Annotated in this window: 52 protein-coding genes and 1 tRNA gene (2 of these 53 cut by a window edge); 29 read left to right on the top strand and 24 right to left on the bottom strand. The window is 29.2% G+C overall.

Annotation, left to right across the window (positions count from 1 at the left end; all coding sequences use genetic code 11):
• A protein-coding gene (locus tag SY27_RS08060; protein ID WP_045969000.1) for a hypothetical protein crosses the window boundary here: on the top strand, nucleotides 1–155 show its 3' portion. 628 nt of this gene lie to the left of the window's left edge; the window shows 155 of its 783 coding nt (coding positions 629–783); its start codon lies beyond the left edge, outside the window; its stop codon occupies nucleotides 153–155.
• 17 nt (nucleotides 156–172) lie between these two features.
• Here SY27_RS08060 and SY27_RS08055 read toward each other — a convergent pair whose 3' ends face one another.
• Genes SY27_RS08055 through SY27_RS08020 form a run of 8 tightly spaced genes read right to left on the bottom strand, consistent with a single transcriptional unit; the run spans nucleotide 173 to nucleotide 9,047 of the window.
• Nucleotides 173–2,026: a type VI secretion system baseplate subunit TssF gene (locus tag SY27_RS08055; RefSeq protein ID WP_045968998.1), complete on the bottom strand. Its 1,854-nt coding sequence runs from the start codon at nucleotides 2,024–2,026 to the stop codon at nucleotides 173–175.
• A gap of 11 nt (nucleotides 2,027–2,037) precedes the next feature.
• Nucleotides 2,038–2,469 (bottom strand): GPW/gp25 family protein, encoded by a 432-nt coding sequence (locus SY27_RS08050; protein WP_045968996.1) that lies wholly within the window; start codon nucleotides 2,467–2,469, stop codon nucleotides 2,038–2,040.
• Nucleotides 2,450–4,918 (bottom strand): AAA family ATPase, encoded by a 2,469-nt coding sequence (locus SY27_RS08045; RefSeq protein ID WP_052705217.1) that lies wholly within the window; start codon nucleotides 4,916–4,918, stop codon nucleotides 2,450–2,452. The genes SY27_RS08050 and SY27_RS08045 overlap by 20 nt, the downstream gene beginning before the upstream one ends.
• Before the next feature lie 15 nt (nucleotides 4,919–4,933).
• Nucleotides 4,934–5,446 carry a type VI secretion system TssO gene (gene tssO, locus SY27_RS08040; protein WP_045968992.1) on the bottom strand — a complete coding sequence of 171 codons (513 nt, stop codon included), beginning with the start codon at nucleotides 5,444–5,446 and terminating at the stop codon, nucleotides 4,934–4,936.
• 16 nt (nucleotides 5,447–5,462) lie between these two features.
• A complete protein-coding gene (locus tag SY27_RS08035) occupies nucleotides 5,463–6,656 on the bottom strand; it encodes a hypothetical protein (RefSeq protein WP_045968990.1) in 1,194 nt (397 codons plus the stop codon).
• A 7-nt stretch (nucleotides 6,657–6,663) separates the two neighbouring features.
• On the bottom strand, nucleotides 6,664–7,527 hold the full coding sequence (locus SY27_RS08030) for a TssN family type VI secretion system protein (protein WP_045968988.1): 864 nt from the start codon (nucleotides 7,525–7,527) through the stop codon (nucleotides 6,664–6,666).
• Nucleotides 7,528–8,454, bottom strand: a complete 927-nt coding sequence (locus SY27_RS08025; RefSeq protein ID WP_045968986.1) for a hypothetical protein — start codon at nucleotides 8,452–8,454, stop codon at nucleotides 7,528–7,530.
• Nucleotides 8,451–9,047 carry a C40 family peptidase gene (locus tag SY27_RS08020; protein ID WP_052705215.1) on the bottom strand — a complete coding sequence of 199 codons (597 nt, stop codon included), beginning with the start codon at nucleotides 9,045–9,047 and terminating at the stop codon, nucleotides 8,451–8,453. The genes SY27_RS08025 and SY27_RS08020 overlap by 4 nt, the downstream gene beginning before the upstream one ends.
• Before the next feature lie 271 nt (nucleotides 9,048–9,318).
• Between SY27_RS08020 and SY27_RS08015 the strand changes: the two genes are divergently transcribed.
• The 8 genes from SY27_RS08015 to SY27_RS07980 all read left to right on the top strand — a co-directional run bounded on the left by SY27_RS08015 (nucleotide 9,319) and on the right by SY27_RS07980 (nucleotide 18,887).
• Nucleotides 9,319–10,302 (top strand): PKD domain-containing protein, encoded by a 984-nt coding sequence (locus SY27_RS08015; protein WP_082084321.1) that lies wholly within the window; start codon nucleotides 9,319–9,321, stop codon nucleotides 10,300–10,302.
• A gap of 181 nt (nucleotides 10,303–10,483) precedes the next feature.
• On the top strand, nucleotides 10,484–11,461 hold the full coding sequence (locus tag SY27_RS08010; protein WP_045969306.1) for a pyruvate dehydrogenase complex E1 component subunit beta: 978 nt from the start codon (nucleotides 10,484–10,486) through the stop codon (nucleotides 11,459–11,461).
• Between the two features lie 72 nt (nucleotides 11,462–11,533).
• Nucleotides 11,534–14,014: a DUF5686 family protein gene (locus tag SY27_RS08005; RefSeq protein ID WP_045968983.1), complete on the top strand. Its 2,481-nt coding sequence runs from the start codon at nucleotides 11,534–11,536 to the stop codon at nucleotides 14,012–14,014.
• Between the two features lie 5 nt (nucleotides 14,015–14,019).
• Nucleotides 14,020–14,625 (top strand): DNA-3-methyladenine glycosylase, encoded by a 606-nt coding sequence (locus SY27_RS08000; protein ID WP_045968981.1) that lies wholly within the window; start codon nucleotides 14,020–14,022, stop codon nucleotides 14,623–14,625.
• Nucleotides 14,626–14,696: 71 nt separating this feature from the next.
• Nucleotides 14,697–15,227, top strand: coding sequence for an inorganic diphosphatase (locus SY27_RS07995; protein WP_045968979.1), 531 nt, complete (start codon nucleotides 14,697–14,699; stop codon nucleotides 15,225–15,227).
• Between the two features lie 110 nt (nucleotides 15,228–15,337).
• Nucleotides 15,338–17,851, top strand: coding sequence for a sodium-translocating pyrophosphatase (locus SY27_RS07990; protein WP_045968977.1), 2,514 nt, complete (start codon nucleotides 15,338–15,340; stop codon nucleotides 17,849–17,851).
• A gap of 212 nt (nucleotides 17,852–18,063) precedes the next feature.
• Nucleotides 18,064–18,148 (top strand) — tRNA-Ser (locus tag SY27_RS07985).
• A 124-nt stretch (nucleotides 18,149–18,272) separates the two neighbouring features.
• Nucleotides 18,273–18,887: a hypothetical protein gene (locus SY27_RS07980; protein WP_045968975.1), complete on the top strand. Its 615-nt coding sequence runs from the start codon at nucleotides 18,273–18,275 to the stop codon at nucleotides 18,885–18,887.
• A gap of 56 nt (nucleotides 18,888–18,943) precedes the next feature.
• Here SY27_RS07980 and SY27_RS07975 read toward each other — a convergent pair whose 3' ends face one another.
• The 14 genes from SY27_RS07975 to SY27_RS07910 all read right to left on the bottom strand — a co-directional run bounded on the left by SY27_RS07975 (nucleotide 18,944) and on the right by SY27_RS07910 (nucleotide 36,874).
• Complete coding sequence (locus SY27_RS07975) at nucleotides 18,944–19,585, bottom strand: DUF6266 family protein (protein ID WP_045968973.1); 642 nt, start codon at nucleotides 19,583–19,585, stop codon at nucleotides 18,944–18,946.
• A 999-nt stretch (nucleotides 19,586–20,584) separates the two neighbouring features.
• Entirely contained in the window at nucleotides 20,585–20,989 is a 405-nt protein-coding gene (locus SY27_RS07970) for a HipA N-terminal domain-containing protein (RefSeq protein WP_045968971.1), read from the bottom strand.
• 5 nt (nucleotides 20,990–20,994) lie between these two features.
• Nucleotides 20,995–21,996: a HipA domain-containing protein gene (locus SY27_RS07965; RefSeq protein ID WP_045968969.1), complete on the bottom strand. Its 1,002-nt coding sequence runs from the start codon at nucleotides 21,994–21,996 to the stop codon at nucleotides 20,995–20,997.
• A gap of 67 nt (nucleotides 21,997–22,063) precedes the next feature.
• Complete coding sequence (locus tag SY27_RS07960; protein ID WP_045968967.1) at nucleotides 22,064–24,028, bottom strand: hypothetical protein; 1,965 nt, start codon at nucleotides 24,026–24,028, stop codon at nucleotides 22,064–22,066.
• A complete protein-coding gene (locus tag SY27_RS07955; protein ID WP_045968965.1) occupies nucleotides 24,021–26,207 on the bottom strand; it encodes a hypothetical protein in 2,187 nt (728 codons plus the stop codon). Before SY27_RS07955 ends, SY27_RS07960 begins: the two co-directional genes overlap by 8 nt.
• Nucleotides 26,208–26,210: 3 nt before the next feature.
• Complete coding sequence (locus SY27_RS07950; protein ID WP_045968962.1) at nucleotides 26,211–27,392, bottom strand: hypothetical protein; 1,182 nt, start codon at nucleotides 27,390–27,392, stop codon at nucleotides 26,211–26,213.
• Between the two features lie 66 nt (nucleotides 27,393–27,458).
• Nucleotides 27,459–27,995: a hypothetical protein gene (locus SY27_RS07945; protein WP_045968960.1), complete on the bottom strand. Its 537-nt coding sequence runs from the start codon at nucleotides 27,993–27,995 to the stop codon at nucleotides 27,459–27,461.
• 4 nt (nucleotides 27,996–27,999) lie between these two features.
• Nucleotides 28,000–30,960: a type III restriction-modification system endonuclease gene (locus tag SY27_RS07940; RefSeq protein WP_045968958.1), complete on the bottom strand. Its 2,961-nt coding sequence runs from the start codon at nucleotides 30,958–30,960 to the stop codon at nucleotides 28,000–28,002.
• Between the two features lie 11 nt (nucleotides 30,961–30,971).
• Nucleotides 30,972–33,002, bottom strand: coding sequence for a site-specific DNA-methyltransferase (locus tag SY27_RS07935; RefSeq protein ID WP_045968956.1), 2,031 nt, complete (start codon nucleotides 33,000–33,002; stop codon nucleotides 30,972–30,974).
• Between the two features lie 129 nt (nucleotides 33,003–33,131).
• Nucleotides 33,132–33,965: a hypothetical protein gene (locus SY27_RS07930; RefSeq protein WP_045968954.1), complete on the bottom strand. Its 834-nt coding sequence runs from the start codon at nucleotides 33,963–33,965 to the stop codon at nucleotides 33,132–33,134.
• A gap of 11 nt (nucleotides 33,966–33,976) precedes the next feature.
• Nucleotides 33,977–34,249 (bottom strand): helix-turn-helix domain-containing protein, encoded by a 273-nt coding sequence (locus SY27_RS07925; RefSeq protein ID WP_045968953.1) that lies wholly within the window; start codon nucleotides 34,247–34,249, stop codon nucleotides 33,977–33,979.
• A 2-nt stretch (nucleotides 34,250–34,251) separates the two neighbouring features.
• The gene (locus SY27_RS07920; protein ID WP_045968951.1) at nucleotides 34,252–34,548 is read right to left on the bottom strand and encodes a helix-turn-helix domain-containing protein; all 297 of its coding nucleotides are present in this window, start codon (nucleotides 34,546–34,548) and stop codon (nucleotides 34,252–34,254) included.
• A gap of 83 nt (nucleotides 34,549–34,631) precedes the next feature.
• Nucleotides 34,632–35,537 carry a hypothetical protein gene (locus tag SY27_RS07915; protein WP_045968949.1) on the bottom strand — a complete coding sequence of 302 codons (906 nt, stop codon included), beginning with the start codon at nucleotides 35,535–35,537 and terminating at the stop codon, nucleotides 34,632–34,634.
• A 35-nt stretch (nucleotides 35,538–35,572) separates the two neighbouring features.
• Nucleotides 35,573–36,874: a site-specific integrase gene (locus tag SY27_RS07910; RefSeq protein WP_045968948.1), complete on the bottom strand. Its 1,302-nt coding sequence runs from the start codon at nucleotides 36,872–36,874 to the stop codon at nucleotides 35,573–35,575.
• A gap of 478 nt (nucleotides 36,875–37,352) precedes the next feature.
• On the opposite strand from SY27_RS07910, the gene SY27_RS07905 reads away from it, so the two are divergent.
• Nucleotides 37,353–38,600, top strand: coding sequence for a site-specific integrase (locus SY27_RS07905; RefSeq protein ID WP_045968946.1), 1,248 nt, complete (start codon nucleotides 37,353–37,355; stop codon nucleotides 38,598–38,600).
• Between the two features lies 1 nt (nucleotide 38,601).
• Here the strand turns inward: SY27_RS07905 and SY27_RS07900 are convergent, their stop codons facing one another.
• On the bottom strand, nucleotides 38,602–39,324 hold the full coding sequence (locus SY27_RS07900; protein ID WP_045968943.1) for a LytTR family DNA-binding domain-containing protein: 723 nt from the start codon (nucleotides 39,322–39,324) through the stop codon (nucleotides 38,602–38,604).
• A complete protein-coding gene (locus SY27_RS07895) occupies nucleotides 39,321–40,313 on the bottom strand; it encodes a sensor histidine kinase (protein ID WP_045968941.1) in 993 nt (330 codons plus the stop codon). Before SY27_RS07895 ends, SY27_RS07900 begins: the two co-directional genes overlap by 4 nt.
• A 268-nt stretch (nucleotides 40,314–40,581) precedes the next feature.
• Here SY27_RS07895 and SY27_RS07890 point away from each other — a divergent pair, with 268 nt between their 5' ends.
• The 19 genes from SY27_RS07890 to SY27_RS07800 form a co-directional block, all read left to right on the top strand.
• Entirely contained in the window at nucleotides 40,582–42,957 is a 2,376-nt protein-coding gene (locus SY27_RS07890) for a TonB-dependent receptor (protein ID WP_045968939.1), read from the top strand.
• Nucleotides 42,958–42,990: 33 nt separating this feature from the next.
• Nucleotides 42,991–43,812, top strand: a complete 822-nt coding sequence (locus SY27_RS07885; protein WP_045968937.1) for a DUF4249 family protein — start codon at nucleotides 42,991–42,993, stop codon at nucleotides 43,810–43,812.
• Nucleotides 43,813–43,910: 98 nt separating this feature from the next.
• Nucleotides 43,911–44,240 (top strand): hypothetical protein, encoded by a 330-nt coding sequence (locus SY27_RS07880; RefSeq protein ID WP_045968935.1) that lies wholly within the window; start codon nucleotides 43,911–43,913, stop codon nucleotides 44,238–44,240.
• 32 nt (nucleotides 44,241–44,272) lie between these two features.
• Nucleotides 44,273–44,506 (top strand): hypothetical protein, encoded by a 234-nt coding sequence (locus tag SY27_RS07875; protein ID WP_152640733.1) that lies wholly within the window; start codon nucleotides 44,273–44,275, stop codon nucleotides 44,504–44,506.
• Nucleotides 44,507–44,531: 25 nt separating this feature from the next.
• Nucleotides 44,532–45,401, top strand: a complete 870-nt coding sequence (locus tag SY27_RS07870) for an SDR family oxidoreductase (RefSeq protein ID WP_045968931.1) — start codon at nucleotides 44,532–44,534, stop codon at nucleotides 45,399–45,401.
• Nucleotides 45,402–45,405: 4 nt separating this feature from the next.
• On the top strand, nucleotides 45,406–46,722 hold the full coding sequence (locus SY27_RS07865) for a TolC family protein (protein WP_045968929.1): 1,317 nt from the start codon (nucleotides 45,406–45,408) through the stop codon (nucleotides 46,720–46,722).
• 29 nt (nucleotides 46,723–46,751) lie between these two features.
• Entirely contained in the window at nucleotides 46,752–47,816 is a 1,065-nt protein-coding gene (locus SY27_RS07860) for an efflux RND transporter periplasmic adaptor subunit (protein ID WP_045969305.1), read from the top strand.
• Between the two features lie 2 nt (nucleotides 47,817–47,818).
• Nucleotides 47,819–49,066 carry an FtsX-like permease family protein gene (locus tag SY27_RS07855; protein ID WP_045968927.1) on the top strand — a complete coding sequence of 416 codons (1,248 nt, stop codon included), beginning with the start codon at nucleotides 47,819–47,821 and terminating at the stop codon, nucleotides 49,064–49,066.
• Between the two features lie 5 nt (nucleotides 49,067–49,071).
• On the top strand, nucleotides 49,072–49,770 hold the full coding sequence (locus SY27_RS07850; RefSeq protein ID WP_045968925.1) for an ABC transporter ATP-binding protein: 699 nt from the start codon (nucleotides 49,072–49,074) through the stop codon (nucleotides 49,768–49,770).
• A 54-nt stretch (nucleotides 49,771–49,824) separates the two neighbouring features.
• A complete protein-coding gene (locus tag SY27_RS07845) occupies nucleotides 49,825–50,673 on the top strand; it encodes an RteC domain-containing protein (protein WP_045968923.1) in 849 nt (282 codons plus the stop codon).
• Between the two features lie 88 nt (nucleotides 50,674–50,761).
• Nucleotides 50,762–51,049, top strand: coding sequence for a helix-turn-helix domain-containing protein (locus SY27_RS07840; RefSeq protein WP_045968921.1), 288 nt, complete (start codon nucleotides 50,762–50,764; stop codon nucleotides 51,047–51,049).
• Nucleotides 51,050–51,124: 75 nt separating this feature from the next.
• Nucleotides 51,125–51,955 (top strand): hypothetical protein, encoded by an 831-nt coding sequence (locus SY27_RS07835; protein ID WP_045968919.1) that lies wholly within the window; start codon nucleotides 51,125–51,127, stop codon nucleotides 51,953–51,955.
• 11 nt (nucleotides 51,956–51,966) lie between these two features.
• On the top strand, nucleotides 51,967–52,578 hold the full coding sequence (locus SY27_RS07830; protein WP_045968917.1) for an AAA family ATPase: 612 nt from the start codon (nucleotides 51,967–51,969) through the stop codon (nucleotides 52,576–52,578).
• A 15-nt stretch (nucleotides 52,579–52,593) separates the two neighbouring features.
• Entirely contained in the window at nucleotides 52,594–53,229 is a 636-nt protein-coding gene (locus SY27_RS07825) for a hypothetical protein (RefSeq protein WP_045968915.1), read from the top strand.
• 178 nt (nucleotides 53,230–53,407) lie between these two features.
• Nucleotides 53,408–53,608, top strand: a complete 201-nt coding sequence (locus SY27_RS07820) for a helix-turn-helix transcriptional regulator (RefSeq protein ID WP_045968913.1) — start codon at nucleotides 53,408–53,410, stop codon at nucleotides 53,606–53,608.
• Nucleotides 53,601–56,138 carry a sensor histidine kinase gene (locus SY27_RS07815; protein ID WP_045968911.1) on the top strand — a complete coding sequence of 846 codons (2,538 nt, stop codon included), beginning with the start codon at nucleotides 53,601–53,603 and terminating at the stop codon, nucleotides 56,136–56,138. Before SY27_RS07820 ends, SY27_RS07815 begins: the two co-directional genes overlap by 8 nt.
• The gene (locus tag SY27_RS07810; protein WP_045968909.1) at nucleotides 56,135–56,794 is read left to right on the top strand and encodes a hypothetical protein; all 660 of its coding nucleotides are present in this window, start codon (nucleotides 56,135–56,137) and stop codon (nucleotides 56,792–56,794) included. The genes SY27_RS07815 and SY27_RS07810 overlap by 4 nt, the downstream gene beginning before the upstream one ends.
• A 1-nt stretch (nucleotide 56,795) precedes the next feature.
• Complete coding sequence (locus SY27_RS07805) at nucleotides 56,796–57,374, top strand: HNH endonuclease signature motif containing protein (protein WP_045968907.1); 579 nt, start codon at nucleotides 56,796–56,798, stop codon at nucleotides 57,372–57,374.
• Nucleotide 57,375: 1 nt separating this feature from the next.
• A protein-coding gene (locus tag SY27_RS07800) for a class I SAM-dependent DNA methyltransferase (RefSeq protein ID WP_045968905.1) crosses the window boundary here: on the top strand, nucleotides 57,376–57,671 show its beginning. 1,546 nt of this gene lie beyond the right edge of the window; 296 of the gene's 1,842 nt are visible here — the first part of the coding sequence; its start codon is at nucleotides 57,376–57,378; its stop codon lies beyond the right edge, outside the window.

Here is a 57,671-nt window from a genome sequence, read left to right as displayed (position 1 = left end):
ATGTAAGATGGGATGAACAAAGAGTAAAACTACACACAGAATTACATTTTGATACCATTGAGAAAAAAGTAAAAAAGAAAACTGCTTATTTTAATTTCTCTATTAAAGATGTTGTTTCCTATACAGAGGAAATTATAATTAATTTGAAAAACTAAAATAAAGCAGAAATAAATTAAACATATACAATTCTAAAAGGTACAATGTTTAAGGCTCTTCTTTCAATCATTAATTTTAAGTCTTCACTTAAAAAGCTCCATTCTTCTTCGGTGTAATGTTCTTTCTCGGTACGAGTTAAACAAATATCGATAGTAGGAGTGTAGCCAATATTACTATCTAAGCCAGTTTGGATGCCATTTTTTACTTCAATATTATCAATAGCATCACCATAATGGTTTTTACATAAAATAATAATATCTTGTCTTGTAACTACTCGTTGGTTTGAGATAAGATTTTCTCTATATGCATATATTTTTTCAGAATTTGTTAACTCATTTCTACCACCTTGTGTTGTAGAAAGAAGTGTAATAGAATCCTTTTCAAAGTCTGCTCCTTTGAAAACATTAAACTTGCTAAAAGTGCTTATTTTATTTGTCTCTTCACCGTTTGTTGTCCAATATTTAATAAATAATGTTCCTTTTTCTTTTGTTTTCTTTGTATTTAAAACCAAATACGGATTGTTAAGGTTTTGCATGCCTATTTTAGACATTTTAGACTTAAAACGAGCAATAATCTGATTGATTTCTTTTAAATTATTATCAGTAAAATCTTGACCTAATCTTGAAAAAGCAGCAGCTTCATCACGAATCAAATCAATTAAATAATTAATTTCTTCTGCTGCATTTCGCTCATCAAAACGAGCAACTCCTCCAAAACGTAGGTAAGCATAGTTTTCATCTTCTGGCTCTACATTATTAGAAATAACATCAAATTCTTTGTTTCGGTCATTTAATACTGAAAATAACTCAAGAAAGTAATCATTATTTAACTTTAAAGGATAAATGTCTAACAACTCTTTTATATTACCTTGTGTTTCATTTAGTTTTTTGTTAATTACTGGAAAGCAATTGTTTGAACAAAATATATTAGATAATATTTCAGGACCTATAACATTTGGAAATTCTAGGCGTATCCAGATTAGTTCAGGATCAATTTTTATTTTTTCAAGATCTTTTTCTGAAAATAAAGTTTCAAATTCTTTTGGAAAATTGTAGCTATCTTCATCAATAGTAATAGTATCTTTTATTGTGATGAAATTTTTTCGATAAAAATCATTCGTATGCTCCTCTATTTTTTGAATGTGATAGATGTCATGCTGTTTTAAATCATAAACAGTGTTTTTATGTTCCTCCGCTTCATTATAACCTTGAACAGGTGTTAAGAGAGAATCATTAATAAACCACTTAGCTCTAGGTAAAAAATGGAAAAACTTAGTACGTTCTTCAATATTTTTAAGGTAAAAATAAAGCATTAAATCTTTTATAGTTCCTTCTCCTTCATGTTTTAATGCAATCCAAATAGTTCCGTGAGGTGTTTTCTTTTTAAAATCTTTACCTGAAATTATTTCCTTAAATTGATCTTTTATAATTTGATTTACCCCATTAGGTAACACTACGTAAGAAATTTTATTCCTGTTTAATTTTACAGGAATTGTAGGTCCAAAATGATAATTTTTTATAATACTCTCAACAGGATTATACGGATTAACAATTTTCTTTTGATAAAAAAATTGATGATGATTATGAAGCGTTGTTTCGCTTTCTACAGGATAAGCTCTTAAAATCCCTCTAGAAGGAGTCGCTTTTGCAGATGCTGTAGGAGTTAAAATATCAACCAATCTTTCGGTCATTCTTCTTCTACTCGAAAATATTTCATTTGATATTTTTTCAAGCTCTTTTGCACATACATCAAAAAGAAGGTTAACTATTGGATCAAATACATTTTCAAGTTCAACATCATTGTACCCCCATTTTTTGGCAGCACGTTTTAACATTCTATCTTTAATCTGATCTTTTGATAATTGGTTCATTTAGTTGAATTTTATTTAAATGAAAATGGAGCTAAATAATAAGAACTTTTGTAGTAATATGGTTGATTTGTTTGTTTTATAACGCCATATACAACTATGTCTAGCCTTTTCTTTACTCTGATTTTTGTTTCGTAACTTAATGTGTTTTCGTTTACTCCAAGCGTAACTTCAGTAACAATTAATCTTTTCTCATATTTGCTTACTTTCTCATGAACAGATTCCTTGATTAAATCTTTTAACCTATTTGGATTTGCTAATAAATTGAAGTCAGTTTCCCAAATAATGGTGCCAAACTCCTCGTCATATTTATATTCTCCAAAAATAGTAGAGATAACTACAGAAATAAACTGCGCTAAAGACTCTTCAATAGTTACTTTTGTTGCATCGTCACCATTGCTAAGTTTTTTATAATCGAAAGGTATTTTATAGTAAAGATCCTTCATTAGTTATAGTAAAATTTATTTCTTCATCACTATTTAATGCTACTGTAACGGTATTTCCTTTCACCACTTCGTTTGCAATAATCATTCTAGAAAGAGGTCTTTTTAGCTTGTTTCTTATAGTTCCTTTAATTGGTCTTGCTCCATATTCTGGGCTAAAACCTAATAATGCAATCTTTTCCTTGTCTTCTTCTGTTATTTCTAGAGTTATATCTAACTTTTCTAATAGTTGTAGTAACTCTTTTTTAAGATGAATATCAAATATTTTGGCAACGCTTTTCACGTTGATAGGAGCAAAAGGAATTATTTCTGTTAAACGACCTAAAAACTCAGGTCTGAAATATCCAGTCATTAATTGTATTAAATCATTCGATTTTGGAATCACTTCTTTTTCAAATGATTTTACAATATAATCCGATCCTATATTTGAAGTAAATAAAACAACTGAATTTGAGAAATCACCTTCTTTTCCTAATCTATCGTGTAGTTTTCCTTCATCTAAAATTTGCAAGAAAACATCAAAAACAGATTTGTGCGCTTTCTCAATTTCATCAAACAAAACTATTGAATATGGTTTTTGTCTAATTTTATTTACTAATAAACCACCTTCTTCATAACCTACATATCCTGGAGGAGCTCCATATAATAAAGCGGCTGAATGCTCTTCTTTAAATTCAGACATGTCAAGTCTAATAATAGCATTTTCATCACCGAAAAGAAAATCAGCAAGTGATTTCGCTAACTCTGTTTTACCTGTTCCTGTTGGTCCAAGGAAGAAAAAAGATCCAATTGGCTGACCTGGTTTTGTTAAACCAGAGCGAGATTCCATTATAGCATCAGCGACTACTTTTACAGCATGATCTTGACCAATTACTCGTTGCTTTAATGTTTTTTCAATATCTAATAATCGTTCTCTCTCATCTGATTTTACTTTTCCAGCAGGAATTCCTGTTATATCGGAAACAACAATTGATAGATGAGAGCCAAGAACTGTGTTTTCTTGTTCTTCTAGTTTTACTAAATCTTTTAGTAAGTTATTAATAAAAGAGATTTTTTCTTCACTGTCTTCAATAGTTTTGAAAATGGTGTTGCTCTGATCGGTTTCATTTAATAATTTACCTGTTTTTTGTAATATATCAGTTAGTAACCACTGTGTTTTTTCTTCTTTTTCTTCAACTTCTGTTATTTCGCTTAGAGTAGCTAGTTGATTTTTTAATTCTGGAATCTCTTTCTTGATTGTTTCTTTAGCAACTTTCAAAGAAGACATCGTTCTATCTATTAAATCTAAAGCAGAATCAGGTAAAGATTTTTCTTTTAAATAGCGTTTAGCTAATCGAATTGCTTCTTTTTGATTTTCATCATCAATATTAAAATTATGATGATCTTGATAAGAGTGAATAATACTAGAAATCATTCTAAAAGCTAAATCTTCATTTGGCTCACTAATTTCTAATGTTTCAAATCGTCTTGATAAAGCATCGTCTTTTGCAAGTGTTTTTCTGAATTTTTCCTGAGTAGTTGCTCCAATAAAAGTAATTACCCCTTTAGATAATTCAGATTTTACAATACTTGCTATTCCAGAACCTTGGTTTGAATCAAAAATTTCGTGAATATCATCAATAAATAATATTGGTTTTTCAAAGTCTTTTAATTCATTAAATATTTTTTGAAGGCGATCTTCTACTTCACCTTTATATGATGCACCAGCAAATAGAGAGCCTATGTTTATTTCATAAATACTGGCATTGTCAAATGCATTTAAAATTGTTTTTGATGCTATTTTTTTGCAAAAGCCATCAATAAGAGCTGTTTTTCCTACACCAGGTTCACCTGTAATAATTACATGTGGTTTTAATTTACGGTTAAGAATCTCAGTTATAGTTTTTAACTCTTCATCTCTTCCTATTATTGCATGACTATCTTTTTTTGTAATCGTTTTTAATCTGTCAACACAATATTTAGAAATAGCATTAGTGCTACTTTTTTGTGTTGAAGATGTTGTTCCTGGTAAATTAATTTCAGCAGTTTTGATTGTTGCTCCAGATTGGTATAAATCAATAATGCTTGATGAACTAATTGGTAAAGATTTTAATTGATCATGTGAAAAACCTACGCCAGGTGTTAATAACGCACTTAAAAGGCAAACAAAATCGGAATTTATTCCTGTTTTTCTTTCAATGTTTTCTGCTTCATCTAGGACAATTGTAGCACTAGAATCTGCTTCAGGAGAATCGGAAGGTTTGTTTGCTTTTGGATATTCACTTATTCTTATATCAGCCCATTCGTCTAGATAAAAAACATCTACACCTTTAGAGTCTAATTCTTTTAAAAAATCAAATTGTTGATTTAAAATTGCTTTCAATAAATGCGCAGCAAAATATCTTGGGTTGAAATTTTCTTTTGCATATTGTTTAGCAACATGTATTATTTGAGAAATTACTTCTGTTGACATTTGATGAGATTTTATTTATTTACTTCTACTAACGATTTCACACATTTCTAATTTTCGTGCTAAATCTTTGTTTTCTTCTTCTAAATCTTTTAAATCATCAGTTAAGTCGTCAATCTCTTTTTTAGAATCATTTATAAGAAATAATTTTTTCTTTGTATTTACGTATGATTTTATTGTAAGAATTACGTTTTCATATAGTTTTGGGTTTACTATTGAATCATTCGGGATTTTTTCTTTTAAATCAACCAATTCATAATTGATAGATTGTTCAATAAATTGGAAACTTTCAGGTGATACATCTAATGAATCTACGAGTTTTCCTATATCCTCAATTCTTTCAGAAAACATTCTGTTAAACGTGAATTGAGTATTCATTTTATCATTTTCATTTTTTAACACGTCATTTTCTTTAAGAGGTAATTTGAAATTAAAGAAAATGGCAGCAATTAAAACGCCAGTTGTTATAAAAAACATTAATAAGAATAACATAAACGCATTGAAACGTTCTTTTTTATTTAAAATATCCATAATATCATATAATTTATTAGTCTGCTAAGAATGTTGGTGAAGAAGGTGCTTCTCTGTCATCATCACTATCACTGCCAAATAAGCCACTTGTTTTTCGATCGTTTTTAAGAATATTTTCGTTAACAAATATTCCTGCATCACGTTTTTTACCTATATAGTCTAATTGATTCAGTATAGAAAAAAGTTGATCTAACTTAGTCATGAAGTCTTTCGCTTGTTCAATAATAGGATCAATATCGTATGCTTTGTATTTAACATTAATAGTGTCTGTAAACAACCTTTCATAATCTCCACTAGTTATATCTGTCCATTCTGAAAAATAGTTGAATAGCATTTCTTTTCCATCTCCAGAAAAATAATCAAAGCTGTTTTTTATAGTTCTACTTAATGTGATAACATTGTCTAATAACTCAATAGGTTTTAGATTATAATTTATCCATTTGTTTTTACTTATTTGAAGCTCTACAAAGCGTAAGGCTTTATCACAAACATCAAAAACCATATTTGCAATTAAGTTTTCATCTTCATTATTTGTTCTGAATTTTATCTTTCTATTTATTTGAATTGCATAAAATTCAAGTTGTTTGAAGAATAAATCATAGTTTTCAAACAAACTGATTAGACTAGGATGGTTGTTTAAAGTTAAACTAGGAGGAATATAATTTGTGATTATTTCATAGCCACCATCTGTAGATGCTTTAAACTTTGCAATTGGAAATTGTAATGCACCTATATTATTATGGTTTACTTCACTTTCTGCTACACTTGTTAAGTGATATTTAGATAATGCATGAGGAAATCTTGGAGGAACTTCTTCCATGTTTTGCTCGCCTGAAGGAACCCTTGTATATGGATCTACATTTAATAATAAGAAATAATTATTTTCCTTATTGTCAAGATCTTTTAATTCTATTTTTTCTGAAAATTCACCTGTAAAATCTGTGATTTCAATTCGTCCACCAGCAGGAGTTATTGCTTTTAACATTTTAATATTAACACTTAATTCATTATGAGTGTCAATAGAAATGGAATAATTAAAAGGTCTGCTTAAAGGTGTTGATAGTAACCCATAATTAAGCTCATTAACTTCTAGGTTTCTTGCGTCTCTAATTAAATCTTCTACGTTGTCTTGTAATTCAATGAAATGTTTTTTATTGATTTTCATTCCATCAATCCAATTCACTGGGAAATGTTTGATATTTTCTGCCATAATTTGTTTATATACGTTGACAAATGATTGTTGCTCCGTCTTTTATATTGTTTGTATCTATTGCTAATTCTGGGTCAATATATTCTGATGAACTAAACCATTTTGGTTTAGTGTAGAAATACCATCCATAAGGTTGGTTTTTTTCATCCACGAAATTAATTTGACTATTAGGGTTCTTTTCATTATAGTCATTTATAAAATAATAGAATAATCTACCAAAATCAATTGCTCTTGGAGCTTTAACCTTAAAATTTATGATTTGATTATCATTAGCTCTTTTTTGAAAAACTAAATTTAGAATAATGATGTTTCTCATTTCAGATATTTTAGGTGAAGGATATTTATCGTTTAAAGGATAAAACCAACGTTTGTGTAATTTTACAGGAATTGATATTGCATATTCGAATAATTTGTAACACAAAGTAGGTAGTATAAAGAATAGTAGTGTGCTTACTATGAAAAAAATGTAGTCACCATCATTGAAATATTTCGAAATAACAACCATAAATGCAGCAATAAATACTGTTGTGTTTATGGAAATTAGTACATCACCTATGAATTTTTTAACTTCAAATTTTTTAAAGTAATCATGGAATACTTTTAAATGTACTATTCCTGCGATACTCATATATACCTGAAAAGAAATGAATCTTTGGTTAAGTGTTGTGTCTTTTAGATTGTAAAGTATAACAGAAAAAATCACAAACACCAAAACTTGTAAAAGAACATATAAAAAGTATTTCTTTTTGCTTTGTCTGAATTTTGGGATTTTCGATCCAATTAATATCATTAAAATTAAACCGAATGATATTATTAGCAATAAATATAATAATTCTGCACCTCCGTTTACGTAATTTAAGTACTTTCTCATTTATAATATAGTTGATATTCCTAGTCTTGATTTATATTGTTTGTCGTCCATTAAGAAAAGTTGATCTTCTTTGTTTAAAATTAAATCAAAATCATATTGAACATGAAAGGGTAAAAATAAATTAAAAAAGTTATTTAAAAAAGAATCCATAACTTCATTTTTAAAGTAATGGTTTAAATTTTCAGAATTTTTTAATGGTCCAATAGTGAAACTATACTTTTTTAAATAGATTTCTTCATTGCTTTCGAGTGTTGTGTTAATTCCCATGATAAAATCATTCGATTCTTCAATATTATCAATAAGACTTTCTAATTGTATGTTCTTAGTTTTATAGGTTACCTTTTCTTCAAGAATTTGTTCCAAAGTATTTACAATTCCATCAATATTTTGATTAGAATTGTCTTTTTGTTGTAAAATAGCATAAAACATTTTTACAACTAAATCATCTGGAATATTTTGTTTGAATACTAATATTGTTTTTATAATATCAACAATTCCATTTGCACTTAAATTAGAAAAAAAATGAGATTCATTTTTTTCTATTGAATGTCTAAATCTGAAAAGCTCATTTTCGATAGGATTAAAAAAGTGTCTAGCTTCTTTCTCTTCTCTTTTTCTGGCTTTAAATTCTTCGACAGGATTGTTCCCTTTATTTGAATTTCTGAAATTATGAGATATACTTTCAGGTAAAACATCATAAAATCCATCTCTACTAATGTCAATATTTAGAATTTCTTTATCGATTAAATCATAAGAAATTGACATTTTGTCTTTACTGAATTTTCGATAAAATAAACCATTTGATCTTAATACGATATTAAGATCATCAACATTATTCTCTAACAATGATTCTAGAAGTAATTCTGCTCTTAGATCAAAAGGGGTTAGTTTTTTCTGGTTGTCTATAAAAGTTTGTTCTTCTGTCATTTTTCGTCTGGAGTTTTTAATCTGCCTGATACTACATAAAATTTTTTCCAGTAATTGCTCTTTAAATCAGAAATAGAAGCTCCTCCTGATAGATTGGCATTAAAAAACTTATTGTTTTTCAAGTAAACTCCAACATGAGTAATGATTCTTTCATCTGTTATTCTAAAGAATACTAAATCACCTTCTTTTAAATGTTTTGTAGACTTAAATAAATGGAATTTTTCATCTAAGCCCATTTCTTCAGCTGTTCTTGGGAGTGAACAGTTGTAGACTTTTTTGAATAAGCGTTGCATTAGCGCAGAACAATCAATTCCAGCTTTTGTTTCGCCACCATATATGTATTTGGTTCCTTCCCATTCTTTTACAAATGAATAAAGTTTCCCATCTAATATTTCATCTTTATTAACGCCTAATTTGTTGGCAAAGTATACTTTATCTTCTTCTGGAAGAGGTTCGTATACAATGTAATTATTCTTGTTTTCTGTGGGTTCATTGTATATGTTATCATCATTATAAGATGAAGAGTTTTTCTTTGAACCACAATTAATTAATAAAGATGAAAAAAAAAGTAAAGCAATTAGTCTCATTTTCATTGTTTGTATTGTTGTTTGTATTTTAGTTTAAAACTAACTACAATAGTATGGGTTTTTATTAAAAAAAACAAGGATTTCGTTATAAATATATTCTGAATAAAAGAATGCTAAGATGATAATTTTAAATAATTAAAAAACTAATAAAAACAAAAAAGTTGCTGGGTGCTATTATGAAAAAGAAAATTCCTATTTTTGAAAAAAAAACATTAAAAAAGCAATTTTAATGTAATTTATTTAGATAATTAATTTAGGAAAGTTTGGTTTTGAACGGATGAAGAAATATTTTGATTTAAAAGTACCCATATTATTTTTGTCAATTTTTTTACTATCTAGTATTGTTCTCATTATTAAAATGAATAGTGGTGATGAGTGTAATATTAAAGAGTTTCAAGTTGATGCGCCTTCATTTAAAGTAGGTGAGTTAATTATTTTTTCAGATGCTTCTAAGAAATCTCATTCTTGGAGATGGTATTTTGGAGATAATACTCAGATTTCTTTTAGATCGAAAGTTGCACACTCATTTATGGAGGAAGGAGAATATTTAGTTAAGCTAATTGTGAATAATGAGTGCACAATTCAAAAAGTAATTACCATTCTGCCTAAAGAAAATTCTTTAGATAAGTCAAAGTTTCCTAAGTTTAGAGTGCCAGGAAATGTTATGCAGGATGAAGAAGTTGAGTTTGTTGATAGAACAGATGGAGCTAAATCATGGGAATGGAGATTTGGAGAAAGTGGGAAAGTAGATTCTTTTGATGAAAAGTGTACTTATGTATTTACTACTCCAGGTAAAAAAGTGGTTTCTTTAGTCGTTAATAACGATTATAAGCATGTTACAATAAAAGAATTGTTTGTTATTCCGAAGAAAAAGGAAGTAATTAAAGTAGAAAAGTATAAAAGTGCAATACCGTGGAATCCATTTAAAAATGTTCCAGATGCACCACCAGAGGAAGAGAAAGATGATGTTGTAAAAGTAGTAAAAGGTCCAGAAATAGGAGGGACAGATGCTCGTAAATTAGAAGATATCTTAGAGTCAGTAGCTAAAGGGAAAACAAATTATGAGAGTTTCTTGAAACATTTCTGTAAGTACAATTTACCAATAGTAATATATAAGGATGCGAAAACAAGTTCCTTGAAAGAATTTTTCTATGCTGTAAAAAAGAAAGGTGATAAAGTGAAAAATGTTACAATTCAAAAAGATGGAGAAGATTGTATTAGAGTGATTAATATTGATAAAAAACATAAATCATATTTTTAATTTCTTCAGAAAAAATAATGTGTGGTATGCATAGTGAAGAGTGAAATTTAATTATTGATAATAACAATGTATTAATTTTAATTTTTTGCTATTTTTGCCTTTTAATAACGAATATTAAGTAGAATTTCGAAATGGTTGTTTTTAAACGTAAAACATGCATTTTGATTTTAAAGGAAATAGAATGAAAACAATTCAATTTAGAGAAGCAGTTTGTGAAGCAATGAGCGAAGAAATGCGTCGTGATGAATCTATTTATTTAATAGGTGAAGAAGTTGCTGAGTATAATGGAGCATACAAAGCTTCAAAAGGTATGTTAGATGAATTCGGTGCAAAAAGAGTAATTGATGCTCCAATTGCTGAATTAGGTTTTGCGGGTATTGCAGTAGGTTCTGCAATGAATGGAAATAGACCTATTGTTGAATTTATGACATTTAACTTTTCTTTAGTAGGGATTGATCAAATAATCAATAACGCTGCGAAAATGCGTCAAATGTCAGGCGGACAATTTAATATTCCTATCGTTTTTCGTGGACCAACAGCTTCTGCGGGTCAATTAGCAGCAACACATTCACAAGCTTTTGAAAGTTGGTATGCGAACTGTCCAGGATTAAAAGTAGTTGTTCCGTCAAATGTTTATGATGCAAAAGGGCTTTTAAAATCAGCAATTCGCGATAATGATCCGGTGATTTTCATGGAATCAGAGCAAATGTATGGAGATAAAGGAGAAGTGCCAGAAGGAGAATATACTTTACCTTTAGGTGTTGCAGATGTTAAAAGAGAAGGTACTGATGTAACAATTGTTTCGTTTGGTAAAATTTTAAAAGAAGCATTTATTGCTGCTGATGAATTAGCAAAAGATGGTATTTCTTGTGAAATTATAGATTTAAGAACGGTTAGACCTTTAGATTATGATACTGTTTTAGCTTCAGTTAAGAAGACAAATAGACTAGTGGTTCTAGAAGAGGCATGGCCATTTGCAAGTGTAGCTTCAGAAATCACTTATATGGTTCAGGAAAAGGCATTTGATTACTTAGATGCTCCAATTCAGAGAATTACTACGGCTGATACTCCTGCTCCATATTCACCAGCATTATTGAAAGAATGGTTGCCAAATGCAAACGATGTAGTTAAAGCAGTAAAAAAAGTTATGTATAAATAAATAGAAACTCACTATATTTGAAACTTCATCACTAAATGATGAAGTTTTTTTTGTTTTATAGAATTATTAAATATGTATATTAAAAAAATATTTTATCTGTTTGTTTTTTTTTCCTTTTTAGGAGTAGCTCAAACGAAAGTTGGTGGAAAAGTTGTAGATGAGTTTAATGAACCTATTCCTTTTGCAAACGTAATATTTAAAGACTCAAGAGAAGGAGTTATTACAGATGAAAATGGAAATTTTTATTTTGAATCTAAAGAAAATTATAGCGCTTTAATAGTTTCTTTTATAGGTTTTGAAAAAAAGGAAGTTCCTTTGAAAGCTGGATTAAACTCAAACTTGAAAATAATTCTAAAAGAGGGAACTCAATTAAAAGAAGTGGTTGTTTATTCAGGAAAAACTTCGAAAAAAGACAACCCCGCTTTAGATATACTTCGAAAAATTTGGGAAAGAAGGAGGAAGAATGGGCTTAGAATGTTTGATCAATATCAATATAATAAATATGAAAAAGTAGAATTCGATATGAATACTATTGATAGTGCTTTCATGAATAGTAAAATATTCAAAGGCATGGAGTTTGTTTTTGATAATATGGATACTTCAAGAATTACAGGAAAATCATACTTGCCTATTTTTATAAATGAAGAATTAAGCGAGGTTTATGGTGATAATGTAACTAAAAAAGAAAAAGAAGTTCTAAAAGCAAATAAAAATTCTGGTTTTGGAGATGGTGATGGAGTTAATACTTTTATTAAAGATCTATACGCAGAATACGATATCTATAATAATTATTTAAAATTCTTTGATAAAGACTTCGTAAGTCCGCTTTCAAGAACAGGGATTAATGTTTATAATTATGTACTAAACGATAGTATGTATATTGATAATAAATGGTGTTATAATATTGTTTATTATCCGAGAAGAAAAAATGAATTGACTTTTAAAGGAGATTTTTGGGTTAATGATAGCACCTTTGCTATTAAAAAAATTAATTTAGAAGCAAGTAAGAGTGCGAATATTAACTGGGTTAAAGAAATATACATCGAACAAGAGTTTGATGTTTTAAATGATTCCGTGTTTTTGTTGAAGAGAGACTATATGATGTCTGATTTTAGTTTTTCTAAAAAAGAAGAATCAAAAGGAGTTTATGGAAAGAGAACAACCGTTTTTAAAGATCATAAATTTAATATTCCAAAAGAAGATAAGTTTTATCGAGAGGAAGTGAATTTTTATGATAATACTGTTTTTAATCAAACTGATGAATTTTGGCAAGAAAATAGATTTGAAAGATTGAATGATAATGAGTTGGGGATCTATAAAATGTTAGATACTTTGCAAACGGTTCCTAAATTTAAACGGATTTATAATCTGGCATCTATTTTGGGAAGTGGTTATATACAGTATGGGAATTTCGATTTTGGACCAATATTTTCAACCTTCGGATATAATGATGTAGAAGGAGCGAGAATACGAATAGGAGGAAGAACATATTTTGGACCAAATGATAAATGGAGGATTCAAGGATATACAGCATACGGTTTTAGAGATGATAAAGTAAAATATGGTATTTCAGGAAGATGGATGATTAATCCGAGAAATCGATTTATTTTGTCATTAGGCAATAGAAGGGATGTTGAGCAGATAGGAGTGAGTTTAACTACTTCAAATGATGTTTTAGGAAGGAGTTTTGCCTCGTCTTCTTTGTTTTCTAGTGGAACGAATAATAAGCTTACAAATGTGAATTTGACAACATTAGGAGCAGAAATGGAAATGCTAAAGAATTTTAGTATTCAAACAAATTTCTCTTATAGAACATTGTCTTCTGCTTCAAATGAATTTAGTTTAGATTATTATACCGATTTAACGCAAACTCAGGTTAAAAGTGAAGTTAAGCAAGCAGAACTTAACTTACAGTTAGAATATACACCAGGTAGAAAAACAGTAGGATATGGAGTTGATAGGTTAGAAGTTGATAGTAATTATGCTCGTTTTTTTATAAGTTATAGTAGTGGAATGAAAGGTGTTTTTGATAGTGATTTTGATTATCAAAAACTTCAACTTTACTATAGGCAGCCTGTATTAATAGGTGGTTTCGGAAGATTATTTACTACTTTTGAAACAGGTAAAATTTTTGGAACAGTGCCATTAGGATTGATGGGAGTCGTTCCTGGTAATCAGTCTTATTTTATTATAGAAAATACATATAATCTTTTAGATTATTATGACTTTGTTGCAGATGGGTATGCATCACTTCATTTTGAACATCATTTTAATGGACGATTATTTTCAAGAGTGCCTCTTTTAAGAAAATTAAATCTCAGGGAAATAGTTGGAATTAAAGGAGTTTATGGTAATGTTTCTAAAAACAATAGAACTATTAATGCTTCAGGTTTAAATTATATAGCACCAGAAAATTTATATTGGGAATATCATGCAGGAATAGGAAATATATTTAAAGTACTTCGTATTGATTTTGCATGGAGAGGAAGTTATTTGAATATGCCAGATGCTAGAAAATTTGGAGTTAGAGCTTCGTTTGGTTTTTATTTCTAAAAAAAATGGAAGAGTCAATTCAATATCTAATTTCGGTTGATAAGGTCTTGAATCAGCTTTATAAAAAATATGGAGTTCCTTATGTTCCTAGTAGACCACAAGGTTTTGTTACGCTATGTAAATTAATTTTAGAGCAGCAAGTTTCTTTATCTTCTGCAAAAGCATGTTTCCTAAAATTGGAATCGTTTTTAGTAGAAATTACACCTAGTACAATTTTTGAGGCAAATGAAGAAGATTTAAAAGCTAATGGGATAAGTCGACAAAAAGTAGTATATCTTAAAGAATTATCAAAAGCAGTTTTAAATAAGCAGTTAAATCTAGATAGTTTTGAATTGAAATCAGCAGATGAAATTCGAAAAGAGTTAATCAAGATTAAAGGAATTGGAAATTGGACAATTGATGTTTACCTTATGTTTTCTCTTCAAAAACAAGATATAATTCCATTGGGAGATATCGCAATTATAAATACAATAAAAGAATTATATAATTGTTGCTCTTCAGATGATATTTTGATAATCTCACAAAAATGGAAGCCGTATAGAACAATGGCATCTTATTTTTTATGGCATTATTATTTGGAGAAAAGAAATAGAAAGCCATTGGTGTATTAAAAAAATGTTTCTAGTCTTAAAAATAAGGTAATGTTTATTATCTTTGCACTCCCTTATAAAAATAAATAAAAATGACTGCAGATAAAGTTACTACATTTGATGTACTGATTGAAATTCCAAGAGGGAGTAGAAATAAATATGAGTACGATTTCGAGTTAAAAAGAATGCGTTTTGATAGAATGTTATTTTCTTCAATGATGTATCCAGCAGATTATGGATTTATTCCTGAAACATTAGCATTAGATGGAGATCCATTAGATGTTTTAGTTTTAGTTAATGAGCCAACTTTTCCTGGTTGTGTAATGGAAGTTAAACCAATTGGAGTTTTTCATATGGCAGATGATAAAGGACCAGATGAAAAAGTAATTTGTGTTCCAGTTTCTGATCCTATTTGGAATAAATTAAATGATTTAAGTGATGTAAATTCACACTTAATAAAAGAAATTGAACATTTTTTTCAAGTTTATAAAGATTTAGAAAATAAACAAGTTGATGTTGAAGGATGGGGAGATGTTAATGAAGCAAAAGAAATTTTTGTAAAATGTACAAAGCGTTTTCAAGAAATAGAAAATAAACCAGAAGGATTGTTTAGTATTAAATAGTTTTTAAAGAATTTCATAAAAAAGGCAATATTGTTAATCAATATTGCCTTTTTTGTTTATTTTTGTTAAGAACGACAAATTATTTTTAACTAAAACAACCAAAAAATTTTATGGATTCAATAATGATTTACGTGCCAATTATTATGGCAATTATTGGGCTTCTTTTTATGATGTATAAAAGGGCTTGGGTTTTAAAGCAAGATGCAGGAGATGGTAAAATGAAAGAAATTTCAGATTATATATATGAGGGAGCGCTAGCATTTTTAAAGGCAGAATATAGATTATTAACTTTTTTTGTAATTGGAGCAAGTATTGCGTTAGCAGGTATTTCATATATTGTTCCTACAACGCATATATTAATAGTGGTTGCATTTATTTTTGGAGCTATTTTCTCAGCTTTGGCTGGAAATATGGGAATGAAAATAGCAACAAAGACTAATGTTCGTACAACACAAGCAGCCCGTACTAGCTTGCCTCAAGCATTAAAAGTTTCTTTTGGTGGTGGAACAGTTATGGGATTAGGAGTTGCGGGTTTAGCCGTCCTTGGTTTAACAGCATTTTTTATTATTCTTTTTCATGTATTTATGAAAGGAACTTGGACTTCTACTGAAGATATGACAATTGTTTTAGAAACTTTAGCAGGATTCTCTTTAGGAGCAGAGTCAATTGCGTTGTTCGCTCGTGTTGGTGGAGGTATTTACACTAAGGCTGCAGATGTTGGAGCAGATTTAGTTGGTAAAGTAGAAGCTGGTATTCCAGAAGACGATCCTCGTAACCCTGCTACAATTGCAGATAACGTAGGTGATAACGTAGGTGATGTTGCAGGTATGGGTGCCGATTTATTTGGTTCTTATGTAGCAACAGTTTTAGCGGCAATGGTTTTAGGAAATTATGTAATTAAAGATATGGGAGGAAGTATTCAAGATGCTTTTGGAGGAATTGGTCCCATTTTATTACCAATGGCAATTGCAGGTTTCGGAATTTTATTTTCGATTATCGGAACCATGTTAGTCAAAATTAAAAGTGATGATGCTAAAGAAAAACAAGTACAAGGAGCTTTAAATATTGGAAACTGGGTTTCTATTGTTTTAACGCTAATATCGTGTTTTTTCTTGGTGAAATATATGTTGCCTGAAACTATGAAAATGGATTTTTTTGGTGAAGGGTTAAAGGATATTTCTTCAATGCGTGTATTTTATGCAACTATTGTAGGGTTAGTAGTTGGTGGAGTTATTTCTTCAGTTACAGAATATTATACAGGATTAGGGACAAAACCAGTTCTAGCAATCGTGCAAAAATCATCAACTGGTGCAGGAACAAATGTAATAGCAGGTTTAGCAACAGGAATGATTTCTACCTTTCCGACAGTATTGATTTTTGCTGGAGCAATTTGGGCTTCTTATGCATTGGCAGGATTTTATGGAGTTGCTTTAGCTGCTTCTGCAATGATGGCAACTACCGCAATGCAATTAGCAATTGATGCTTTCGGACCAATCTCGGATAACGCTGGAGGAATTGCTGAAATGAGTGAATTACCAAAAGAAGTTAGAACAAGAACAGATATTTTAGATTCTGTAGGAAATACAACTGCAGCAACAGGGAAAGGATTTGCAATTGCTTCGGCTGCTTTAACTTCATTAGCCTTATTCGCTGCGTATGTAACTTTTACAGGAATTGATGGAATTAACATATTTAAAGCACCGGTTTTAGCTATGTTATTTGTGGGTGGAATGATTCCTGTAGTCTTCTCTGCATTGGCAATGAACTCTGTTGGAAAAGCAGCTATGGATATGGTATATGAAGTACGTCGTCAATTTAAAGAAATTCCAGGAATTATGGAAGGAACTGGAAAACCTGAATATGGTAAATGTGTAGAGATTTCTACAAAGGCAGCTTTACGAGAGATGATGTTACCAGGGATTTTAACAATTGGTTTCCCAATTGCAATTGTATTGTTAGGGAAATTAGTTTATACTGATAACAATCAATTAATTGCAGAAATGTTAGGAGGATATATGGCAGGTGTTACTGTTTCAGGAGTACTTTGGGCTGTGTTTCAAAATAATGCTGGTGGAGCGTGGGATAATGCTAAAAAATCATTTGAAGCAGGTGTTGAAATTAATGGAGAAATGACATATAAAGGTTCTGATGCTCATAAAGCAGCAGTTACGGGAGATACTGTTGGAGATCCATTTAAAGATACTTCAGGACCATCTATGAATATATTAATTAAATTAACATGTTTAATAGGTTTGGTTATTGCACCTATTTTAGGAGGGCATTCTGTAACTACAGAATTAGGATCATGTTGTCATAAGCACGGTTCAACTGTTGAATGTCATTCTAAAAATGTTGAAGAATGTGAAGCTAAAGGCTGCCTTAACCCTAATTGTAAACACCTACAAGGAGGAGATGCTACTCATGTACATGGACCAAATTGTAATCATAATGTAGAGAAAACTATTATAGATATTGATGTTGTTAAAGAGAAAGATGAAAATGGGATTGTAAAAGCAACAGTAATCATTAAAAGTAATGTGAATGGAAAAGAACTTATAGAAGAAAAAGTTTTTGAAGGAAGTGAAATAGAAGTTGAAGCCAAGATTGCTGAGCTAGGGAAATAAGAATATTAAAAAGACCGTGTTTTTAAATAAATACGGTCTTTTTAAAAATAATATAGTAAGACTGTGAAAAAATATTTTTATTTAAATCGCTTATATTTAGTTTGTTGTGTTTTTTATTGGTAAAAAAATATTTTTTTATTGTATTTTATTTTTGAAATTTAAAAAAGCTTTCTATATTTGCACTCGCAATCACGAAATGATTGTGACTTACTGGAGAAATGGCAGAGTGGTCGAATGCGGCAGTCTTGAAAACTGTTGACTGTAACAGGTCCGGGGGTTCGAATCCCTCTTTCTCCGCGAAATTAAAACCCTAACGATTGGAAATCAATTAGTTAGGGTTTTTTATTTACAATATATCCCCACATTATCCCCACAATCATTTAGTTTCTTAATTTATTATTTTTATATAAAAATGTAAATTATGGAAACACAAGTATCAGTAAAACAAATAATTAAAGACTTTATTTATATTGGTAATCAATTGAAAGATCTTTTTAAAGATGATTTAGAATACAAACCAATAATCGACTTTGTTTTAGCAAAAGACTATCTTGATGAAGAGTTAGATATTCCTTTTCCAAAAATGAAAGATATTGAAGCTGCTACAAATTTAAAATCACATATATTAAGAAAGCTTTTATTGAAAATGCATTCAAAAATTTTTACATATGAACGCAAATTAAATTTAAGCTTCAACAAGGTTATTTATCACTTTTATATTTCTTATTTTAATTACAGATGTCAATTTACTATTGATAAGCTAACACATGTTCCAAGAGTTGGTGAAACAATAAATTTACCTTTTGTTAGTGCTTTAATTCCAATAAATCATTTTTATGTTGAAAATATAACTCATGAATTAGAAAATGATTGCCAAATCGTTCTTATAACACTCAAAGTTGGCAGTTATAGTCCTTACTTCCATTTTATGAAAGATAGAGCCTTAGAGTTAAGAGAAATAGGGATAATGGAAATATATGATTTAAGCGAAAGTGAAATCAAGAAAATAATTTACAATAAATCACCATATCGGTAATACAATAAAAAAACCACCCTTTTACAGGTGGTTCTTAAAATAAGTATCTACTATTATTATGAAGCCGTACCAGAGCCAATATAGATACTATTTGATAATTGTGTTTCTTCTGCATTCATGAACGAAATAAACATATGTAATTCATCCCCAGCATAGCTATTAGGTATAATTACCGTTTGTGATAAATCTGCCCTTGTAGCTCCTTCAGTTAAGTAAACACTTTCTCCTTTTAATGGATTGTAAGCAACTACCATAACTTTATCAGTTGCTAAAGCATTACCTTCAGTTGAGTTATCATCCCAACTAAACTGCACTTGTCCAGGTGTAGTTAAATCGAAAACAGGATTTAAAGCTCCTGCTAAATTACCCCTTGACAATAACGCCATTGAATAATCAATTTCAAAATCGGGAGAAACTCCTGTAATTGCATTATTCAGAATATAAGACATCGCACTATTAAACTGTGATTTCTTAACTGCATAATTTTTATAACCTACCTTAATAAAATTTAAGTTAGGTTGTAAGAACCTCAACACTAAAGCAAATTTTGTTCTTTGATTCACTTGCAATAGTGTTCTTGGATTAGCTACACTTTGAGGTTTAGCTCTAATGTAATCTATTCCTTTCCATCTTGAACCAACAATATTGGCTACTTTTCCTGATACTCCCCCAAGAATACCTCTACCTATTTTACCCATGTCTATATAATTTAAAAATTAAAAATTCAATTTTGTGGACTTGGTACGGCTTTGGTATTGATTTTTATTTACTCAAAATTATTACTTCTTTACATTATTTTTTTAAATCTAAATTGTTTTGTCAAAATTTGTTATTAATTATCATAAATTGTTAGAATTCAGTATTAAGAAAAAGAACATTATTTTTTTAACCATTCCACAATCGCAAGTATGCACTTGCTTTTCCGTTTATTAATAATGTTTCCGGTGTGGTTAAAATTTTAGCTGTTTTTTTTGAAAGAATGCTTATTGTTTAATTTCAATCGGAGTGAAAAACGTCTGGCATTATTTTAAAAAAAATTGCATCCATAGGGGTTTGGGGAAATGGAAGATTGCCCCTACTGAGCTTACCGAGTGCGTTGGTAGTAGCGAAGCAAGGGTATAGATTTTTATTTGCTTACTGTGTTTTTGATTTTAATTCTATCGGTGTGGCAAATGAAAAACTATACTCTTGTGGGCAATTTTGATTTTTGAGGATGCTTGAAAAGTCAATGGGTAGTAGTCAGTCGCAGTTTACAGTTAAAGTCTAATGAAAATGTGAAGCATCTTCAAAAAACAATGAAAACACTGTTCCTATTTGGGTGGGAGCGTTGGCTGTGCGGATATTTTACATAATGAAATTATAGTTCTAAAAAATTACCACTAAAGATATTTACTCTTTTTTTTGAACTATAATGTTGCCATCATTATGTAAAATAGCTTGGGAGTGGTTTTTAGCGTTGGAAAGCTCTTGTTTTTTAGCTTGGGTGTAAGTGGATAAAAAAAGGTTTACTGTGCGCGTGGGTTTGGAAAAACAGAAAACCTTTTATTATTGACTTACTTATGGGAAAACAAGTGCTTATTGCGTTGGGAGAAAACCACTAATGCTTTGGTGAGCGTTGGACGGGTGGGATGCAAATACGACAGCGATAGCGTACCTATTATTTAAAAAAAAAAGATGCCCGAAGACATCTTATGAAATTATAGTGCTAATTCTAATTTATATGGATTATTGACAGAATAAGTACCAAACTTTTCTAACAAATCAACTGTATTTACCTTGTTTGCATTTTCTTCTAAATATACTTGCATTTTAGGTTGTTTAATTGATGGGATTCGATTTGAAAAGAAAGGCCATAATTCTTTTGTTTTGTATTCTTTTTCCTTGTTTGGAAACTCTAACAAATGACGAAATTCATTTTGATTTTTAAACCAATCTGAATAATAAAATACCCATTCATTATTGAAATACTTTAGTGTTCCAATTAAATGATTGTTATATTTTAATACGAAAACATGTTCTTCTTTACTACTACTAAGATTGAATTTTTCATTAGTATTGTTTAAAGAAGTGTTTGAAAATATTTTTTTTAGTGATTTTAACATAAGTCTTATTTTAAAATTTCAACAATTTTATTGTATCTCCTATTCAAAATTATGTTTATTAATTCTTTACGTTCTTTAATAAATAAATTTTTGAATTCACCTTCAAGCAACTCTATTGCCTTTTGTATTGATTTTTGATTTGTCCAAATTTTATAATGTTCATCTTTTAAGTAATTTTTATTTTTTAAGTATTCAATTAATTCAAAATGATTACAACTCGAATTGTTTGGAATACTAATCTTTGGAACTGAATTAACAACGTATTTTTCTAATTGTTTATTGTTTGGATTATTCAATTCTTTGTGCAAAGATATAACTTTTTCGTCAGATTGATTCCATAATAATCCTCTTGCTGAATCATACACTGGTGAGAAGTATGGTTTATGTTGCCCTCTTATGTGTGATATTACTCCCCAATTGTAATAATGTCTATCGTTATTACCTGTTAAACAATCAAATAAAAGCATATGCAACAATGCGTTTATTATTTCTTCTGCTTCGTTTGGAAAAACATTTCTAATTGCTGTAAAAACACTTTCAATATTTATATCTTCCCTAAGTGATTTTTGTTTCTCTAAATCATCAATCCATTTTGTATTATCTTCATTCATAAAGCTTGACAAAATATTAGCTCCATGATCTAAGATTTGTTGATTACTATGAAAATGTTTACTTAGAAAACGAATGTAATTTTCTGCATAAACTATCTTAGAATCTGCAATAACTATACCAAAACAATTACCTATACGAGTTAATAAATGTTCTGTAATACTTTCATTAGGATACCATTTATGACCAATTTTAGCAATGTATTTAGTCCATTTAGAAGGATTAGATTTTCTTGCTGAACCATATTCATACACTCTAATTAAATCTTTAGGAGCATCGCCACCAACTGTTTCGTCTAAAATTTTTACATCATTTTTCTTTAATACTTGAATATGACGTGGTAGTATATTTAACCCTGACTTATTGACAATTTCATATGAAATTAATTTCTTTGGCATATTTAGTTGTTAAACGTTTTTTATTAAATTAAAGTTACAAATAAACTGTTAAAGTTTAAATTATGAATTACACTGTTTTAAATTCAACACTATCTAAATAAATATTATATGCGTCATTTTCAACTGATAATTTATTTGCTTTAAATTCAAAATAATCTCTACACTTTTCTATGTAACCAGGTTTAAAAACAAAACTTTCAAAATTATTACAAAACTCATCTTCATTATCATAGAATTTTTCTTCAGCTCTTAATTTGTTTTCTGTTATTTTACCATTTTCAGTTACATATCTATAACTCGAAATTCTTCCTGATTTAATATAAGATTCAATTAAGTAATAATCAACTATTGGAACATCTTCTATAATATAACCACTGTAACTTGGGAAATTAGTCAATACAATTTTGATTATTTTTTTTCCTGAAATATCTCCAATTTCATTTTTAAATTTTTCTGAATTGTTTACTATAAATTCTGTTTTTCTATTTATTTGTTTTGCTCCTTCTCTTAATCTTTTTAAAGCATTAAATTCATCTCTTGGAGTTAATGAGTATTTAATACACTTTACCTCAGCAATGACAACTACATTTTTAAGATTCATTATTAAATCTATCTCTTCAAATTTACCATCAGATAAAGTGTATTTTGAGATATTAGGAATCATAAAATCGTATTTTTTATTTTTTAATGCTTCAGTAAAATTCTCTTTGATATTTTTTTCAAAATAAGAACCTCTTTCTTCTAAATCAAAGCCGCTATCTTCTAACCATTTATCTGACAAAACAAAAATAAGAGGGCTTAAAAATGATAATAGAGGAACATAATAAAAGTCATTTTTTTCAAGGAATGGATAGCTCCAGAAATTTAATCTTTGGTCTTTTTTGTTTACTAATAAATTTAAAAAATAGTTTATTTGTTTAGCAGAATATTTTGTTCTTGATTTTAAGTAAAATTTTAAATTATTTGAATTTATTTTAGAAGGAAATTTACCAAACTCTTTTATTCTCATTACACTATCATCTTCAACGTTATTAAAGGTTACAACATTGTTAAAAATGCTTTGTGTCATATTAAACAGAATAAGACAATCTTTTAAAGTAAGACCTTCAGCATTTGGCATAATTACATTATAAATGAAATCATAATATGTTCTTAGTTGCACATCCAAAAACAGGAAATTGTAAAATTCATTTGTATCAAGACCAGAAGCTAATTCAAACTCTACTAATCCCTGAGTAATTTTTGTTTTTTTAATTCTTTTAGTTTGGTTCTTACCTTCATAATTTTTAGAAATTAAACTTCTAACATCTGAATAATTATCTAAATGTTCTTTTAAAATAAAAAAATGAGCTGAAACATTTCTATTGAGCCTGTAGTAACCAATCTTACCCAGAAATAGTTCATTTACATTATCATATTTATAGTGAATTGTATTGCTATCTTTTATGTATTCGATATAACCATTGTTGAACAATGCATCTTCATGTGAAAACCTAATTACATTGTAATAATTTGTAGACAGCATTAATTTAATTATACTATCAACTCTTGACGTATCATTTTCAATTTCATGTGAAGGTTTTAATTCTCCTTCGAAATATTTAAGATAGTTTATTAATATATTAATATTGTCTATTTCTGTTTCAAGTGCTGCTCTTGCATCTATTTTACCGATTGATTTGTCGATTGATTCAATTGTTCTTTTGAAAAAATCTTGAAAATTAAGCTCATGTTTTGTTGTGCTTGAAGTTTTATGAAGAAGTAAATAGTGTCTATTTGATGAAGAAATTATGAATTCAATAAGTTCATTATAATTCAAATTTGATTCAATAATTATTTTCTTTAATTGATTAAAAGTACTTTGAAATAAACTATTAAAATCATCTGCAAGTAAAAGAAAAGGAAATAGTTTATGAGATTCTTCATTATCTTCTAATTCTGAAACGACTGATTTTATATAATTAATATCAAAATTATCATTGAATGGATTTAATTTTGAATCGTGAATTATTTTATTTCTTAATTTACTCATTCTTTTCAAGATATTTAGAATAAATAACCTGTAATAAAACTCCAATTATATTATCAGGATGTTCTTTATACTTTTCATAAATTGAATTCAAATCATATTTTTGTAGAGTTAGCTTACCTATACAAATAGCCATTAAAAACTCGTATGGTGCAGTGTCTTTGTTTTCATTTTCTTCAATAGAACTATTTATAATAGTAGTCATTAATGAACTTGAATCTCTATCTATTTCATAATTTAATTCTTTATTTGTTGCTGCTCTTAAAAATGAAGCCTGAATTATCCCATCATTGTATCTATTAAAATTTTCAGGATCAAAAATATGTCTCTCGTAAATAGTTTGCTTAATATTTTTTTTAATTCTAAAATTATGCAATACAGATAAAATTGAAAAATATACTTTAGATTGTTGAATTTCCTCAGGCTTCCAATCAGTAAACTTAAAAAATGCAAAATTCTTATTTAAAAATAATCTACTACCATTAGACTTATTAAGATATACATTATTTATTAGACCTTCTTTATTTTTAATTAAAGCATCATAGCGTTCTTGAAAAAATGATTTTGTTTTTTCATTAATTATTTGATTTGTTCCAAAATCATTAAAACCGTGTAATAAACTTTTTAGTAATTCTTTTTCAAACTCCCAGCTTATACTATCACTATCTTCATTAGGCAATAATATTTTATCTATTGTAATAAAACTATATGTTGAAAAATCATTGTATTTACCATACTTAATATTGCTCATTAAGTTTGAATATGCTTTTTCATCAATACATCTAACAAAACCATTAAAATATATAATTTGAGAATGTTCTTGTGTCCTCAATTTTCGACTAACATCTGATATTTTTTTACCATTTGATATACATGATGAACAAACAAGGTAACAAGAGGGTTCAGAAAACGAATCGTCTAATTTTAAATCTTTATAAAAAACTGATTCTACATCTTTAGAATGTGCTATTTTATAGTATTCTTTAATTTTATCAGCAATGTATTTTGATTCTGCATCATCAACATAAATTATACTTTTAATATTGATTGGAAGTTGATTTATTATTAAATTTTTTGTCTTTTTTTCAAAATGATTTAAATCCTCATTATCTTTATTAATATCTATAAAAAGTTTACTTACATCAATATAAATATCTCTTGTTTTACCTAAGGAATTTTGCCCCTTGTAACAACTTACAAAGTCATATTTCAAGTAATTATACATCAAATCACTTAAATTTTCAGGTGCGTCTTTTAAAATTATTTTGAATCGAGATATAGTTGGTGGAGAAGGTATAAATTGTTCATCTTCAAATTTTATTTCAAAAGTTCTATTGGGAAATAGCTTCTTAAATTCTTCTGGCTTTTTAGAAACAAATTCAGTGCTCAAAATTTCTAATGAATTTTGTTTACTCATGACTGAGTATAAACTTTCATTATTTTTATCAAAAGAAAACAAAACAGTAATTTTAGACCAATCTACACCTAAATCATTTAATTTTTTTGGTAAAGAACCATTTATAGAGGTTGAAACAATGAATAAAGAATTACCGATATTTTCAATTTCATCTTTTGTAACTCTATTTGATGAATAAAATTTAACTCTCGGATTATATACCTTATCATTATTCATGTTTTTATACAGTATACAAGAATATACTAAAGGAAAAATTGTTGGCGTATCTGAATAAATTATATCTGGATTATTTTTAAAATAAGGCATTAAAAAAATTGCTAAAATATTTATATCATGGCTCTCTTTAAAAATATTTGCAATTCTAATAAAGTGTGTAGCATGAACACCAGAAGGTAATAAAAAGTAGGATTCTAAACCCGCTTTTAGAATTGAATCATATTTAACTAAAAAATATGTACATATAGATTTTGAAATTTCTGAATAAATATTCTCATTAATTTCTAAACCATTTGATGTGTTAATTATTTTTCCATCAGAACTATATTTAAATTCATCGATTTTAATTTTCTCAAAATTTGGTATCCTTTCTTTTGTTATTTTATAATTTTCGGAATTATCAGGTCTTAACAAATGAATATATTCCGGAGTATAATTATAATTTAAAAAGTTTTTTATTTCTGTTTCTAACTCTACACCATTATCACAAGAAGAAATTGCAATACACCAATGTAATTTATTTGAATGTTTAAATGAAGTGATAATCATAGATTAATTGATTTGAATTGGAATAAAAATTGAAAACATTGTTCCTTCGGTTCTGTAATTTGGAATTGTCTTCTTTTGAACACTATGCCAATCTTCCAATTTATAATTTTCACGACTGTTTTCAATATAACCATTAAAGGGATTTTCTTTAAAATCTCTATAAAGTTTTAATCCATTAGTTCTTAATTTAAGATACCCTTTTCTGTCTCCTAATAATGACATTATATTATGTAAACCAAAACCTCTTTCGTAACTACTTGATTTATCACTTGTATTATTTTTAATCAAGCAATCAATTATACTTTCATAAATTTCTTCTCGGGAATTAAAATCCGTAACATCTTTTTTACACCATTTACTTGCTAAACCTGAACCTGAATCAAAAACTGAAATTTCAACAATAACATTGTTAGATTCATTATTAGTGATTAAACTATTTATGTAATTAAACATTGGTTTGTCATCTTTGCAATTGCTGAGTAATGTTTCTTTATTTCCTTGATGAGATGAAAATAATAATCCTCTAAAACCTGTTGGTGTGGTTTCTCCAGAATAGTCTGTTTGACTCCAAAAATGAGTATTCTCTATAAGTTCAAATATTATTTCACCTATTAATTTTTCATAGTGTTCTATTACAAAAGTAGAAGTATTTGAATTATAGCTTGTTGAAATATCAATTAATATATTTTTCGATAATTCAATAATTTCTTTTTTTGATTTTAATATACCATTTGATAAGTAAAATGCTGATGGATAAGGATTCATAGAATGTTGTACTGAAGAAATAAAACTATTCGTTCCCTTTTTCCAATTTTCATTAATCTTAAAAAATGAAGTTCTTTCTTTTATAACATTTGCTACTTTATCAGAAACTTCCACTTGATCAAGCAGAAAAATACCGTTTTTATAACCCATACATCCAGCTACAAAATTCCAATATCGATTGAACATTTTATCAATCTTATCATCTAATTCATCTGTATCGGAACTGTAATGTATATATAGTTTTCCTTTACTTAATCTACTCCAAGTTATAATTAATTGTATTATCTCAGTGTAAATACCAAGTTGTTTTCCTGTAATATTAGCTGGAATATATAAATCTACATTTGAAGATTTTTTTAACTCTTTATAAGCCTTTTCAATCTCAGTGTATGATATGTTATTTTTTATACTTATTTCCATGAATAAAATATTTTTGAATTTTATGTAAAAGTTTTGACATCTATATCAAATACTTATTATTCAAATTTACATGAGTTTTTGTGCATTATGCCATCTAATGAAATCGTCTTTATCCATTTTTTCAATCAGTTTCCAATCTTGCTTAAATTCTATAAATGTTATATAACTATCGTAGTTGAAACCTACATTGTTATCCAATCGGAAAAAGTAATATTGATTAAGTGCTAAATCATCAAAGTTATTTAAGCTAAAATCCATACAAGCAAAACCAAATTTTATAATTTCAAATTTGAATTTAGAAACTTTATTTGCTTCGTCAGTACTTAAATTATTGTAATAATGTTCTGTGATACTTGAAAATATATTTAAAAACCAAGTGGAATTAAATAACACTCTATCATATTCAATTTCAATTTTATCATAAGTTTTGCCATCAAAGAAATCAGAATATAGACTTTCAATTCTTACAGCTTCAGTTTTATAATCCAAAAAAGCATTATAAAAACCCTCTATTAAATTAAACCCTCTTTTACCATTTATATGTTTTCCAAACTGAAAATTATTTTCAACTTCAAATTTATTTATACTTTCAGCAAAACTCATTTTACTAATTATTTATTAAAACCTCATCAACAATTTGTTTAATCTTCTTGTTGTTCAATTGCTCATGAAACTCTACTGTGTAGCCGTCTATTGTTAATTGTTTGAAAAACTCTTTAGCGCAATTGATTTTTACTTCTTCTATTTTTCTTAACGTGGATTGGTTTTCTACATCTTTTGTTTCTACTACTATGTTTAATGTTTTTGAACCATCTGTTTTTTTGACTACATACATAAAATCGGGGCTGTATGATTGTCCTGTAATTGTTGGAATAGAAATACTGCTTCTTGGAATTTTTCCGTACACTACTACTTCATCAATTACTGTTTGAATATTATCCTTTTCCAATGGAGAATCATAAGCATAAGTATCATACAAATATTTTTCTACAGGTGTGCCTTCAATGAATTTAGTTCCAATAATTCCTTGTGTAATTTCTTCTTTTGGCTGACCATTAGGAAACGATAACTTTGTTCCGTATAATTTAATATTCGATTTGCTGTAACTGAATCTTCCTTGTAGTTTGTTTATTTTCCAATCGTTAAAACGCGATACAAAATTTGCTGCACTGAATTCATTGATTTTATCATTATCAATTGAATGTTTTTCAGCGTAAGAAATTAATGCTTCATGAATCAACTGAATTGGTATATTAGTTTGTTTGTTTATTCGTTTTAAAAATTCGCTGTAAGGTAATGGACGACTGATTGTATATTGAACACCACTATCTTCATTTGCCATCATTTGGTTGTCATCTGTAGTTTGTATCACTTGACGTTTACTTGTGATAATAACATCTGTAAAAACATTGTCTTCGAATAGTTTAACCAATTCTTCTTTTAGATAATTGTCTTCTTCAATCTTGTCGTAAAACAATACATACTTTTGATTGATGGCTTCCCATAGTGTTTTTAATTCGTTATAAACTGCTGGACGAATTTTTATCTTTTTATCTTTCTTAGTGTTTCTATCTACTACTTTATTGCTATTTAATCCCATAGCAAAATCAGGATATTCTTCAAAGAACTGAATTTGATTTTCAATATTGATGTTGTACTTTCTGTCAATGTATTTTTTAGAAATTAAATCAATAAATAAATCGTCTGGATCTTGTTCTAATTTTTTAGCAACTTCATTTAGTTTTTCTTCTGTAATGACAAATCCTTTTGGTAATTCATCATTTATTTCTTTCACTAATCTATCAGCAAAATCGGCTTCGGTAAAATCAATAATATAGTTTAGTTTAAATTCTTCATTTGAAATACGGTTTCCTAATTCATCTACAGGTAAACGCAATCCTCGTCCTACTTCTTGAATCTTACTCGACTCGCTACCGCTTGAACGTAGTTTTGTAATTGTAAATACATTAGGATTATCCCAACCTTCTTTTAATGTCCATTTAGAAAACAAAAATCGACGCGTATTGTAACTACCATCTTCTTTTTTAATGGATAACAATTTCTTTTTCTCGAAAAGTATTTCGTTTATTTCGTTTGCAATTTCTTCATCAGAACTGCTGTTATCTTGTGAGAAGTACCCCGCATGACAAGCTGTAATATCTTGTTTTGAACCTTCTAAAAATTCTAAGTATTCTTTTTCAGTATCTTTATTTAGTGTTGGGATTACTTGGTTTATTTTTTCTAATAATAACCTTTCAAACGTGTTTTTTAAATAGGTTTCTTTACCTGATTTTTCGTCTTGACGATAGGAGTAAATATCATCAATAAAAAATAAAGCTAAGGTTTTAATCTTGAACTTTCTATCAAAGTTTATACGCTCTGTTTCAAAGTGTCGGTCAATGGCTAATTTTAGCATTTGTTCCTGATACGATGACGAATAAATATCGGTGCTAAATTCTTCGCCTTGTGATTTTGTTTGACCGTTTGACAATTCAATGAAATTAGAACCAATAGCATCAATAACTATTCCTTCAAACTCTTCTGAAATAATGGATAAGCTATCGCCTTTTTTTAGTTCAAAACTCTTAGTTGGTCCTTCTTTTTGAATTAGATTGAACTTTGCGCTGGTTTTACTTTGGATAGCCATTATTTTTACTTTGTCTTCTTTTTTAGAAAGCGGTTCAAAGTGTTCTTTGGCAATTCCTTTAATTAAATTTTGATTGAACGATTCACAAGCATTCAAATCATATAATAAATTATGATAATCTTTAATTGTTTTTTTTGCTGTGCCTTTTCCAATAGTAACTGTTGGGTAAGTTGCACCAAAACGAATGATACATTGTGGTTGTATTTCGTTTGTGATGAATTCAAATGTTTTTTGTGCTTTAGAAAATCGATGTGGCTCATCTATCAATAAAAATGGTTTTGTAGCACTTATTCCTTCAACAGGTTTATAGAAATCTTCTACTCCAGAGTCGTATTGGTCTTTTAGCATTTTACTATTGGTTAGCAAAGCCATATTAACCAATAAAACATAAATTTTATTTTGATTTTGACTGGAACCCGAAACAAATTCACGCACAGCACTTGGGAAAAATTGTTTTCCTTTTTTCTTTTTGGCTGCATCTAATACTTGTAATTCTATTTCTGTGCCATAACCACAAACATCTTTAAAATGCTTTTTTGTATAAGGGTCTTGTATAAATTGTCGTGTTCCCGCCTTAATAGCTAAAGTAGGCACAACAATTATGAATTTATTGATTTTGTATTGTTTGTGTAACTCAAAAATAGTAGCCGTGTGTACATAGGTTTTTCCTGTACCGGTTTCCATTTTAATATCTAAGTTCAAGTAATCTTGTATGCCGTTTAAAGCTGTATATTCGGGATGAATACCGTTTGTTTTTTGAACTTCCTTAATGTTATGCAATAAAGCTTCTTTATCTAACTCTAAAGTAGGGTTAGCATAATACACTTTGTTTTTTGAGAAACTATTTACCGAAAATGCATTGGTTACTGCCTGAACACCTTTGTCTTGATGTGGTAAGCCATTTTTTAAAATTAACTCCATAGCTTTTACTTTTAGTATCTTACTTCGATGTTAATTTTTAAATTCTTTTCGGTGTCGTTTAAGATTTTTAGATTCTTTTCTAACATTTCGGTAACTGACCATTCGTTGAAACTATAACCAAACAATACAATATTTTCAGGGTTAAAATGCGGTATGGTATCGTATTTTTCAAAAAGATCCATTACGGCTTCTTGTGTAAAATCGGTGTGAATTAAATATAAATGCTTTTGATGGTAGTAAGCTTTGTAACCTTTTAAATCTAGTTCGGTTGCTTTGGTAGTTAAACCATAACCATCATAATTTAACCAAGTTGTTAGTACTGTATCTACTCCAAAATCTTCTAAAATAGAACCATCGCCAATTAAATTTACTTTATCAAAGGTTTCGCATTTGTCTAAGGTATTGGGATTAGGCTCGTTCAAAATAAAATGTTTGAAACCATAGTCTATATCTGCATTGGTTTCTTCTTTGATTTTTTTAGCTGCTCGTTTGATTCTTTCGAAACCGATGTAATCAAGGGTAGGCGGATAATTTAATTTTTTAAGTAAGTTAAATGCATTTTTTTGACTTTCTTTCTTAATATCAAGTTGTTCAGGTAACTGAATAGCGATAAATTTTCTATTACCTTTATCTTCAGAATTTAGTTTAATTAATGCATTAGCAGTGGTTGCTGAACCCGAAAAAAAATCTAAGATTATATCACTAGCATTAGAATAGACCGATACAAAACTTAAAAACTTCTTAATTACATTCTCATCTTTAGGAAAATCAAAAACTTTAGTTTCAAACAAACTTTCTAATCTTTTTGACGCACCTCTACCATCTTTGTAAAACACACTTGGAGTAAATTCATATTCTGTTTCCTTTAAATATCTTTTATAGCATGGTACTTTAGTCTCATTTTCCCCAAAAAAAATTCTATCCTCTTTAACTAATTTTAGTAAATTATCATAATTGTATCTCCACCCCATAGATGGAACTGCTGTTGGTTTATTTGTTTTTGGGTGAGTTAGTGGTTTATGTGATCTTGTCTCAGGATTATCTGGAGCAGAAGTGTTGTCAGGAAAAAATAAACCTTTTTTATCAAATTTGTTGTAATGTTTATTTCTTTGGATAGGATGTTCATCATCAAAACTTTTATAAAATTTTTTTATTTCTTTAGACATCTTTTCAAAATCCTCAACATACAAATTTCTTAATTCAATTTCTTTTTGGTAAATAAGGTCAAGTGATTCTTTACGTTCTCTGAAATAAATTAAGTTATCTTTATTGGCTTCATAAATAATATTTTTGTTCCTTGCATAAACAAAGCAATATTCGTGATTTACAGCAACAGTTTTTCCTGCTGATTTTCTACCTTGATGCCAGACTAAATTAGAAATCAAATTCTCTTCCCCAAAAACATCATCACAAAGCAACTTTAAATTCGCTTGCTCGTTATCATCAATAGAAATAAAAATAACGCCATCGTCTTTTAGTAAATCTTTAGCTAATTGCAAACGAGAATACATAAACATCAACCATGCAGAATGTGAAGCAGAACCTTTTTGAGTTAACTCTAAAATGCGGTTGGCTTGGTTTTCATCTACACTCAATTTGTCTTGTAGTTCTTCGGCAGTGAAATTGAAATTGTCTTTGTACACAAAACCATCAGAACCCGTGTTATAAGGAGGATCAATGTAAATACATTTTACACTTTTAGCATACGATTTTAAAAGATGTTTTAACCCATCTAAATTATCACCACTAATGTAGATGTTTTCGCTGTTTGCGTTTTCGGGTTGGTTGTTGTGTTCTTCGTTAGGTGTTATTACTGTTGTAGTGTCTAGAGAAGCTAATAATTTCGCATAACTTTTACCTAAGAATTTAAGTTCGTAGCCTTCATGTACTACATCGACTTTGTCTTTCAATGTTTCTTTGAATCGTTCTATATCAAAACTTCCATCGTTTTTAAAACAAGTTGGGAAGTGTTCTTTTAATATGGCAATTTCTTTATCATTGATAGCAACGCTTTCATTGCTTTTTTCGATGTTTTTTATCATGGTTCTGGCACTTATTTTTGTAGAAAGGGTAAATTTAGTTAATTTTTATACAAAAAATAATGCAATTCAAGTTTTTATATCACAATAATTATAGTGCAATTTCCAAGTATATATTAGTTGGAAACTGCACTACATTAATTGAAGTATTTTTTGATGAATTAAACCGTGAATTTTTGAATGTAAATTGCTTTTCCCTAATTGTTTGAAATACTTTTTCTTATGATAGTTAAATAGATTTCTACTTTTAACGGTTATTGTATTTTCCCAAAAATTAGTATTATAATATTTTTCATCTACATTCGCTTTTTTGTCAAATAGAAGGATATTGTTCCACTCTTGAAGTAAAGAGCAACCTAACGCTTGATGGGTTTTGTTGCTAAGTAAATCGCTTAGCGTGTGTATTTCTAACTTGTTTATAAATTTAGCTTGTTTGCTTTTTACTTCAAATCGAAAGGTATTTTCTTTACAAAATGTAGGATGTTGAATGTGCTTGTTGTACACTTTTATGTTCTTGTAGGCATCAACACCCGCTATCTTGTAATATAAATGCTTTGTTGTTCTGTAAAACTGACGTTTTTCGTGATAAATTAAATTTGCAATTAGTTTATTAATGGCTATTGGCGAAATGATATTGATTCCGTATTCCAAGTTTATAATGAAACATTTTTCTAAATCTAACTCGAATATTTCTTTGAGATAATCTATTACTTGGATTACTTTTTTTATTGTAAAATCATCTGCATTGTGTACATCGTTATTGTAAAATTTATGAATGCTTCCTGATATTTCTAACCTGTTGAAAAACTTAGTAAAATATAGATTTTCATATCTTTTTGTGATTCTCTTTTTGAGTTTATTATCAATGATTTTATCGGCTTTACCATCATATACTAAAATAGGGTTTCTCCAAATTTCATTTATCAAGACTTCATCAGTAATTTTAAACTTGATAAAGTCTATCATGACCTAAAGAATTACTTTTTAAATGGTCGATAGTTATCGTCGAGCATTTTATTTATATCCTCGATTTTATAGACTATTTTATTGTTTATTTGACTGTATGCAATCAATCCTTTCTCTCTCCAATTAGAAGCTGTTCCAGGGCTAATTTTAAATAGTTTTTGAAATTCGTCATTATCTATAATAACTTTATCGAATATTCTTTCTTGCTTTTTGGTAACTGCTTGGGTTAGTTCTTCCAAGCGTTTTTCGATGTTGTCTAAACTTTCTTGAAATGGATGGCTCATAGTTATTGTCTTTTGGCATTAATACTAACTAAAGCTTGTTCAATTTCGGAACGTTTGTACCTGATGAGGTTTCCTAAACGATATGGGTTAAGGATTTTCTTTTTGTTCCAGTCGGAAAGTGTTACTAAAGATACTTTCAGAATTTCTGCCGTTTCTTGTCGTGTAAGATATTCTTGCGGTGCAATAGGTTGGAAATTTTGAGCTAAAGATTTAATTTCTGCTCTAACATCGGTTAAGATGCTTTCTTTGAATTCTTCGGGAGAAACTCCGAATACTTGTGTGATTTTACTTTGTTCCATCGTGATACGCTTTTATCGTTATTGATGGTACAAAGTAAGGTTGGTTATATTTCAGTAAACGTTCCTTTACGTTCCGGAACGCCTTAACTTACTTCAATAATGTTAGGCATATTGAACTTTGCTTTCTCAAAAGATTTTCTATTTTCTTCAAATTTATCATCTTCAGGGTTGAGGTATTTTCTTAATGACTCTTCGGAAATCTCAGCATTGAAGTTTTGTTTTATTAATCTTGCATAAGCTGTATAATTTATTTCTCCGTTTTTATTTTTTGGTGCATCAATAAAACCATTTAATGCTAAGGTTCCCAAAATGTAACCGATATGCGTTTTTTTGCCTATCCAATTGATTTTTGGATTAACTGCTTTTTCTTCTTTTAAATCAAATACGATTTGTTGTATTTTTTTAAGCTGAACAACAAAATCATGTCCTATTACAAATAATGATAATGGAAGAAAACTTAAAGCTTTAGATCTTTCATAAAGTGCTCCTAAATAATAAATACTTTCAACTTTTCTAAAATTAGAATCAGAAATTAAATCAAAAATCTTTTTATCAATTTCTATTTCGTTTGAACTTGTTCTATCGTGTGTTCTTGCAATTAATTCTTGAAGATTAGGATTATCATCAATAACTGAAAAGTATCTTGACTGTTTATCATCTACATAAAAATCTGCTCTTAATATTTTTAGTTGCAATTTTACTGCCTCAATATTAAATGCTAAAAAAGAATCAAAATTGTCTGGGTCTTGTGAGGATAATTCAATGTAAATTTGAGATAAAGCGTTTTGATATAGCTTTTTTACGTTATTTATTATTTCTCTTCTTTTTAAATGAATTTCATTAATTCTCAACTCATAATAATAATGACTTTGATAATTAACAGGCAAAAAATATCTATGAAAATCAATTTCTTCAGCTATTGCATCAGTAAGAAATTCAGAATAATAATTTTCACTTAAAGCTTTTATAAATGAATTGACACTTTTCATACAAAATTAAAAAGCTAAATATATTAAACTTTACCTTACTTTACTACTTTCATTTTTTTCTCTTCAATTTCTTGTTCTTCGTTTTGTTTGTTCCAATATTCTTTTAGCTTTTCTGCTTTTTCGGTTCTTGTTATTTTAATGTATTTTAAAAATTGAGTTTCTGTTTGATGCCCAGTAATTCCCATAATGGTTAAATTATCTAATTTACCATAAAGATTAGTTGCAAATGAACGCCTACAAATGTGCGATGATACTAATTCCCATTTTTCAAAAACTCCTTCTTCTTTTCGTTTTGTAATCTTATTTATTTTTGAGCCTTGTGTTAATTCATTAAATCCTGCTACTTTGCACAACTCTTTTACGTGTTCATTGAATTTTTGGTCTGAAATTGCTCTTGGAAAACCGTTTCTTTTTTCTAAAATTGCTTTTACTTGTTGGTGTAATGGAATAGTAACTGTTTGACCTGTTTTTTGCGTTTCAATTTCAATGTAGCCGTTTTTGATATTCGCATCTTTTAATCTTAAAAAATCTGAAATTCTTAATCCTGTACGCAATCCAATTATAAATAAATCTCTTGTGTTTTCTAATCTTTCAACTCCTTTAAAGTCGTGATTGAATATTTTATTAATTTCTTCATCTTTTAGATAAATGCTATCCGCTGTAATTTTTGGTACAAAAAAGTTAGGATGCTCAATGTGTGGATGTACCGGCAAGCCTTTTAATTTTGCATCTCTGGCAATCGTTTTAATGGTTCCAATATAGTTTCCAATTGTACCCAAATTTATCTTTTGTTCTTGTGATAGGAAGTTTACAAATCTGTCATAAAAGGTTAAATCTAAATCAGTAAATTTCAGCTTCGTTTTAAAGCGTTCTTCGTACTCTTTTAGCTTATTGAGTGTTGTATTGTACTTTGTGATAGTTCCTTTAGCAATTGGCTTATTTTTGCCTTTTATTATTCGTGTTGGTGCTTGTTTAATAAAAGTATCAATAAAAGGAATGAAAAATATTTGGTCAACGGCTGTTTCGTCAATGGGTCTATTGAAGAAATTAGCTATCTTTTTTCTTAACCAATGTTTATCGATAAACTCGCCTTTGCTGTTGTCTGAATTGAATTCGTCAAATATGAATTTTTCAAGCTCTGAAAGTTTTTGATTGACTTCGTCTTTTGTAGTATCATCAGCTGTAAGTTTAACTTTTTGCTTTGCAGAACTCCACCTTTTTGGTTCTACCTTTAAATCGGTTGATGCTGTTAAATCGAATTTTCTGCCGTTTTTGAAACGCAAAAGTATATTTGTTGCGTTTTTTTCTCCTTTTATAAGGTAGTTAATTGTTGCCATTGGTACGGTATCATTAAGTTTTTCAACACTTTAAAGATACAAAATTATCCCCACATAATCCCCACATTTGTCATTTTTATATATAATTAGCTTAATTTTACTTTATTATATATTTTTAAAAATCTCTTATTTTTCAAGGGTTAACAGCTGTTTTAGTAAGATGAGGTAAAGCTAAATAAAGTAGATGTTAGTTCCTCTTTCTCCGCTGAAAAAATCCTAAACGGTAGCAAAACCCTGTAAATCTTATGATTTACAGGGTTTTTTCTTTTGCAGACATTCCAAATTATTCATTCAATCTTATTTAAATCGAGATAAAATCGAGACCCTAGAAAATTCAAAAATTAGGGTCTCGCTAAATTACCTCAACGCCTACAAACATTAGGTTCAACGACTGGTTCAATAGCTTGTTCAGTCAATAAACATCTTGTTTGATTTCAATTAGGAATTTAAATTGAGTAATAATTAATTGGTCACCACAATGAAAACAAAAATCACACTTCACTTTTATGCAAAAAGCACAAAAGCCAATGCAAACGGACTACTTCCAATTTATGTAAGATTAACAGTTGACGGGAAGCGACTTGAATTCAGTACCAAAAAATTTGTAGAAAAATCAAAATGGTCAAGCGAATTAGCTAAAATGAAAGGTGCTACAGATGAAGCTCGTTCAATCAATAGTTACCTTGATTTGATGAAATCAAAAGTATTAAATGCACAGATGGAACTGCTTCATCGAAACGAGACCCTATCTATAGAAAATTTCAAAAATAAGTTACTTGGTACTGAAGAACGACAAAGAATGCTCGTTCCTATCTTCCAAGACCACAATAACAAAATAAAAGAGCTTGTTGGTAAAGAATATGCTCCAGGTACATTAGAGCGTTATACTACCTCGCTAAAGCATACGATTGAGTTTATGAAATGGAAATACAATATTTCCGATATCGATATTACCAAGATTGATCATGCCTTTATCTCCGATTACGAGTTCTGGTTAAGAAGTGTTAGAAATTGTGCTAACAACACATCTGTAAAATACATTAAGAACTTTAATAAAATAATAAAGATATGTTTGGCCAATGACTGGCTAGAAAAAAATCCCTTTGCTAATTACAAGTCAAAAGTCAAAGAAGTTGAACGAGTTTACCTTACTGAAGCTGAAATCCAATCTATCATTGAAAAAGATTTCAAAACAGAACGACTATCATTAGTTCGCGATATTTTCCTTTTTAGCTGCTTTACTGGTTTGGCATACATTGATGTCAAAAACTTAACAAAATCCCATATAAGCTATGGTATAGATGGCGAAAAATGGATATTCACACACAGACAAAAAACAGAATCCGCATCTAAAATTCCAATACTTCCTGTAACACAAATGATAATCAACAAATACGAAAATCATCCACAATGTAATAACGAAAATAAACTACTACCTATTCTATCCAATCAAAAGATGAATGCTTATCTAAAAGAAATAGCCGGAGTTTGTGAAATTGAAAAAGAATTAACCTTTCACATTGCTCGACATACATTTGCAACTACTGTAACTCTTACCAACGGAGTTCCAATTGAAAGCGTAAGCAAAATGTTAGGACATAAAAATTTAAGAACTACTCAGCATTATGCAAAAGTACTGGATCGTAAGGTTAGTGAGGATATGAGAATTTTAAAGGATAAATTTATTCTTAAACAAGAACCCTCAAAAATTATAAAATCAAGCTAAACTATCTACTCAAAATCTTTTTACTCACAAACTCATTAAAAAAGAAATCTCTATAAACATTACCTATAGGGATTTCATTCTTACCAATGTAAACAGTATTGTTGTCGACAGATTCGATTGATTTGGAATTTATTATATAAGATTTACTAACCCTAACAAATAAACTTTTAGGTAAATGTTCGAATATTGTTTTAATATTCATAGCAGTAATTATTTTTTGATTTTCTGTATGAATTACAACATAATCCTTCAATCCTTCAACAAATTGAATTTCATTAAAATAGACTTTGAACATTTTTCGGTCAGCTTTTACAAAAAAGTATTCCTCAGTAAAATCTTCAATTGCATTATTATTTAATTCAGAATCAATTAATTTTGAATAAGTAAAAGCTTTATCAACAGCTTTTTGAAAACGTTCAAACTTAACTGGTTTTATTAAATAGTCTATTGCATCTACTTCATAACTGTCCAATGCAAATTCTGAAAAGGCAGTTGTAAAAATTACAAAAGTGTCTTTCTTAATTGTTTTTGCAAATTCAATCCCATTCACTCCTGGCATTTGTATATCTAGAAAAATCAAATTAACCGAACTAGATTCAATAAATTTGGCAGCAGTATTTGCACTATTAAAAGAACCAATTAGATTTAAATCATCATATTGTTCTATCAAAATTTGCATAGCTTCTCTTGCTAGAGGTTCATCATCTACAATTATACAATTCATAATTTAATAGTTAAGGTTATAGAAAACAACTCTTTGCTTTCTTCAATATTCAATTGATGAGTCATCGGAAATAGCAGTTCTAATCTTCTTTTAATATTGGTTAATCCTAATCCACCCGTTTTTTGTATTGCTTTTAAAATCGGTTTAGAGTTTTCACATTTAAAATGTAGTTCATTATTTTGAACGTTGAAATACAAATTTACGAAAGATGATTTAGAAGTATCATTATTATGCTTTACAGCATTTTCAACAAATGAAATAAACAATAAAGGCGGTATTTGAACTCCATTTAAATCGCCTTCTTTTGAAATTAAAAAATCGAAATTGTCCCGTCTTATCTTTTCTAAATTTAAAAAATCTTCCAAAAAATGAATGTCTGAAGTTAATAAAACTTTATCTCTTGCACTGTCATACAATTGATAACGTAATAAATCACTTAATTTCATTAAAACTTGCGATGCTTTTTCTGGATCTCTTTTTGTAAGAACATTAGCATTATTGAGCATGTTGAATAAAAAGTGAGGATTGATTTGATTCTTTAATTGTTCCAATTCCGCTGATGTTTTAGATTTTTCAAGCTCAAAAATTAATTGCCTATCTAATATCCATTTCTGAAATAATTTTACTGAAGTAGATGCAGATACGAGAACAACAATCAAAGCTGCAAAAAGAGGTATATTTAATCCATCACTATCAATTCCTTCTCCAAATAAGCTACAACCTATTCTATAAGTAAGTGCTGATAATGCAATTATTCCCAAAATAGACAAACAATACAAGACATATTTATTCCTAAATAATAATCTAGGAACTAATAAATACATATTGACATAAAAAAGTAACAGAAAAAATAGCAAAATCAATGTTGGTTCTGTTACTTCTGGAGTACTATTATACAAAACAATACTCATAAAGAGTATTAGTAAAAGATGCCTAAACAATCGATACTTTGGAGATATAAAAAATTGAAATATAAAATTTTCGTTCATAAAAAGTAGTGTTATATCATGTTGTGAATTTTAAACAAAACAAATTTATGATATATAATAGAATCAAATTTTAATTTATACAAAATCACTGTCTTATTATACAAAACGTCATTTATGATTAAATTAATACAGACAGTTCATTTTAATATTATTACTGCAAGATTCAATTTGGTATAAAAAATAATTCATTTCGTATAATTAAAAAAATATAGGTTCTAATAAAATATAGTTTAGCCCAAAAATAAGTCTAAATCTAATACGATTAAATATGAAAGACAAAGTAAGGGCATGCTTAATATTATTTTTTGCAGTTGTATTACATGCAAACTCACAAGAAAAGGTAACATTAAGCGGAACAATATCTGATTTATCAACAAGCGAAACACTGATCGGAGTTAACATTTATTTTCCGGAAATAAATGTTGGAGCAACAACAAATACTTATGGTTTTTTCTCTATAACGTTACCAAAAGGAGAATATACCATGATTATAAGTTACATGGGATTTGATAATGTGGAAGAGAAAATCACATTAACCCAAAACACAAAAATGAATTTTGCAATGCAAGAGAATAGTAAAACACTAGATGAAGTAGTTGTTACATCTAGTAAAACAAAAACAAACATTAAAAAACCTGAAATGAGTGTTAATAAACTCTCTATCTCAACTATCAAAAAAATGCCTGCCGTGATGGGTGAAGTGGATATACTAAAATCAGTTTTGCAATTACCTGGTGTAACTAATGCTCAAGAAGGAGCAACAGGTTTTAATGTTAGAGGTGGTTCAGTTGATGGAAACTTGGTAATGTTAGATGAAGCTACAATATACAATACTTCGCATTTATTTGGTTTTTTCTCAGTTTTTAATTCAGATGTTATTAAAGATTTGAAATTATACAAAGGTGGAATTCCTGCAAATTTTGGCGGTCGAATTTCATCAGTTTTAGATATTTATCAAAAAGAAGGAAATAATAAAGAATATCATCTAACAGGTGGAATTGGAGCAATTTCTAGTCGCTTAATGGTAGAAGGTCCAATCGTAAAAGAGAAAAGTTCATTTGTTGTTGCTGGAAGAGGAAGTTATGCACATCTTTTTCTAAAATTGGCAGACGAACCAAACTCTGCTTATTTCTATGATTTAAATGCCAAACTTAACTATAAATTCAATGATAAAAACAATGTTTTTGTATCAGGGTATTTTGGTCACGATAATATGAATTTCAATAATAACTTTATCAACACTTATGGTAATACGCTTTTTAATGTTAGATGGAATCACAACTTTACAGAGAAATTGTTTTCAAACGCATCTGTAATTTATAGTGATTATGATTATGGATTAAAACTCAAATTCGTAGGTATTGACTGGAAATCGGAAGTAAAAAATTATAATTTTAAGTATGATTTTAAACATTACACATCTGATAAATTAACCTTAAGTTATGGTTTAAATTCCATATACTATAATTTTAATCCGGGTACTATAAACCCTGTTGACGCATCATCTAGTATCAACCCATTTCAAATTGCTAAAAAATATGCTTTTGAAAACGCATTATATATTAGTGCAGAGCAAAAGCTTTCAGATAAATTATCAATTAATTACGGACTTCGGTATAGTAACTTTCAAAGGCTAGGTGAAGAAGAAGTGAGCACGTATGCAAATAATCAAGCCGTAGTTTTCAATCAGGAATTTCAAGTTTATGAAGAAGCTGCTCCTACTGGTTCAATCAAGTATGGGAAAAACAAGAAAATTGCAAGTTTTGGTAATCTTGAACCACGTTTTGCGGCATCTTATTCCTTAAACGATAATCAATCTATCAAGGCGAGTTATAATCGAATGAGCCAATATGTTCATTTAATTACAAATACAGCTTCGGTTTCTCCACTTGATATTTGGGCACCAAGTGATCAATTTCTAAAACCACAAATTTTAGATCAAGTTGCATTGGGATATTTTCAAAATTTTAAAGATGACAACTATTCAATAGAAGTTGAAACTTTTTATAAAAAAATAAAAAACAAAACAGATTTTATTGATGGAGCTGAATTAGTTGCTAATAAACATATTGAAAGGGTAATGTTAAATGGAGAAGCCCGAGCTTATGGTTTAGAGCTAATGTTTAAAAAGAATACAGGTAAATTAACGGGTTGGGTTTCTTATACACTTTCCAAAGCAGAACAAAGAACGCCAGGTAGAAATGCAAATGAGCCCGGCATCAATGATGGTGAATGGTATCGTGCTAATTATGATAAGTTACACAACTTATCAGTAACAGCTGCATACCAGTTGACTAATAAATGGTCTTTTGGTAGTATTTTCACTTACCAAACAGGTAAAGCAGCAACGTTTCCAGTTGGTAAATACCAATACCAAGGAGTTACTGTTGCTGATTATGGCTTAAGAAATGAAAACTCTCTTTCTGCATATCATCATTTGGATTTATCAGCTACTTACATCCCAAAACCCGACAAAACAAAAGGTTGGAGAGGTGAATGGGTTTTTAGTGTGTACAATGTGTATAATAGAGCAAATGCAGCAGCTTTTAATTTCGGTCAAAACATTGATACTGGCTCAAGTGAGGCCAGAAAACAATCAATATTCGGAATTATTCCAAGTGTAACCTATAATTTCAAATTCTAAAAAGTTAAGAGTTAACTTATAATCATATATAAAATGAGAACAATAATAAAAATTTTAACAGTAACAATTGGATTGTTTTTAACGAGTTGTGAAGAAGTCATTACTGTAGATTTAGACACAGCACCACCAAGATTAGTAATCGATGCATCAATTGATTGGGTGAAAAACACAACAGGAGACGAACAAAAAATAATATTATCAACCACAACAGGTTACTATAGTCCAACTTTTCCAACTGTATCAGGAGCAACCATCTTTGTAACCAACTCAACTAATATAGTTTTTGATTTCATTGAAAATACTGGAACCGGAGAATATATATGTACTGATTTTCAACCGGTAATTGGAGAGACCTATACTTTAACAATTGTTTTGAATGGTGTAACATATACAGCCACTGAAACATTAGTTAGTGCTCCAGTTATGGAAGAAAATGTAATCCAAAACAATGATGCGGGTTTTGGTGGAGATGAAGTTGAAGTCCTTACAAAATTTCAGGATAATGGTGCAGAGCAAAATTATTATTTATATAGCCATAAATCAAACCGAGTAGCATTTCCTCAATATCAAGTAGAAGATGATGATAATGATAATGGAAATCTAATCACAATGTATTATTCAAATAAAGATTTAAAACCTGGAGACATTGTGAATATCAAATTATATGGCATTTCTAGGAGGTATTCTGAATATTTTAATAAACTACTATTGGCATCAGGTAATGATGACAGTCCCTTTGCAACAACACCAACAAAGGTACGAGGCAATATAGTCAACCAAAATGACTTTAATAATTTCGTTTATGGATATTTTAGGTTATCTGAAGTCGATATAAAAAGTTATACAGTTCAATAATTTTTTGAAGTTTTTCATATTTGTTTTTTTGAAGTTAATTAAATGCTGGGTAAAATACTAGCCCAGCATTTTTTTTAATCAATTAAAAAATTGATGAGATGAACACTAGAAAAGCACAATACAATGAGAAAAAATCTAACCTGATTATTATAGGTTGTTTTTTGGGTCTATTAAATAGTATTCTATCAATAAGTTTTAAAATAGAAAGTATAGAAAATAATGAATTCTATATAATAAATAATTTAATTGCTATCATCTGTATAATTGGCATTTGGAAAATGAAAATCTGGGCTATATTCACGTACATATCTGCTTTTGCAGTTAATCAAGCTATCTTACTATTCTATGATCAATGGTTTGTGTTTCAAGCCGTATTACCTTTCATTGTAATAGGAATAGCTTTAAAAAAAATAGAGAAAATGGATTGACAATTACGTATTTAAATTTAAAATTATTAAATATGAAATTAGATCAAAATGCTTTTCATTTTAAAACAAGTATCAATTCGGAATATCAAACTTTCTGGATTAATTATGAAATTCATAAAATTTCCCCAAATGCAGAATTATCAATTATTAAAATTGATAATCAAGTTCAAATGATATCAATTTTGAATTCAAATCTAACATTAGCTGATATCCAAATTATTTTGTTGGAAAATAGTATTGACTATGAATTTGTAAGGACAGCATAAGTAAATATTAATAAAAACACCAAGTATGGAAAAAATAGCGATAACTGGAGCAACAGGTAATTATGGTTATGCAGTATTAAAAGCATTAATAAAAAAAGGTGTAGACAAAAAATCAATCTATGCAATGGCAAGAGATAAAGTCAAAGCAAAATTGCTAGCACCATTAGGTGTTAATGTAGTTTTAGGTGATTACGATGATTATCAATCAATGATAAATGCATTTTCTGGAATAGACAAACTACTTTTTGTTTCTAGTGGAGAAATGACGAACCGAGCTATTCAACACAAACAAGTGGTAAAAGCAGCAAAAAAAGCAGGAGTAAAACACATACTCTATACAAGCCAAATACACGAGACTGATAATCCAAAATCACCAATGAAATTCGTAATGAAATCACATTTAGCAACTGAAATTGCCATTATGAAAGGCGGAATGTATTATACAATTCTTAGAAACGGATTATACTTAGATATGTTACCATTGTTTTTAGGTAAAAATGTAATCGAAAATGGTATTTATCTGCCAGCAGGTAATGGAAAAATTGCATTTACATTGAGAAATGAGATGGCTGAAGTAGCAGCTAATATCTTAAACTCTGAGGGACACAAAAATAAAATTTATGATGTATCTGGAAAAGGTGTTTCATTTCTAGAGATAGCAGCTATGATTTATCACATTACAAATAAGAATATCACATACGTCAGTCCAGACATTGAAACGTTCATTAAAACTGCAATTGGATCAGGTATTCCAAAAGAGTATGCTAAAATGATTGGCGGTTTTTCTTTGGCAGCCCAACAAGGTGAATTAGCAGGAGTAAATTCTAAAATGGAAATGCTATTAGAAAGAAAACCTACAAGTGTTGAAGACTTTTTGCTAAAAATTTACAAATAGCACTATGAAACCTAAATTAATTTTACTGTTCCTTTCTTCCTTTTTTGTAATAAATTGTGTTGCACAAGAAACAGTAATTTTCACTACATTGGAAGAGGTGTATGCTTATGCCGAAACAAATAGTATTTCTTTTCGTAATGCCAATCAGCAAATTATTCTTGTAAAATACCAAACACTTGCTTCCAAACTTGGAATGTTTAATTTGAAAGGTACTGGCAGTTTTACTCTTACAGATAATACAAAACTAAATCCGAATTTTATTCCTGCTGAAGTATTTGGAGGTCCAGAAGGTACTTTTAGAACCATCACTTTCGGACAAAAATATGTCAGCAATTTTGCCTTCGAACCTCAAATTGATTTGATAAATCCTTATGCAATGGCTCAAATCAAGGTTGCAAAAACTAATGAGCAATTGACAGCGGTTACAAATTTACTTACTAAAAAAGTGGTATATGAAAGTATATCAGCCGCATATCATAACATTCTCTCTTATAGATGGCAAATTGATGTTACTACCAAAAGTCTATCTAATGCAGAATCGCTCGTTCATTTTCTGCAAAACAAACAAAAGGAAGGACTAGTACGTAGTCAAGATATCAATATTACACTAGCCAATCAACTATTAGTAAAAGACAAATTGCAACAACTCGAAATACAACTTCAACAGCAATACAACGGTTTGAAAATTTTATGTGATATTAATCCTGAAACCGCTATCATTATTACAGGAAATGAAAACCCAGTTTTAGATATTCAGTTGCCTATAAAAGCTACCGGAGACCTTTTGCAACGCCAAGGCGAATGGCAAACCAAATACCAACAAGCCACACTTCGAGCAAACAAAAGATGGATGTACCCAACGTTAAACCTATTCAGTTCATTCAGTTGGCAGGAAAGCAACAACAATAATTGGTTTGGTACAAATAATTGGTTTGGTAGTAACTATATCGGTTTTAAAGTTAGTATTCCTATTCTACCTGAAGTTTCAAAAATAGCGACAGTAAAACAGAACAGAATAAACCTTGAAATTGCCCAAAATAATTGGAATCACAACAAATTACAAGATCAAATCAATAACAATCAATTAGAACTCGATTATCGCAAGGCTTATGAAAGCTACAAAATTAATGCAGAAATTGAAGCACTACAGAAAGATTCTTACGAGAAAAACCTAAATATCTACCTAGAAGGAATTATTTCAGCAACAGACCTAATTAATTCTTTTGAAGATTGGCTCAATAGCAGTTTGAACACTGTTGCTCTTATAGCTTCAGTAGAATATGCAAAAAGTAAAATAATTATTAGCAATACTATCAAATGAAGAAAAAATACCTAATAGTCGTTATAGTAATGCATTCGTTTTTCTTAGCCTGCTCCGACAAACAAAATGATGTAAAAGTTCAACGCAAAGATATAACAGAAATGGTGTTTGCTTCTGGTATGTTAGAAGCAGATAATCAATACAATCTTACAGCTCAAACCGATGGTCATCTTATTCAAATGAATTTTGAAGAAGGAACTTTAGTAACAAAAGGACAAGTAATAGCTGTAATTGACAATAATCAAAATATAATTAATGCCGAAAGTGCTAGCCAACTTCATACTATTGCTAGTAAAAATACACTGTCATCAGCACCTGCCTTACAAGAAATTAAAGCTAATATAATTGCCGCAACAGCAAAAGTAAAACTTGACGAGCAACAATTGGAACGATACAAACGCCTTTATGCTAGCAATAGTATATCGCGAACAGAATATGACAATATCCAACTTACTTTAACAAACTCACAGTCAACTCTAAAGGCATTAAAAGAAAAATATGAAAATCAGCAAATTAGTGCTAATCAACAAGAAATCGTTCAACGATATGCCAGTAAAGTTAGCAATGTGCTTCAAAATCAGAATAAAATTACCGCAATAAATACAGGGAAAGTCTATGTAAAGAAAAAACAATTAGGTGATTACGTTCGCAAAGGCGATGTAATTGCAATAATAGGTAATCCAAGCGTAATATATGCCAAATTAAATGTAGATGAAACAATTATGTCAAAGTTAAAAAAGGGACAAACGGTTATGATAAAGCTGAACACCAATAAAACTGAAGTATATAAAGCAAACATCACCCAAATTCTACCTGCCTTTGATGAAACTTCAAGATCATTTATAGTTAAGGCATATTTTGACGAAAAAATAGACCTCAACATTACTGGTACTCAATTGGAAGCTAATATTCTTATTAGTACCAAAAAGAATGCTCTAGTCATTCCATTAGAATATTTAAACTATGGTAGTAAAGTAATGCTAAAAGAAGATGGGAAAATGATGTCCGTAGAAACTGGAATTGTTTCAAATGAATGGGTTGAAATAATCAGTGGTTTGGAAGTGGGTCAAACGATAATAAAAGAAGAACCTTAAAAATGAAAAAGAAATACAATCATAATATCGATACAATTATTTCAGCTACTTATGTCGTAACAAACAAAAGACTAACGCTGGTGGCAGCTCTTGGAGTTACTATTGGCATTTCTATTTTTATTTTTATGAATTCCTTAGGTAGCGGTTTTGTCAAAAAATCAAATAAAACCATATTCAATAATACGCCACACATCCGGGTATATAAAGACGATGAAATTAGTAAATCCATTATTACACCCAAAGACACAAACTCATTAGTGCTAATAAGCAATCCAACTATTATCCCTAAAAGTGAGCAAATCGTAAACCCAGAGAGGATAATAACATTGCTAAGAGCACAACCTGAAGTAACATATGTAACACCTGAAATTGCAGTCAAAGTATTTTACAATAGTGGTATGTCGCAAGTTTCAGGCGATGCCTCTGGTTTAGAAATAGCCGAAGCAAGCAAAATGTTCAATATCAAACAAAGTATGATTCAAGGCAGAATGGAAGATTTAGAAAATCATTCTAATGGAATTCTTTTGGGTGTTGACATTGCATCAAAAATAAATGCTAAAACAGGCGACAATATCAGTATTACTTCTTCAAAAAACATTACCAAAGTGATGAAAGTGGTTGGGATTTTTAAAACCAATAGCTCTATTGTTGATAAAACCAAATCATATATTGGGATAAATGCTGCACAACAACTTTTAGGTGAAAATGCAAACTACATAACGAATATTGATGTAAATGTTCAAGATTTTAACAAGGCTGCCGATTACTCGGCCAAGTTTTCTTCACTCACTGGTTACAAAGCTGAAGACTGGAAGGCAGCAAACAGTGACCAACTAAACGGATTTAAAATGCGTGGCATCATAATATTTGCTATGTCACTTTCGATTTTGCTAGTAGCAGGTTTTGGTACTTATAATATACTGAATATGACCATTACCCATAGAATAAATGATATTGCGATTTTAAAAGCTATGGGATTTCAAGGTTGGGATGTTATAAAGATTTTTGTGTTACAAGGAACTCTTATTGGACTAATAGGAATTACTGTTGGTCTTTTAATAGGTGGTGTAATGGTATATTTTGCCTCAAAGATATATATGGGTCCAGATCAAGGATATTTCCCTATCGTACTAGATTATACTGTATTTATTAATGCTAGTTTGTTCGGATTGGTAGTTTCCTTTTTTGCCAGCTACTTACCTGCTAGAAAAGCAGCAAATGTTGACCCTGTTTCCATTTTAAGAAAGTAAAAAGTATGAATTCAGATATTATTTTACAAGCCAATCACATAGAGAAATACTTTTATGACCCAGAAAAATTTAAGGTACTCAATGATATTTCTTTTAACGTTAAAAAAGGAGAGTTTGCAACATTGGTAGGCAAATCTGGTAGCGGTAAATCAACATTGCTTTACATTCTTTCAACAATGGACACCGATTATAAAGGTGAATTAATTATTGACGGAACACGAGTTACTGGACAAAAGCAAAATGAGTTGGCTGCATTACGCAATGAAAAAATAGGTTTTGTGTTTCAGTTTCATTACCTACTTAATGAATTCAGTTGCTTGCAAAACGTAATGATTCCTGCATTGCGACTAGGAAATTACTCCAAAAAAGAAATTGAAGAAAGAGCCTATCAAAAACTTAATTTATTGGGATTGCAAGACCAGGCACTAAAACCTGCTTCCAAATTATCCGGAGGACAACAACAGCGTGTAGCTATTGCTCGTGCTTTAATTAATGATCCTCATATCATTATGGGAGATGAACCTACTGGTAATTTAGATTCTAAAAACGCAGCTATTGTTTTTGATACTTTTCAAAAGTTAGCTCACGAACTAAATCAAACAATAATTGCAGTTACACACGACAATGATTTTGCAAACAAGTCGGATAGAATTATTGAAATGTTTGATGGGACAATTATAGATAAATGGCATAATATAGTATAGAGAAGCATTTAAATAAAATCCTGAATGTAATACAAAATACTAATAAATAATACTTTGAACTCAAAAATCAATCAACTACTTGTTAACCTCAATGAGCAAATCAATTTTATTGATTTAGAAATTGACAATCCAATTCAGAAATGTGAAAAAGCTATAGAGGTAATTTTAATTTCTATCAGTAATTTAAAAAAAGTTGTATTAAAAAATAACTTCAAATCGGATATAGAAGAAATCCACTTTTTTAAAGACATAAAACCACATTTTACAGCTAAACTAATCTATTACAATATGGTCTATAAAATTGAAATGAAAAGACCAAATGGAGGAAATCGAATTTTGAAAAAGTATTATCATAACGAACTTTCAAAATTAAAAGCTTTTTTTGATAATGAGTTGGAGTTTTATCAATATTATCGTTCCGGAAATTCTTATTTGGACTACAAATACTTTTTGAGAGGTAAGTTTGATATTAAATTAGCTTTAGATAGTTATTATTTTGAAGCTGATACAAATTTTTCAACTTCGCATGATTTCAAAGTGGCCAAAATTTTGGCAAATGATTTAATACAATTATATATAGAAAACCAGTTAATTATGATTGATAATAAGGACAATGGCGAAAAATCACAACGCAAACCGAACGTGAAAATGGTATGGACAGGCTCAAAAGTTGCATTAACAGAACTATTATATGCACTACATTCAGAAGGAGTTTTCAATAATGGCGTTGCAGATTTAAAAGATATTGCTGAATATTTTGAGCATATTTTTGAAATAGATTTAGGGCAATATCGCCGTACTTTCTTGGAAATTAGAGCAAGAAAATCTGATAGAACAAAGTTTATTACTTCTTTAAATGAAAATTTACTAAAGCGAATGGAGAACTCAGATGATGTAATTTAAACAAAATCATTCACAACATGAACCGCGTTGTGAAATAAAATAAATCAATCTTCACAATTTTGTACCATAACAATCTAAAACATACGTTATGGCAATCGAAGTTATCACTCGCGAAGACTTAAACGAATTCAGAAGTCTTCTTTTGAACGATTTAAAAGAAATCATTCAATCCAAACCGCAACAAACAAAACAGTGGCTCAAATCCAATGAAGTCCGTAAGCTGTTAAACATCTCTCCAGGTACTTTACAAAACCTCCGTATAAACGGAACACTCACTTACACTAAAGTTGGTGGCATTATGTATTATGACAATACAGATATTGATAAGCTATTAAATGGAAACAAAGTAAACGCTTTGCCTACTCTTTTTAAATAAATATAATCCTGTCAACCTGAACTTGTTTCAGGTTCTAGTCTTAATACTTAATTCTCCCATCTTATATACTTCCAAATGAATTACATCAAACACCTAACCGGCTTCTTCATTCGTATAGCATCCGAAGAAACCATTTATCCAACCCATATAAGTCTGTATTTAGCTTTATTTCAAAGTTGGAACATCAATCGGTTCAAGAACCCAATTGCAATATCCCGTGATGAAATGATGAAAACCAGTCGCATAGCTTCTAAAGCTACCTATCACAAATGCATCAAAGAATTACAAAACATGGGATTTATTGACTATTTGCCGTCATACAATCCGTATGCCGGTTCCGAAGTAATCCTGCATGACCTTTCAGATAGAAAAAGCGTTTTTAAAAATCCAACCAGTTCAATTATTGACCAAACCGAACCAATAAATAACCAAGCTAACAGTAACGACGCTGAACAAGTAAATGAACCCAATATATATAACAATAACAAAACATCTAAAAACAATAAAAACATATCTATAGACACCAATTTTAAAATTTTTAATGAAAATGAATTTTTAAATACTTCTGGAAAAGAAAATGAAAAAGAAAAAAGTTCCGCTAAAAAAGAAAAGAAAACTAATTCGAATGAAGTAGAAAAACCAAGTTTAGATCAAGTCAAAGAATATTTCAAACAAGAAGAATATTCAGAGTTTGAAGCCGAACGATTTTATAATTATTACACAAGCAACGGTTGGCTAATTGGCGGTAAAACTAAAATGATGGATTGGTATGCAGCAGCTCGTAATTGGATGCTAAATACAGCTAAATTCACAATAAATCTTCCTCAAAATCTTCAACCAAGAGAACAACCAAAAGCAAAACACTTACAAGTTACAGAAGACAAAAACTATGCAGAACCTCTTTAGAAAATCATGTCATGACTTCACAATACAACTATCCAGAAATCCTAACATGGTTAGAGAAAAAAGCTAAACAAGAGTATGATTCAAATTTTCATTTCATCAATGATGATATAGAAAACATTACAAAATTGGTTGCTTATTTTTTAAAAGATGAGGTTATGGCAAGTCAATTCGGATTAGACCTAACAAAAGGAATTCTACTTTCTGGACCAGTAGGTTCAGGTAAAACTTCATTGATGACAATAATGAAATATATAACTCAAAAAGAAAACAAATTCTATATGAGAACTTGTCGCGACATAAGCTTTGAATTCATAAAAGAAGGCTACGAAATCATACATCGATACAGTCGAGGAAGCTATTCACAATCGGAATATAAAAATTATTGCTTTGACGATTTGGGTGTAGAAAGCAACTTGAAATATTATGGCAATGAATGTAATGTGATGGCAGAAATAATTCTCTCAAGATATGATCTATTCATCTCAAGAAAAGTAATAACCCATATCACTACCAACCTATCAGCTTCAGAAATAGAAACGATGTACGGCAACCGAGTTCGCTCAAGATTACGAGCAATGTTAAACCTTATCGCATTCGATAAAAGCACCCAAGACAAACGCTAATTAAACAATCTACTTATGAGAAAAATAAACATATTCTGGAACTGGTTCCAAGACAACAACCAAACCATAAAAAACTTCCTAAACGAAACCTCAAAATCCCAAAAGCAAATCAGCCATTCGATAAAACACCGACTGTGTTTCTATTGCAAAGAACTCGATTACATAATTATATTCCCTAAAAAGCCAACTCAAAAAACCGAACTAATCATTACGGCAAACGGCAATCCGGAATATTTTGCACAAGTAATAGAATTAATAAAACATGCTCCAGCACTCAAACATTGGAAATTCACAGCATTTATTCAACCAACAGAAAACATAAATGAAATTATTGATGGTTTAGATGAACCGTATGTATTTCAAGAAATAACCATAAAAACCAGCGAAATAAAATTTTTGCCACTCACTTATGACGAAAAAACAAAAAAACTCGACTTAAGGATATATTTAAAAAACTACAACATCCATTGCGATACCAAAACATGGAACCAAGCTATCTACATCATCATGCAAGATCTATTGGGTGAAAAAGCACTTTATCAAAATATCAATTTCGTTCAACTCGCCCAAATGCCTAATAACAATAATGAATTGATAGAATTGTATGATTTACAGCTTTATATTGATATTGATGAGGTTAATAGCAATTAAGTTTTGGCAGTAAACGCAACTTACTGCCAAAGTTTAACTAATATTCCATTTTCAAAACACTATAATATGACGGAATAAAAAAGATGTTTAGAGTTATCTTTTGGAAATTTACCCTTGGTAACTTTAATACTTCAAAATTGTAATTAAATTCAATACATTTGCATATCATGCAAATTATATGAGCAAAAAAGCAATAAATCGGTTAAAAGTGGTCCTAGCTGAAAAGAACTTAACCAGCAAATGGTTAGCTGAGCAACTGGGAAAGAATGAAGCAACAATTTCACGATGGTGTACAAATGAAATACAACCACCAATTAAAACATTTATTCAAATTGCTGAAAAGCTAAATATAAAATTAACTTCTTTATTCAATGATTAATAACACTACTAAAATACCTTTTAAAGTTTCAGCTAGAACGGCGAAACTGATTGGTTTAGAAAACTTCTCAACCGAAGAAGGTGCCGTAATTGAATTAGTTAAAAACACATATGACGCAGATGCTAGTAAATGCATTCTGATTTTTGATCTAAAAATCAAAAAAGAAAAAGTGGTAAATGATGAAGGTGTCGAAATTGAAATTGAAAAGTTTGAAAAAGAGAATAGCTGTATCTACATCATTGACAACGGAATCGGAATGTATGATAAAATAATTCAAAACCAATGGATGACTATTGGTACAGATGACAAGTTGTATGAGCATACCTCAGAAGGTGGGAGAATAAAAACTGGTGCAAAAGGTATAGGACGTTTTGCATTAAATAGATTAGGGATGCTAACAAATATGACATCTCTTCCGTCCGTCTTGGAAGTAGAAGATGAAAAACAAATTAGTGAAAATTCATTAGAAATTCCAAATACCAAAATAATACCAAATACCAATAATATAGGTTTTGAATGGACAGTTGATTGGAAAGATTTTGATAAAAAAGGAGCTACAGTTTCAGATGTGGAAGCTGTTCTGTCTGTAAAGGAAAATGTAAATCTTAAACATGAATATGTAAATAGATTCTCTTCTTATCAAAAAATAAAAGAAGTACTTGAAGAAGTTGATTTTAAATCGGGTACTGTAATTGAAATAACAGAACTAAATGATGAATGGAATGAAGATAAATTAAGAAAGTTGTTTGGTAATTTAGAGATGCTGCTTCCACCTGAGGAGCAAAATGATTTTTGTATTGATTTATTTTTACTAAATAATTTAGAAGAGTTTGGAACTTTAAAAAGAGCTTATTATGATGATTTTGATTATAAGTTAAAGGCAACTTATAATGAATTAAATGATAAAGTGCTAAAAGTAGAAATTTCAAGAAATGAACTTGATGTTGATACATTGGAGAATAGATATACTCAGGTATTTGATTTTGATATGATGAAAAATTCACCATATAAACTTGAGGATTTTAAAAAAGATAAGATTGCATTTAATTTACCTATCGAAAAATTAATTTCTGAAAAAGTAGATTTGAACCTCTTAGAGAGAGTTGGTAAATTTAACTTTACATTTTATTTTTTAAAAAATACAATTTCTGATGACAAGGAAGATGGGGATTTAAAAAAGTACCCATATAAAGGTATCAACAGTGCAAATAGAAAATCTTGGTTAAAAAAGTTTGGTGGTATTAAGATATTTAGGGATGATTTTCGCATACGACCTTATGGTGAAAATGGTGATGATTGGTTGAGATTAGGAGAGAGACAAGCACAAAGTCCTGGTGGAGCTGGTCAAAGGTTAGGTGGTTATAGAATCAGACCAAATCAAATAGCAGGAACAATTAAAATATCAAGATTGCATAACGAAAGTTTTCAAGATAAATCAGGTCGTGAAGGTATTATTGAAAATGAAGAGTTTGAACTTTTTAAGAATATATTACTTGATATAATAGGACTGTTTGAAAAGGATAGAAATGTTGTAATGTATAACCTCTCACAACTTCACGCTATTAGAAATGAGGAAGCGGAAACTTTAAGAAAAGCTAAAGAAGAAGCGGAAAGAATTAGAAAACAAAAGGAAGAAAGAAAGGACAATAGTAATAATTCTGACCATAAGAATGATAGTAAGTCAACTAATGATAATAAAGAATATTCAAAAACTGAGGAAAATATGGCAGATGCCATATTGATTTTAGAAAAGGAAAATGAGAAAAAAGATGAGGAATTAAGATTATTAAGAAGTCTTGCCAGCGTTGGTCTTATCATATCTTCTTTTGCTCACGAAGTCAGAAGTTTAAGAGCTAGATTAATTCCTCGTACAAAATTCTTAGTAGATGAATTAAGAAATCATTTAGATGAGAATGAATTAGCAAAAACTTTAGACAAAGATGACAATCCTTTCTATATGATTGATCTAATGCGTGATGAAGACACTAAATTAAAACATTGGCTTGATTATTCATTGAGTACTTTAAAAATTGATAAAAGAGAAAGAAAGAACCTAGACTTTTCTGAATATTTTAATAACTTCAAAGCAAATTGGAGTAAAGCTCTAGAACAAAGAAATATTACTCTAGAATTAAATAAAATAGACAATAACGAGCATATAATAAGAGCTTTTGAGGTCAATATGGATTCGGTGTTTAATAATTTATTGTCAAATTCTATAAATGCACATAACGGCTTTAATAATCAACAAAAGAAAATAGTGATTAGTTGGCAGAAAAAAGAAAATGATATTGAAATTATATTTTCAGATAATGCAAAAGGACTAGACTCAAAATACATAGATAATCCAGAGGAAATTTTTAATCTTAACGAATCATCTAAAACAGACAATAAGGGTAATAAAGTTGGCACAGGATTAGGTCTCTATATTGTTAAATCAATAATTGAAGAGTATAATAATTCCTCTATCTCAATTATTAAAATAGATAATGGACTGACATTTAAAATAACTTTTAAAACTAGAAAATGAAATATAAAATTGCATACATAGATGAAGATAAAGGTTGGATAAATACTTTTTATCAAACTTTTAAAAATGATTTTGAAATATTAAGAATTGAAGTTAATCCTGAATCTTCTGTTGAATCAATACTTAGTCAGTTGTTGACAAGTGACCTTAATGCAATTGTTACAGATTATTTATTAGAAGAAAATGCAGAAGTGCCTTTTAATGGTAATAAAATTGTAGAGGAAATAAAGAAAATTAAACCTCATTTTCCTATTGTTATGTTGACATCATTTCCAACTCAAGCTATAGGGCATACCGATGATGTACATATTATTTACAATAAAAATATCTTGTCAGTAGAGAATGATAGAGAAAAAGAAGAACTTGATATTTTTAAATCAAAAATTCAATCGAACATTTCAAATTATTATAAAAAAATTGAAGATACAAATTCAAGGATTGAACAACTTGTAGAGAAAAGAAATGATGCTGGTTTAGAAATTTTCGAAGAGGAGGAACTTACTAAGTTATATATTTTGTTTGATGAACTTAATCCTGATGGAAAAGATTTACCTGCTAATCTAATTCACAGAGATTCCATATCAAAACTTAATGAGTTTGTAAGTGAAACAAGGGAAATTTTAGAGGAATTAAAAAAACTAAATTTGAATAAGTAGTATGATTCCATTTAGAAATGAAACTCCGAAAAGAAGAGATATTAAAAATCCTGTTAGCAAATATTCTGATCACAGAGAAGATTTAAAGAAAGATTATAAGTGCCGTTGTGGATATTGTAATGATATAGATTTATGGCGAACAGTTTGGTTTGAAATAGACCACTTTGTTCCACAAAAATATTTAAACACAATTAAGGAAACAGATTATTCCAATTTAGTATATGCTTGTAGAGCTTGCAATAATTCAAAGCGAGCACATTGGCCTACCGGAAATGAATTAATTCATCACCAGAATGACGAAGGATTTATTGATCCTTGTGATGATGAATATGAAAAACAATTTTTAAGATATACTAATGGGCGAATAATTCATCAAACTCAATTGGGCAAATGGATGTATTATAAATTAAAACTTCACAAACCACAACACGAAATAATTTGGCAAATAGTTGAATTAGATAAATTGATTGAAGAGTGTGAAGAAATTTTAGCTAAAATGGACAATCAAATACTAAAAGATAAATTATTAAATCTATATAGAGAATATCATAAATATACAAAACAATTAGGAAGTCTTTAAAATGAAAAACGCAACAAAATTTTTAAGTCTAAAATGTTCTTCAAATCCATGGTTTGTAGATAGACTTATTGTTTCTGCTTTTCTCTATATAAATGAAATACAAATAAATAATAATAGTTTATTATTGTCTTATTATATTCGTCAGAATGATGAAGACTATGAAAACTTAATCGGATTTATAGAAGAAATTAATAAGGTTAGAGTTAACTTTACTATAGAAGATTTAATAGAACTTTTTGAATTCGTTATTTCTCCATCAGATAGAATAGTAAACGGAGCAATATATACTCCATCTGA

Origin of the sequence: Flavobacterium sp. 316, assembly GCF_000967805.1 — a bacterium.
GTDB classification, from domain to species: domain Bacteria; phylum Bacteroidota; class Bacteroidia; order Flavobacteriales; family Flavobacteriaceae; genus Flavobacterium; species Flavobacterium sediminilitoris.
The sequence above is the reverse complement of the archived record's forward strand: the minus strand, read 5'-3'. Positions and strand labels throughout refer to the sequence as shown.

Bases quoted from the DNA above. Each gene is read 5' to 3' on its own strand.
- SY27_RS08055 (WP_045968998.1), bottom strand. From the start codon at position 2,026: ATGAACCAATTATCAAAAGATCAGATTAAAGATAGAATGTTAAAACGT.
- SY27_RS08050 (WP_045968996.1), bottom strand. From the start codon at position 2,469: ATGAAGGATCTTTACTATAAAATACCTTTCGATTATAAAAAACTTAGC.
- SY27_RS08045 (WP_052705217.1), bottom strand. From the start codon at position 4,918: ATGTCAACAGAAGTAATTTCTCAAATAATACATGTTGCTAAACAATAT.
- tssO (WP_045968992.1), bottom strand. From the start codon at position 5,446: ATGGATATTTTAAATAAAAAAGAACGTTTCAATGCGTTTATGTTATTC.
- SY27_RS08035 (WP_045968990.1), bottom strand. From the start codon at position 6,656: ATGGCAGAAAATATCAAACATTTCCCAGTGAATTGGATTGATGGAATG.
- SY27_RS08030 (WP_045968988.1), bottom strand. From the start codon at position 7,527: ATGAGAAAGTACTTAAATTACGTAAACGGAGGTGCAGAATTATTATAT.
- SY27_RS08025 (WP_045968986.1), bottom strand. From the start codon at position 8,454: ATGACAGAAGAACAAACTTTTATAGACAACCAGAAAAAACTAACCCCT.
- SY27_RS08020 (WP_052705215.1), bottom strand. From the start codon at position 9,047: ATGAAAATGAGACTAATTGCTTTACTTTTTTTTTCATCTTTATTAATT.
- SY27_RS08015 (WP_082084321.1), top strand. From the start codon at position 9,319: ATGAAGAAATATTTTGATTTAAAAGTACCCATATTATTTTTGTCAATT.
- SY27_RS08010 (WP_045969306.1), top strand. From the start codon at position 10,484: ATGAAAACAATTCAATTTAGAGAAGCAGTTTGTGAAGCAATGAGCGAA.
- SY27_RS08005 (WP_045968983.1), top strand. From the start codon at position 11,534: ATGTATATTAAAAAAATATTTTATCTGTTTGTTTTTTTTTCCTTTTTA.
- SY27_RS08000 (WP_045968981.1), top strand. From the start codon at position 14,020: ATGGAAGAGTCAATTCAATATCTAATTTCGGTTGATAAGGTCTTGAAT.
- SY27_RS07995 (WP_045968979.1), top strand. From the start codon at position 14,697: ATGACTGCAGATAAAGTTACTACATTTGATGTACTGATTGAAATTCCA.
- SY27_RS07990 (WP_045968977.1), top strand. From the start codon at position 15,338: ATGGATTCAATAATGATTTACGTGCCAATTATTATGGCAATTATTGGG.
- SY27_RS07980 (WP_045968975.1), top strand. From the start codon at position 18,273: ATGGAAACACAAGTATCAGTAAAACAAATAATTAAAGACTTTATTTAT.
- SY27_RS07975 (WP_045968973.1), bottom strand. From the start codon at position 19,585: ATGGGTAAAATAGGTAGAGGTATTCTTGGGGGAGTATCAGGAAAAGTA.
- SY27_RS07970 (WP_045968971.1), bottom strand. From the start codon at position 20,989: ATGTTAAAATCACTAAAAAAAATATTTTCAAACACTTCTTTAAACAAT.
- SY27_RS07965 (WP_045968969.1), bottom strand. From the start codon at position 21,996: ATGCCAAAGAAATTAATTTCATATGAAATTGTCAATAAGTCAGGGTTA.
- SY27_RS07960 (WP_045968967.1), bottom strand. From the start codon at position 24,028: ATGAGTAAATTAAGAAATAAAATAATTCACGATTCAAAATTAAATCCA.
- SY27_RS07955 (WP_045968965.1), bottom strand. From the start codon at position 26,207: ATGATTATCACTTCATTTAAACATTCAAATAAATTACATTGGTGTATT.
- SY27_RS07950 (WP_045968962.1), bottom strand. From the start codon at position 27,392: ATGGAAATAAGTATAAAAAATAACATATCATACACTGAGATTGAAAAG.
- SY27_RS07945 (WP_045968960.1), bottom strand. From the start codon at position 27,995: ATGAGTTTTGCTGAAAGTATAAATAAATTTGAAGTTGAAAATAATTTT.
- SY27_RS07940 (WP_045968958.1), bottom strand. From the start codon at position 30,960: ATGGAGTTAATTTTAAAAAATGGCTTACCACATCAAGACAAAGGTGTT.
- SY27_RS07935 (WP_045968956.1), bottom strand. From the start codon at position 33,002: ATGATAAAAAACATCGAAAAAAGCAATGAAAGCGTTGCTATCAATGAT.
- SY27_RS07930 (WP_045968954.1), bottom strand. From the start codon at position 33,965: ATGATAGACTTTATCAAGTTTAAAATTACTGATGAAGTCTTGATAAAT.
- SY27_RS07925 (WP_045968953.1), bottom strand. From the start codon at position 34,249: ATGAGCCATCCATTTCAAGAAAGTTTAGACAACATCGAAAAACGCTTG.
- SY27_RS07920 (WP_045968951.1), bottom strand. From the start codon at position 34,548: ATGGAACAAAGTAAAATCACACAAGTATTCGGAGTTTCTCCCGAAGAA.
- SY27_RS07915 (WP_045968949.1), bottom strand. From the start codon at position 35,537: ATGAAAAGTGTCAATTCATTTATAAAAGCTTTAAGTGAAAATTATTAT.
- SY27_RS07910 (WP_045968948.1), bottom strand. From the start codon at position 36,874: ATGGCAACAATTAACTACCTTATAAAAGGAGAAAAAAACGCAACAAAT.
- SY27_RS07905 (WP_045968946.1), top strand. From the start codon at position 37,353: ATGAAAACAAAAATCACACTTCACTTTTATGCAAAAAGCACAAAAGCC.
- SY27_RS07900 (WP_045968943.1), bottom strand. From the start codon at position 39,324: ATGAATTGTATAATTGTAGATGATGAACCTCTAGCAAGAGAAGCTATG.
- SY27_RS07895 (WP_045968941.1), bottom strand. From the start codon at position 40,313: ATGAACGAAAATTTTATATTTCAATTTTTTATATCTCCAAAGTATCGA.
- SY27_RS07890 (WP_045968939.1), top strand. From the start codon at position 40,582: ATGAAAGACAAAGTAAGGGCATGCTTAATATTATTTTTTGCAGTTGTA.
- SY27_RS07885 (WP_045968937.1), top strand. From the start codon at position 42,991: ATGAGAACAATAATAAAAATTTTAACAGTAACAATTGGATTGTTTTTA.
- SY27_RS07880 (WP_045968935.1), top strand. From the start codon at position 43,911: ATGAACACTAGAAAAGCACAATACAATGAGAAAAAATCTAACCTGATT.
- SY27_RS07875 (WP_152640733.1), top strand. From the start codon at position 44,273: ATGAAATTAGATCAAAATGCTTTTCATTTTAAAACAAGTATCAATTCG.
- SY27_RS07870 (WP_045968931.1), top strand. From the start codon at position 44,532: ATGGAAAAAATAGCGATAACTGGAGCAACAGGTAATTATGGTTATGCA.
- SY27_RS07865 (WP_045968929.1), top strand. From the start codon at position 45,406: ATGAAACCTAAATTAATTTTACTGTTCCTTTCTTCCTTTTTTGTAATA.
- SY27_RS07860 (WP_045969305.1), top strand. From the start codon at position 46,752: ATGCATTCGTTTTTCTTAGCCTGCTCCGACAAACAAAATGATGTAAAA.
- SY27_RS07855 (WP_045968927.1), top strand. From the start codon at position 47,819: ATGAAAAAGAAATACAATCATAATATCGATACAATTATTTCAGCTACT.
- SY27_RS07850 (WP_045968925.1), top strand. From the start codon at position 49,072: ATGAATTCAGATATTATTTTACAAGCCAATCACATAGAGAAATACTTT.
- SY27_RS07840 (WP_045968921.1), top strand. From the start codon at position 50,762: ATGGCAATCGAAGTTATCACTCGCGAAGACTTAAACGAATTCAGAAGT.
- SY27_RS07835 (WP_045968919.1), top strand. From the start codon at position 51,125: ATGAATTACATCAAACACCTAACCGGCTTCTTCATTCGTATAGCATCC.
- SY27_RS07830 (WP_045968917.1), top strand. From the start codon at position 51,967: ATGACTTCACAATACAACTATCCAGAAATCCTAACATGGTTAGAGAAA.
- SY27_RS07825 (WP_045968915.1), top strand. From the start codon at position 52,594: ATGAGAAAAATAAACATATTCTGGAACTGGTTCCAAGACAACAACCAA.
- SY27_RS07820 (WP_045968913.1), top strand. From the start codon at position 53,408: ATGAGCAAAAAAGCAATAAATCGGTTAAAAGTGGTCCTAGCTGAAAAG.
- SY27_RS07815 (WP_045968911.1), top strand. From the start codon at position 53,601: ATGATTAATAACACTACTAAAATACCTTTTAAAGTTTCAGCTAGAACG.
- SY27_RS07810 (WP_045968909.1), top strand. From the start codon at position 56,135: ATGAAATATAAAATTGCATACATAGATGAAGATAAAGGTTGGATAAAT.
- SY27_RS07805 (WP_045968907.1), top strand. From the start codon at position 56,796: ATGATTCCATTTAGAAATGAAACTCCGAAAAGAAGAGATATTAAAAAT.